Below are 55,336 nucleotides of genomic sequence, written 5' to 3' on the forward strand. Positions count from 1 at the left end.
GGGCGCATCGCGCCAGCATTCCGATGCCCTGCTGGGAGCCTTCGCGGCCATCACGCCCATCGCTTCGGCCGCGATCCAGGCGTTGGATGCGGGCGACCCCGACCGGTACCTCGCGCTGCTCGCCCCGACGGAGCAGCTCAGCCGTCAGGTGTTCGCCGCGCCGACCGCGTTCTACAAGACGGGCGTCGCGTTCCTCGCCTGGCTCAACGGTCACCAGCCCGCGTTCCAGATGGTCGCCGGGCTGCACTCGGCACGGAGCCTTCCGCACCTGTCGCGCATCGTGGAGCTCGCGAACGCCGCGCACGCGCTCGAACAGCCCGAGCTCGCGGTGAGTCGCTGGCACGGCCTGCTCGCGCTGAACGGAGTGGACGCATGACCGTCGACCCGCGACTGTCGATCAACCAGGCGACGATCCGTCACGCCGACCTCGCCACGGCGCTCCGCGTGACGACCGACGCCGGGATCGGCGCCATCGGGCTCTGGCGCGAGCCCGTGCAGGAGGTGGGTCTCCGGACCGCCGCCGCGATGCTCGCCGACTCCGGACTCCGGTTCAGCACGCACTGCCGTGCCGGCTTCTTCACGATGCCGGAGGGCCCGGAGCGACGCGCGTCGCTCGCCGACAACCTCGTCGCGATCGAGGAGGCCGCGACCCTGGCGGCGGCCGGGGCCGCCGGGTCGACGCCGGTCCTGGTGCTCGTCGCGGGCGGGATCCCCGCGGGGTCCCGGGATCTCGCGGGGGCCCGCGAACGCGTTCGCGATGCGGTCGGTGAGCTCGCGCCGCACGCCGAGGCCGCCGGGGTGACCCTCGCGCTCGAGCCGCTGCATCCGATGTTCGCCTCCGACCGCTGCGTCGTGTCGACGCTCGGGCAGGCGCTCGACCTCGCGGCCGACTTCGCCCCCGAGGTCGTCGGCGTCACCGTCGACACGTTCCACATCTTCTGGGACCCGGACGTGCTCGCCTCGATCGCCCGCGCCGGTCGCGAGCGGCGCATCGCGACCTTCCAGGTCTGCGATTGGAAGACGCCGCTGCCCGCCGATGTGCTGCTCAGCCGCCACTATCCGGGTGACGGCGTGATCGACTTCGCCGCACTCACCCGTGCCGTGGCGGCGACGGGATACGACCGCGACATCGAGGTCGAGCTCTTCCACGCCGACATCTGGGCGGATGCGCCCGCCACAGTGGCCCGGCGCGTGGCCGAGAGCTTCGGCGCCGTGATCTCACCGAACCTGCGCCCGCCCGTAGACTCGCGGGCGTGAACGGCCCGCATCCGGCTCGACGAGCTCCGACGCTCGACGATGTCGCCCGCCGGGCGGGCGTATCGCTGGCGACCGCCTCGCGCGCGCTGAACGGTTCGACGCGGATCGTCGCGGACTCGTACCGGGACCGCGTGCTGGCCGCCGCGCACGAGTTGGGCTACGCGCCCAATCTTCTGGCCCAGGCGACCGCGCGGGGTTCTGCCCGCATCGTCTCGCTCGTCGTGGCCGACATCGCCGACCCGTACTTCGGTCAGATCGCCGCCGGGGTGACCGCGGCGGCTGCAGCCGAGGGGCTGCACGTCATGGTGGCCGTCGCCGGGCGAGACCCGCGGCAGGAGGAGGACCTTCTGCACGTGCTCCGCGGTCAGCGCCCTCGCGCCGTCATCCTCGCGGGGTCGCGGTTCGGATCGGAACCCGCACCGGGCCTGCGGCGCGAGGTCGAGGCGCTCACGGACGCCGGGTGCACGGTCGTGGCACTCGGGTCGGGCGATGTCGGGATGCGGGCGCTGCCCGTCGCGAACGAGGAGGGCGCGCGGCTGCTCGCGCGTGCGCTGCGTGCGCGGGGCTACGACCGCGCCGTCGTTCTCGGCGCCGCCGAGGGCCTGCGCACCTCCGATGACCGGGTGCGCGGCTTCGCGGCGGGATTCGTGCCGGGCGGCGGCGAGATCGACCTGCACCGCGGCGGGTTCACCCGTGACGACGGCGAGCGGATGATGCGCGCCGTGCTGGAGAGCGATCCGGCGCCCGGCACCGTCGTGTTCGGCGCCAACGACGTCGTCGCGATCGGTGCTGCGGCGGCCATCCGGGCGGCGGCCCGCGAGGTGGGGGCCGACCTGGGCGTCGCGGGTTTCGATGACATCCCAATGGCTCGCGACGTCACGCCGGGACTGACCACCGTCCGCATCCCGCTCGAAGACATCGGCGCGGCCGCGCTGCGCCTCGCCCTCGCGGAGGATTCGGCGCCGCCGTCGGCGGCTCCCGCCGAGGTCGTCCTGCGGGGCAGCACTCCGGACCGGCGATGATGCGGGTCGTCTTCGCCCCCGACAGCTTCAAGGGCTCGGTCTCGGCGGCGGCCGCCGCTCGTGCCCTCGCCGCCGGATGGCGGCAGGTCGATCCGGATGTCGACGCGGTGCTCCGGCCGATGGCGGATGGCGGCGAGGGCACCGCCGCGGCGTTCCTCGACGCGGTTCCCGGTGCGCGGCGCATCCCCGTCGTCGTGCCGGCTCCGGCTCCCGGTCTGCGGCCGGTGTCGACCTCGTGGGTGCTTCTGCCGCCGGACCCCGCGGCGCCCGGGGGGACGGCCGTCGTCGATCTCGCGTCGACGGCGGGGATCGAGCTCTTCGGTCGCGATCTCGACCCCTGGTCGGCGTCGTCGTTCGGGTTCGGGGTCGCGATCGCCGCGGCCCTCGATCACGGGGTGTCCCGGCTCGTGCTCGGCATCGGGTCGAGCGCGTCGACGGATGGCGGCGCCGGGGTGCTGGCCGCGCTCGGCGCGCGGATCGATGTGGGAACGGCCGACGCGGACTCTCCCGGCACCCGCGGTGCCGCGGGCCTGGGCGCGATCCGGGCGATCGACCTGACACCGGTGCGTGCCGCGCCGCCCGGTGGCGTCGTCGTGCTGACGGACGTGACGCATCCGCTGCTCGGCGAACGCGGCGCCGCGCACGTCTTCGGGCCGCAGAAGGGGTTCGCGCCTCAGGACCTGCCGGCCGTCGACGATGCGCTGCGGCGGTACGCGGCCCTGTTCGACCTCGATCCGCGAGCCCCGGGTGCGGGCGCCGCCGGGGGAGTGGGATTCGCTCTCGCGGCGTGGGGCGCGGAGCTCGTGCCGGGGGCGGCGGCGGTCGCCGACCTGATCGGCGTGGACGCGGCCGCTGCCTCTGCCGCATGGGTCGTCACGGGCGAGGGATCGTTCGATGCGCAGTCGGCCGCGGGGAAGGTGCCCGCGCTCATCGCCGCCCGGTCGGCGTCACCGGTCGCGCTCGTCGCCGGCCGGATCACTGCGGATGCCGACACATCGGCGTTCGCGGCGACGCTCTCGCTGAGCGCGATCGCGGGAAGCGCGGAGGAGGCCATGCGTCGCCCGGAGCACTGGCTGGCAGAGGCCGGGCGTCGTCTCGCACGTGCTGCGGTTCGGTAGCCTTCGGTGTGGGGACGCGTCGGTGCGGCGGCCCCTCACCCACCCCGAGGAGAAGTACATGTCGGTCGGATTGCTCGCCGTTGTCGATGACATCCTGACCGCCGCCCTCAAGGCGAGTGCGAAGACCGCGGGTGTCGTGATCGACGATGCCGCGGTGACGCCCCAGTACGTGCAGGGCATCACACCCGCACGCGAACTGCCGGTCGTCTGGAAGATCGCGCTGGGCAGCCTGGTCAACAAGTTCATCATCATCATCCCGATCGCCCTGCTGCTCACGGCGTTCGCGCCGTGGGTGCTGCCGTTCCTGCTCATCATCGGCGGCGGGTTCCTCTGCTTCGAGGGCGCCGAGAAGGTGCTCGAGTGGTTCGGGGTGCACCATGCGAAAGAGGACGACGGCCCGCGGGACGAGAACAAGCTCGTGTTCGGCGCCATCCGGACCGACCTGATTCTCAGCACCGAGATCATGCTGATCGCCCTCGCGAGCCTCGACGCGGACTTCGGCATCTGGATGACGCTCGGCGCGCTCCTCGTGATCGGTCTCGCGATGACGACCCTCGTCTACGGCGCGGTGGCGCTGCTCGTGAAGATCGACGACATCGGCCTCCGGTTCATGAAGAGCCCGTCCCGCCGCGTGCGCCGCGCCGGTGTGCGCGTGGTCGCGTCCATGCCGACCGTTTTCCGCGTGATCAGCATCATCGGCACCGTGGCGATGCTCTGGGTCGGCGGGCACCTCGTGATCGAGAACCTCTCCGAGACGTTCTGGCACGGTCCGCACGACGTCGTCCACACCGTGACGCACGCGATCGAGGTGGCCGGCCCGGTCATCGTCTGGATCGTGGAGACCGCGCTCTCGGCCGTCTTCGGTCTCGCGCTCGGTTTGGTGATCGTCGGGATCATCACCGGCATCACGCGCCTGGTGTCACGACCGAAGTCGGACGCCGCCGCGCACTGACCGGGCCGGCATCCGCTCATTTCTCCGCGGCGGAATACCCCGCATCCCGGAGCGCCCGCCGGATCTTCAGCACCAGGTCTTCGTCGATGTCCTTATGGCGCGGAGGCGACAGATGCAGAACCTGATCGCCGATCGTGACCTTCACCGTGCCGTTGTGCTCGTCGGTGACGTCGCCGACCTCGCGGAGGAGGGCGACGACGTCGTGCCACTCCAGGTTGTGCGAGGTCGGATGCTGCTCCAGGTGATAGAGCGTGTTGCGGTGGTTCTCGGTGAGTTCCTCGGCGGACATGATGCTCCTTTTTCGGGGGTCGTCGGTGTCTCCGGCACCCCTCGGCGTGCAGCCGAAGCTACCCAGCGAACGCGACTGCGCTCTTCGACGTGCGTCGAGAGATGCGGGCCGGCGCCCGTCTCCAGGCCACGGACGCGTGATTGGTCTGGGCCCCGCGCGCGAGCGGCACGGCAGACTGCCGGGATGAGCACCCCGGATGACGCCACCGACCGCGCCCACGAACTGGCGGTCCTTCGAGACGCGGACGAACGCGCACGCCGCTACATCGCGGGCATCGGCACGCGCCCGGTGTACCCGGATGCGACCGCGATCGCCGGGCTCGACGCGTTCCGCGAGCAGCTCCCGGAAGAGGGCCACGGTGCGGAGTCCACGATCGACCTGCTCGATCGGGTGGGGTCGGCGGCCGCGGTCGAGACGAACGGTCATCGCTACTACGGCTTCGTGATCGGCGCGACGCTGCCGGTCGCGGCCGCCGCAGACCGGCTCGCGCTCGCCTGGGACAACAGCGCCTCCTCGGCGACCGGCAGTCCCGCGCTCGCGGCCATCGAGGCCGTCGCGGGCGAGTGGATGCTCGACATCCTCGATCTTCCGCGGGAGAGCGCCGTCGGGTTCTCGACCAGCGCGGCGTCCGGAACCGTCGTGGCGCTCGCCGCCGCGCGGCGAACGGTCCTCGCCCGAGCGGGGTGGGACCTCGATCAGCGCGGACTCCATCAGGCGCCCCAGGTGCGCGTCGTCGCGAGCGAACTGACCCACGTCGTGGTGAAGAAGGCGCTTCGCGTGCTCGGATTCGGACTCGACTCCGTCACGTTCGCCTCGACCGATGACCTCGGGCGGATCGACCCGGAGCGGCTGCCGGAGATCGATGCCCGCACCATCCTGATCCTGCAGGCGGGCGAGGTGAACACGGGGGAGTTCGATCCCTTCGACCGGATCATGGATGCGGGCGGGGATGCGGCGGGCTGGGTGCATGTCGATGGCGCGTTCGGTCTCTGGGCACGCGCGACGGCGCACCGCGAACTGACCGCCGGTGTCGACCGCGCGGACTCGTGGACGGTCGACGGCCACAAGTGGTTGAACACGCCGTACGACTCGGCCGCGGTCATCGTGCGCGATCGTGAGGCGCTCGTGCACGCGATGCACGCGGGCGCGGAGTACTCCGCGGCGACCGCCGACGACCAGATGAACCGCACGCTCGAGTTCTCGCGGCGGGCGCGCGGGGTGACGATCTGGGCGGCGCTGCGCGGTCTCGGCCGGCGTGGTGTGGCCGCCCAGATCGAGCGGTCGGTGGCGCTGGCGCGGCAGGCGGCCGACGGTCTCCGGGCGAGCGGATACACGGTCCTGAACCGTCCCGTGCTGAATCAGGTGCTGGTGCGGGCGGAGAGCCCGGCCGCGACCGCCCGCATCCTCGCGGCCGCTCAGGCCAGCGGACGCACCTGGTTCGGCGGCACCGTCTGGCGGGGCGAACCCGCGTTCCGTATCTCGGTGTCGTCGTGGCGCACCGGCCCCGAAGACATCGCCGACCTCGTCGCGCTCCTCCGGGAGCTCCGCGAGGAGTGAGCGAGCGGATGCGGCGCGGTCAACGCGCGCGCATCACCGCATCACCGCATCCAGCGGTACTCGGTCTCGGGCCGTCCGGGGGTGCCGTGGCGGGCGTCGCGTTCGGCGCGGCCGATGCCGACCAGATGCTCGAGGTATCGGCGCACCGAGACGCGCGACATCCCGAGCCGTTCGGCCGCCTCCCGCGACGAGAACGGCCCGCCGTTGCGGAGCGCGGCGGCGACCCGGTCGAGGGTGGGGGCGGAGAGCCCCTTGGGGAGCGCCTCGGCCACGGTCGGTCGAAGCGCGCCGAAGAGCGCGTCGATCTCCGCCTGCGTGGCGGGCCCGGCGGCATCCGCCATCTTCTGCCGGTAGGCCGCGTACTGCACCATGCGGTCCTGGAATGTCGCGAAGGTGAACGGCTTGATGAGGTACTGGGCGACCCCGAGGGCCGCCGCCTGCCGCACGACCTCGGCGTCGCGCACGCCCGTGATCGCGATGATGTCGACGGTGACTCCGCGGGCCCGGATGTGGCGGGCGACGTCGAGGCCGTGCCCGTCGGGCATCGTCATGTCGAGCAGGATGAGGTCGATCGCCTCGGGCCCGCGCGCGTCGAGCACCGCGGAGACCGCGGCCCGCGCGCCCGCGCATTCGGCGACGACCGCGAAACCGTCGATGCGGGCCACGAAGTTCGCGTGCAGTTCGCGGGTGAGTCGTTCGTCGTCGACGATCAGCACCCCGATCACGCGGACTCCTCGGCCGGCAGGATGATCCGGAACGTCGTCGGGTGCGCGCTCAGTTCGAGCGAGCCGCCGGCCGCGTCGACGATCGCCCGCACGAGAGCGAGACCGACGCCGCGACCGTCGGCACCGGCGGGTTTCGTGCTGAACCCGTGCTCGAAGATGCGCTCGCGGAGCGCGGGCGGCACGCCGTCGCCGCTGTCGATGAACGTGAGGGCGATGCGCCCGTCCGGCGTCTGCGCCATCTCCACGCGCACCCACCGGGGTTCGGATCCGGATGCGGCCGCGTCGATCGCGTTGTCGACGAGGTTGCCCACGAGCGAGACCGCGTCCACCGCGCCGAGCGCCGTCCGCGGGATCGCCGGCTGCATCTCGACCGTCCAGTCGATGCCCCGCTCGGCGGCCTGCGCGGACTTGCCGAGCAGCAGCGCCGCAACGGTCGGGTCGCCCTCGCGCGCGACGACGTGATCGGCGAGGGCTTGGCTCGTCCGTGCGGTCTCGGTGAGCAGGTCGATCGCGTCGTCTCCTCGGCCGAGCTCGATCAACGCGACCGCCGTATGCATCCGGTTGGCGTGCTCGTGGCGTTGCGCGTGCAGCGCCTCGCCGAGGGTGCGCACCGATTCGTACGACGACACGGCGTCGCGCACGGCGCTCGCGGGCAGGTCGCCGGCGATGCGCCGGGTGAAGCGGCCCGCGATCCATGCGGCGCAGAGTCCCACGGCGGCCAGCGCGATGGCGATGACCACGACGAACGGCACCTGGCGGAGCACGCCCGCCCCCACGCTCCCGAGCGTGATGCCCGCCGAGACCAGGGCGACGACCCGGCCGTCCTGCTCGATCGGGACGACCGACCGGAGCGACGGACCGAGCGTGCCCTCCGCCTCCTCGGTGAGGGTCCGCCCTTCCCGGCCCGGTCCGATCGTGCCGATGTACGGCTTACCGATCTCGGCCGGATCGCGGTGCGTGAGCCGGATGCCCTCGGTCGTCATGATCGTCACGAAGTCGATCGGCGTCTCGGCCATGATGCGCTCCGCGATCGGTTGCAGCGACGCGGTGGCGTCGGCATCCGTGCCCGTCGTGACCGCCGACGCGACCTCGGGCATCTCCGCGATCGTGCGCGCGACGGCGAGGGTCAGCTGCTCGGCGGTGGAGCGCTCGGTCGTCTGCACCTGGAACGCGAGCACCGCGACGAGCAGCGCGGTGATCGCGAGCACCGACCCGACGAACGCGAAGAACACGCGGGATGCGGCGCTCTTCTGCCGCGGTGATACCGCCATGGGCGTCCTCACCTCGCTGTGACCAATACGACCGCAACCGGGGGGCAGCGGTATTCGTGGCCCACAGTACCGGGTGAGAGGTCACCCCGATGGTGCCCACGAGAACAACGAAGTTTCGACTCACCTGGAGGCAACCATGGCCCCGCGCCTGCCCAAGACCACCACGATCCCGCTCCCCAGCTTCTCGCTGCGCGGACGGATCGGCCGCTGGGAGAAGCACACCTGGTTGTACGTCGCCGTGATCGTCGCGGTCGTGCTCGGTGTGACCGTCGGCCTGATCTGGCCCGACTTCGCGAAGGGCCTCGAACCGGTCGGGAAAGGCTTCGTCTCGCTCATCAAGATGATGATCGCCCCCATCATCTTCTGCACGATCGTCGTCGGTGTCGGCTCGATCGCGAAGGCCGCGACGGTCGGCAAGATCGGTGGCCTCGCGCTCCTGTACTTCATGGTCATGACGACGTTCGCGCTCGCCATCGGGCTCGTCGTCGGCAACCTCATCCACCCGGGTGAGGGGCTGAACATGGCGAACTCGACGTACGACGCGACCACCACCGAGGCGAAGACGACGGAGGAGTTCATCCTCGGCATCATCCCGACGACGCTCTTCTCCGCCTTCACCGGCGAGAGCGTGCTGCAGGTGCTGCTCGTGGCCCTGCTCGTCGGTTTCGCGCTGCAGCAGATGGGTACGAAGGCCGAGCCCATCATGAACGCGGTGAAGAACCTGCAGGCGCTCGTGTTCCGCATCCTCGGCATGATCCTGTGGCTCGCCCCGATCGGTGCGTTCGGCGCCATCGCGGCCGTCGTCGGCAAGACCGGGTTCGCCGCGGTTGTGAGCCTCGGCGTGCTGATGATCGCGTTCTACATCACCTGCGCCGTGTTCATCTTCGGCATCCTCGGCACGATGCTCTACGCCGTCGCCCGCATCAACATCTTCCGCCTGATGAAGTACCTGGCCCGCGAGTACCTGCTGATCGTCGGTACGTCATCGTCGGAGTCCGCGCTGCCGCGGCTCATCGCGAAGATGGAACACCTCGGCGTCTCGAAGCCCGTCGTGGGCATCACGGTGCCCACCGGGTACTCGTTCAACCTCGACGGCACGGCGATCTACCTGACGATGGCGTCGCTGTTCATCGCGTCGGGAATGGGGATGCCGATGTCGATCCCCGAGCAGATCGGTCTGCTGCTGTTCATGGTGATCGCCTCGAAGGGCGCGGCCGGTGTTACCGGTGCGGGCCTTGCGACCCTCGCCGGCGGACTGCAGGCCTACCGCCCCGACTTGGTCGACGGCGTGGGCGTGATCGTCGGTATCGATCGCTTCATGTCGGAGGGGCGCGCGATCACGAACTTCACCGGCAACGCCGTCGCCACCGTTCTGATCGGCACCTGGACGAAGGAGTTCGACGCGGCGCAGGCCCGCCGGGTGTTCCGCGGCGAGTCGCCGTTCGACGAGGCCACGCTCAACGGCGACAGCCACGGCGGCGGGGCTGCGGTCGCTGCGCCGGAGGCCCCCGCATCCGCGACGCCCGCGCCGGTGCCCGTGTCTGTGCGCTGACGCCGCTGTCCGCGCTGACCCCGCGCTGACCCCGCGCTGACCCCGCCCCGTCCAGAGCCCCGGATGCGTCCCCCACCGCATCCGGGGCTCTCCCTTCGTCCGCGCGCTACTTTCCTGCTCGCGCGCCACAGATCGGAAGCGCGTCAGCAGGAAAATGGCGCGCGCCGAAGAGAGGAGAGGGACCCGCGGTCAGGGCTCGCCGGGGGCGAGGAGTCCGCTCTCGTAGGCGGCGATGACGAGCTGGGCGCGATCGTGCGCGTACAGCTTCGCCATGATGCGGCTCACGTGCGTCTTGGCCGTGTGGGGCGAGATCACGAGTTCCGCGGCGATGTCCTGGTTCGAGCGTCCGCGGGCGACGAGCAGGAGCACCTCGCGCTCGCGCGCGGTGAGGCTCTCGATCTCGGGCGCGAGCGCCCGGCTGGCGCGCTCGGCCGCGGCGGGCAGCACGTAACGCGTGATGAGGCTCCGCGTCGCGGTCGGCGACAGCAGGGCATCGCCGGCGTGCACGGCACGCACGGCGCGGACGATCTCTTCGGGTTCGGCGCCCTTCCCGATGAATCCGCTCGCGCCGGCGCGAAGGGCGGCGACGAGGTATTCGTCCTCCTCGAACGTGGTGAGGATGAGGACGCGGGTCTCGGCGAGGTCCGGGTCGGCGCAGATGGCGGATGTGGCCCCGATGCCGTCGAGTCCCGGCATCCGGATGTCCATGAGGACGACGTCGGGGCGCAGGCGCTGCGCGATCGTCACGGCCGCGTTGCCGTCGACCGCCTCGCCGAGCACCTCGAGATCGGGCTCGGACGAGAGGATGTCGGTCACCGCCTGCCGGATGAGCGACTGGTCGTCGACGACGAGCACGGTGGTCACGGTGTCTCCTCGGGGGCCGGCGGCTCGGGGGCGATCGGCAGCGTGGCGTGCACGCGCCAGCCGCCGGGCCCGGGGCCGATCTGCACGTCGCCGCGCACGGACGCGACGCGTTCACGGATGCCGAGGAGCCCGTGCCCGCGCGATCCCGGCCGGTCGAGATCGTCGGGCAGGGTGGCGCGGCTCGGGCCGGTCGGGTTCGTCACGACGATCGACACGGCATCCGCGCGCACGTCGACCAGCACGTGCGCGCGCCCTTCGACCCCGTGCTTGTGGGCGTTCGTCAGACTCTCCTGGATCACCCGGTACGCGACCCGTCCGACGGCTCCGCCCACGCGCGTGATGTCGCCCTCGATCCGGGTGTGCACGGTCAGGCCGACGCGGGCGAACTCGTTCGCGAGGTCGGCGAGCTGGTCGAGGTCGGGCTGCGGCACGCGCACGCCGTCCTGCCGTTCGTCGCCGCGGAGCACCTCCAGCAGGTTGCCGATCTCGCTGAGCACGGTGCGGGACGCGTGCCGGATGGTGCCGAGCGCCTCGCGAGCCCGCTCCGGCCGGCTCTCGAGGGTCGCCGAGGCGACGCCCGCGTTCAGGCTGATGACCGAGATCTGGTGGGCGACCGCATCGTGCAGGTCGCGGGCGATGCGCAGGCGCTCCTCCGCGACGCGGCGGCTGGCTTCCGCATCCCGGGTCTGTTCCGCGCGCTCCGCACGGTCGGTCATGGCCCGGATGTAGGCGCGCCGCGATCGGGTCGCATCTCCCGCCGCGGCGGCGAAGGCCATCGTGATCGCGAACTGGATGAGCCGCGCGTCGAACACGCTCCCGATCGCCGCCGGCAGGCTGAGCAGCAGCATCGCGAGCATCGCGCACACCAGCACGACACCGGTGCGCTGGCGGGACGGCGACCGGTTGGCCACGCCGAACATCGCGATGGCGCCCGCGATCGCGATCCCGGGTGACAGGGTGCCGGCGAAAGACGATGCGCCGAACAACGCGATCACGACCCCGAGCGCCGGCACGGGGCGACGGCGCCGGAACGGGAGCACGAGGGCCGGGGCGATGGCGAGAGCGATCGTCAACGGCGTCGTCGCGCGGAACCCCGCCTCCGGGAACGGGGCGAAGGCCGCGCCGATCACGATCACCGCGGCGAACACGTCGCCGACCCAGGCCGGGGGATGGGGGAACGGCGAGTGGCCGGGGCTCCGCCACTGGTCCGCCGCATCCGTCATGTGCACAGTCTGCCGGTGGTGGGCCGGCGGCGCCTCACCCGGGCGTGGCATCTGCGCGTACCGCGGGAGGAGTACGCGAGGTGTCCGCCGGGGGGTGACGCGCGAATGCCTCGGCCGACGGAGTCTGGAGATGTCCCGGAGAACCGGGGGCACCGGAGGAGGAAACCCATGACGCCGATCATCTCGGTCAAGGACGTACGCAGGTCGTACGGACGCGGCCAGAACCGCTTCGAGGCGCTCAAGGGGGTGAGTTTCGACATCTTCGAGGGCGAGAGCGTGGCGATCGTCGGAAAGAGCGGATCGGGGAAGTCCACGCTCATGCACGTGCTCGCCCTGCTCGATGCGCCCACATCCGGCTCGGTCGAGCTCGAGGGCGTCGACACCCGCACCCTGAAGGGGCGCCGCCTGAACCGCACCCGCAACAAGACATTCGGGTTCGTCTTCCAGCAGTTCTTCCTCACCGCGAACTCCTCAGTGCTCGAGAACGTCGTGCTGCCCATGAAGATCGCCGGCATCCGCCGCGGCGAACGCCGACGCCGGGCGATGGACGCTCTCGAACAGTTGGAACTCGCCGACAAGGCGAAGAACAAAGCCCTGAACCTCTCGGGCGGACAGAAGCAGCGCACGGTCATCGCCCGCGCCCTCGTCAACAACCCGCGCATCATCTTCGCCGACGAACCCACCGGCAACCTCGACTCGAACACGGGCGCCGTGGTCGAGGACATCCTCTTCTCGCTGAACCGCGAGAGCGGCATCACCCTCATCGTCGTGACCCACGACGAAGAGCTCGCGGCCCGCTGCGACCGCCGCATCCTGATCCGAGACGGCCTCCTGGTCGACGAGACGACGGCGGTGGCCGCATGAGAACCATCGACCTGATCGGTACCGCCGTCGCCAACACCTTCCGCTCGAAGACGCGGACGATCCTCACGATCCTCGCCATCTTCGTGGGCGCGTTCACCCTGACCCTCACGAACGGGCTCGGAACGGGCATCAACAACTACATCGACGACACCGTCTCGGGGGTCGGAGCCTCCGACACGATGACGGTGACCAAGACCGCGGATGCGGCATCCGGAATCGGGTCCGCGAGCGCGGGGCCGACCGAGTACGACCCCGAGTCCATCTCGAGCGGGCAGAACGGCCCCCCGGGAGCCACGGTCGTCGCGCTCCAGCCCGCCGACCTCGACGCCCTCGCCCAGATCGACGGCGTGCTCGACGTACAGGCGGTGAAGTCGGTCTCGGCCGACTACATCCAGGCCGGCGGCGGTACCAAGTACGTGATCGGTGTCGGCGGTCTCGTCGGCGGGCAGACCGTGACGCTGCTCGCCGGCAGCGAGCCGTCCGGCGACACGAGCGATCTGCAGCTCGCGCTGCCGACGTCGTACGTCGAACCCCTCGGGTTCGCGAGCGATGCGGATGCGGTGGGCCAGACGGTGTCGATCGCCGTGACCGACGCCCAGCGCACGCAGCACGTCATCGAGGCCACGATCACGGGGGTGGCGGAGGAGAGCATCGCTTCGCCGACCGGGGCGTCGCTGACCGCGAACACCGCCCTGACAGACGAGCTCTACGAGACCCAGAACATCGGGGTACCGGCCGACCAGGTCGAACGGTACGCTCAGGCCACCGTCTGGTTCGCCCCCGATGCCACCGAGGCGCAGATCAGCGACCTGAAGACGGCGCTCTCGGATGCGGGGTACACGGGCACGACCGTCGCCGACCAGCTCGGCACGATCAAGACCGTGATCGACGGGATCGTTCTCGTGCTGAACGCCTTCGCCGTCATCGCCCTGCTCGCCGCGAGCTTCGGCATCGTGAACACGCTGCTGATGTCGGTGCAGGAACGCACCCGCGAGATCGGCCTCATGAAGGCGATGGGGATGGGCAGCGGCAAGGTGTTCGGGCTGTTCAGCCTGGAGGCCGCCTTCATCGGCTTCCTCGGGAGCGCGCTCGGCGCGCTCGGCGCCATCATCGTCGGAAGCGGGGTGAGCGCAGCCCTCTCGGGATCCCTCCTCGCGGACCTGCCCGGCCTCGAACTCATCGCGTTCGACCCGGTGTCGATCCTCGCGGTGATCCTCGTCGTGATGGTGATCGCGTTCCTCGCCGGCACCCTCCCCGCGGCACGTGCCGCTCAGGCGGACCCGGTGGAGTCGCTGCGCTACGAGTGAGGCATTGATCTGTGCGGGGCCGTCCGTTCGGGCGGCCCCGCGCAGAATTGACGCTGGTCGGGTTCGGGGTGAAGATGGCCCGGGAAGAGGGGAAGTCGGAGATGTCGAGACGCACCCGTCCGATCGAGCGAACGATGCCGGATGCAGCCCCCGACTTCACCGGCTTCTGGCATCGCGCCAGCGCGCGGGTCGGGCTGATGTTCACGATCTTCGCCGCGGTGACGATCGCGACGGGTTTGCTGGGCTCGTGGGCCTTCGCCCCCGCGATCGGGTGGATCGCCGGTGCCAGCACCCTGACGACCTGGATCTGGGTGACAGTCGTGCGCCTCGGCCCCGACGACACGGCCTCGCACGCGACCCGCGAGGACCCGAGCCAGCCGATGGCGCAGGGGCTGTTGATCGCGGCGAGCCTGGCGAGCGTCGGCGCGATCGCGCTCCTGCTGATCGAATCGGGACGCGTGCAGGGCGGCGGTGCGCGCCTCGCGCTCGCGGGGGCGGCGCTGGCGACCGTGGCCGCATCCTGGATCCTCGTGCACGTGCTGTTCACGCTGCGCTACGCCGGCATCTACTACCGCTCGGGTGGCACGGGGATCGACTTCAACCAGGCGGGTCGCCCGGAGTACCACGACTTCGCCTATCTCGCCTTCACCCTCGGCATGACGTACCAGGTGTCCGACACCGGCATCACGAGCACGCCGATGCGTCGCGAGGTGTTGCGCCACGCGTTGCTGTCGTTCCTCTTCGGGGTGATCGTGCTGGCCGCGGCCATCAACCTCGTCGTCGCGCTCGCCGCTCGTTGAGCCCGTCGGAGCGGGGCCCGGCGCGAGGTAATCTCGTCGATGGGCCGCACGGAACGCGTGACCCACGCAGCCGAACAGGAGACGAATGAGCAGGGTGAGCCCGCCGTATTCCATCGACGTGGTCATCCCCTGGCGGCCCGCCCCGTCGCGGCTCGAACCGTTCCAGCGCGTGTGGGACTGGTACGCCGCGAACCTGCCCGACGCGCGCCTGCGCACGATCGACACGGCAGACGACGTGTTCGTGCTCGCCGCCTGCCGCAACGAGGCCGTTCGCACGGCCGCGGACGACGCCGTCGTGGTGCTCTCGGATGCCGACACCCTGCCGGAGATCGAGCCGCTCCGCCGCGCGATCGAGTCGGCGCGGACGAGCGGACTCGTGCACCTGCCCTACACGGAGTACCGCTGGTTGGGCGGTGCGGGCACGGCCCAATACGCGAGCGGCACTCCGCTCGAGGCGTGCGAGTACGAGCAGCTCGTGCGGGGCGCCTGCTCGGGGGTCTACGTGACGACGCCGTCGGCCTGGTGGGCGCACGGCGGACAGGACGAGGGGTTCCGCGGATGGGGCTTCGAAGACGCCGCCTGGTACCTGGCGCACGAGACGCTCCTGGGCGAGCCGCCGCGGCGCCACGAAGGCCGCGTATACGCCATGCATCACGCCCCGGAGACGCGGGCGGGCGCCGGTTACGACGCGAACGCCGCGCGGATGGAGCGCTACCGCGCCGTGCAGGGCGACCCGGTCGCGATGCGGGAACTGCTGGCGGTCAGCGCGCGCTGAGCGCCGCGTAGGCGCGCGCCGGACCCGGCTCGCGACGCTCGGCCGCACGGATCTCCGCGAGGACCTCGCGCGTGGCCGCCGGAGCGTCCAGCTGGGTCGCGAGGGCGGTGACGAGGTCGTCGACGGTGGCGGTGTTCGGGGCCAGGGCGACGCCGACCCCGGTGCGCTCGAGCGCGGCGGCGCCGGCGAACTGGTCGGTCGAGAACGGCAGCACCACGAGCGGTACCCCCTGCGCGGTGGCCTCGGTCACGGAGTTGTTGCCGCCGTGGGTGACGGCGACGGCGGCCGACTGCAGCAGTCGCACCTGGGGGAGGAAGTCGCGCACGAGCCACGTGTCCGGGATATCTCCAAGAGCGGCGGGGTCGGTGGCGCCGGTCGCGATCGCCGCGCGGACGCCGAGTCGACGGAGCGCGTCGGCGACGCGGGCGAGCACGTCGCCTCGCACGGAGAGGAAGCTGCCGAAGCTCACGTAGACGAAGGGTGCGTCGTCGTCGAGCCATGCCGCGACGTCGGTCGGAACGGCCTCGCCGCGCAGGGTCGACCCGAGGAACACGCGGGGCGGCAGCATCCGTCCGTCTCCGGCGGCGAGCGGCTCAGGGTAGTTGTAGAGCACCGTCTCCCCGTGCACCGCGAACGCGTCGGCAACGGGCGTCGCCGTCGGGTCGAGCTGCGCCGCCGCGCTGTTCCACTGCGCGGTGAATCCCGTCGACACCCGCTCGCACAGTTCCCGGAGGGCGGCCACGCGTTCGGGTTCGGGTGTGAACGCGGCGGGCCAGAACGGCGGGCAGCCGTAGCGCTCGTCGCCGACGGGCAGCGCGGTCGGGTGCCCCAGCACGACGTCGCCGTACGGGATCCCGGCGGTGTGCAGCGCCATCCGCGCGCTGAAGGCCAGGTGGTCGACGAGGATCGCGTCGGGGGCGACCTCCTCGATGATGCGCAGGGTCTGGCGGGCGCGGTCGACGGGCTCCCACATGAGGTCGGTGAGGCGCTCGGTGGCCTGGTACGTCAGCGTCTCGACCATGCCCTCACGGGTGGCGGCGAAGAAGCCGGCGAGGGATGCGGCCTCCTCGGCCTGCTGCTGCTCGGTGCGCATGACGCCCGCGTTGGCCCCGCGGCCGAGCGACAGGTCGATGCGGCGGAACCCCGCCTCGGTGACGATCGGCGCCGTCGCCGGCCCCGTCGCGACGACGACCTCGTGCCCCGCATCGCGCCAGGCTCCCGCGAGGGTGACGAGCGGAAGCAAGTGCGAGGCGTAGTCCGGGCTGATGACGAGCAGCGTCACGAGGGCAGCACCGCCAGCTGCTGCAGGTGCGCATCGCGCGCCGCGACGCCGGCGTAGACGGGGGCGAGCGTTGCCGCCATGCCCTGGATCGTGAAACGGTCCGAGACCATCGCGTGCGCGCGCTCGGCGACCTCGGGGCCGCCGGTCGCGGCGCGTTCGAGTGCCGCATCGATCGCGCCGACCATACGGGCGCGGTCCCAGGTCGCGACGAGAAAGCCGGTGTCGCCGTGCTCGACGTAGGTGGCCGGGCCGCCGGCATCCGGGGCGACGACCACGAGACCGGTCGCCATGGCCTCGAGGAGGGCGATGCCGAACTCCTCCTTGAGGCTCGAGCACACGTACACGCCACCGGGCGCCGCGAGCCCCGGTACCCCGAACCGCGCCGCGGCGAGCCAGGTCGCGGCGGTCGCGTTCGCTTGGTGCCCGGGCAGCAGAAGCCCGCGCGCGAGGCGGTCGGTGGGAGGAACTTCGGCGTCGATGAGGCCGATCTGCTCCTGCTCGTCGGCGGACGGATGCTGCAGGTCGCCGCCGATGATCAGCAGGTTCGCGCGATCGGCGAGCGGGGAACCCGCCCACGCGGAGACGAGCGAGGCCATGCCCTTGACCCGGTGAAGGCGTCCGACCGAGACGAGGAGCGGCAGGCCGCGACGCTGCTCGGGGAGCGACGCGAGCAGGCTCACGAGGCCGTCGAGTTCCGCCGGAGCGTCGGCGCCGCGGTGCAGGTGCGCCGCCATCGCGTCGACGGCCGTGTCGACGACGCCGATGTCGACACCCTCCGCGACGACGGTGTGGCGCTCGGCGTGCGTCTCGATGTCGACGCCGACGAGGCGCTTCATGTCGTCGACGAGGGTCGGGCGGGGGAAGAGGACGGTGTGCTCCGAGCTCGCGGCGAGGGACTGCACGAGGCGCGCGCGGAACCAGTAGTGCTCGCGCAGGTCGGCGTCGCCGAAGTTCTGCCGGCTGAGCTGCCCCGCGTTCTCGAGCGAGGTGATGACGGAGTGCGGGTCGGGGGCCAGCGTGAACACGGTCGGGATGCCGAGTTCGCGGGCGACGTCGGCCGCGGCGAGGCTGCCGACATCCGCCATCCGGAGGTGCAGCACGTCGATGCGTCCGGCGGCGCGCAGGGCCCGGCGGATGCCCCGTCGCGCGGTGACGCGCAGCGGCCACGCCGCCGACGACGGCACGGGCTCGGCGGCGAGCGGAACGCGGCCGAACACGTGGCCGGCGGCCCGGGTGCTCACATCGAGCAGGTCGGCGGCCGCATCCTCGACGCTTCCCCGCGCGAGGGTGACGGTGCGGGTGACCGCGTGCGAGGACTCGGTGACGAGCGCGTCGCCCAAGCGCACGAGGAGGGTGGCGATGCCGCCGTTGTCGCCGGCGCCCGCGGCGCTCAACTGCGGGTCGAGGTCGGCGTGCAGGAACAGCTGTGCGATCGTGAGCGGCGCGCCCGACGCGTCCCGGTCGGGGACGCGCGTCGCGTCGAGGTCGATGAGCGAGAGCCGGGCGAGGGCGCCGATCCGGTCGCCCTCCGCCACGATGCTCTCGAGCGCCGTCTCGACGCCGTCCGCGGGGCCGCGCTGGCCGAGCGCGGCGATCGCCGCCTCTCGCACGATCGCGGGCTCGGCGGTGTCGGTGGCGACGGCGAGGAGGGGGCGGGTGGCGATCGACTGGCGCACCAGACCGAGCGTCTCGACGAGGCGGGAGCGCGGTCCGGGTTCGGATGCTGACAGGAGCGCGGCTTCGAGCGCGACGGCGAGCAGCTCACCCGCCGAGACCGACCAGGTCTCGAGCGTGCGCTGCGCCAGCATCCCGGAGAATCCGCCCGCGATAACCATCGCGATGAGCCGGCCCATCGCGTCGGTGCGTGGCAGGGTCTGCACGAGCGCCCACGCGGCGTGCTCGCGCACGAACGCGCGACGGTCCGACAGCAGGGAGACGAGCACGCGGGAGGCCTGCTCGTCGGGCATCTCCGCGAGGGCGTGCACGGCGGCGATCGTGACGACGTCGTCGCCGCTCGACAGAGCCGCGATCAGATGGCGCAGCGAGCGCAGGCCCGGCTCGCGCCCGGCCTCGAATGCCAGCTCGTCCGCACGCCGCAATGCGTCGACGATGGTCGGCGCCTGCGCGACCGCATCCGATGATGTTTGGATCCCCACGGTGACTCCCTCTTCCGGCGATGATCGTACGCCAGCGAACTATCCGTACGGCTAGCGTTGATGCGGCGTATCGCTCCCCACTACCCTCTGGAGGCTTCCCGGTGACCGTGCTTGCCATCGGAGATATCGGCGTGCTGAACGGCATGTTCCACGTCGGCGACGAAGCCATGTTCGACGCGGCCGAGCGGGAGCTCCGCCGGCGCGGTCTCGCGGTCGTCGGAGTGTCGTCCGCGACGGCCGAATCGACCGCGCGGTACGGCATCCCGACGGTCGCACGCCTCGGCTTCGCGGGCCTCGACCGGCCCGCCGCGCGGGAGCGCGCGCGGCTGCTCGTGGATGCGGCATCCGGCACCCGCGCGCTGCCCGCGGGCGACGACGCGCACGCGGTGCTCGCGGCGCTCGACGATGCCACCGGCGTGCTGCACACCGGCGGCGGCAACCTCGCGACGCGCTGGCCCGTGCATATCTACGAGCGCACGACGCTCACCGCGATGGCCGCCGCGCGCGGCATCCCGGTCGTCTTCAGTGGGCAGACGTTCGGCCCCGATCTCGACGAGGAGGACGAGGGCCTGCTGCGGGAGGCGCTCGCGACCGCCGCGCTCGTGGGTGTGCGCGAACCGACCACGGAGGCGCTCGTGCGCTCCTGGGGCACGGACGTGCGCGCCGAGGTCGACGACGCGTCGTTCCTCGACGACCTCCTCGGCACGGATGCGGCGGCCCCCGCCGACGCGCCCGGCGTGCTCGTGAGCCTGTCGGGCTGGTACGCGGGTCGCGACCGTGACGAGGTCGAGCGCGGCATCGCCCAGATCGTCGACGACGCGGCGGCGATCGTTGGCGGACCGGTCGTCTTCCACGCGCACTTCGGGCCCGACGACCCCGCGGCGCCGCCCGCCGGAGACGGGCTCGTGCACGAGCGGGTGCGCGCCGCGATGGCAACGCCGAGTGTCGTGGTGCCCACGGGCGACACGGCTTCGTCGGTGGCCCTCGCCCGTTCGGCGCGCCTGCTGATCTCGTCGCGGTACCACCCGGTGGTGTTCGCGGCGCCGGCCGGTGTGCCGGTGCTTGCCCTCGCAGCCGACGCGTACACGAGCGTGAAGCTCGGCGGGGCGCTCGGGCACTGGGGGCAGGGCGCCCCAGCGGACCTCGGCGACCCGGTGTCTGCCCGCGTCCGCCTGCGTGAGATCGTGGCGGAGTCGGATGCGGTCCGCGCCGCGGCGGCCGCGCGGCATCCGGCGCACCGGGCCCGCACGAACCTGTGGTGGGACGACGTCGCCGACGTCCTCGGCGGCTGAGTTCATGGGCTGAGTTCACGGGCCCGGCCGGACGCAGAATCGCCCGACGACCGCACGGTCGACCGTGCGCCCGTCGGGCGATTCCTTGTGACCGAGGCCTCCTCGGGACGCACCTTCCCCCGTGCGCAATCGGATGGTCCTCGACGCGGAGCGCGCCCGATGACCGCAGGGCCCCCACCGTGCGCTCTTCGGGCGGTCCGCCGTGTGGCGGTCCGGTATTACTTGAAGGCGTCCTTGACGTCTTCGCCGGCCTTCTTGACGTCGGCCTTGGCCTGGTCAGCCTGGCCTTCCGCCTCGAGCTTCTCGTTGCCGGTGACCTTGCCGATGGTCTCCTTCGCCTTGCCGACGGCTTCTTCGGCGGCGTTCTTGATCTTGTCGTCCAGGCCCATGATGGGCTCCTTTCTCATTGGGGATGGATCACGCCGGTGGCGTGATCACGTCAGGTGGCGGCTGTCTGCCGCGAGTTTGGCGCGGATACCGGAGTGCAGCGACACGTAGGTGCGCGTCGTCTGCCCGATCAGCGCGTGCAGGTTGGCGGTGAGGATGCTGACCTCGTCGACGAGCTCGCGGGGCGACGCGGTCTGGCGAGGGGTGATCGAGATGCGCAGCACCGGGTCATCTCCGAACACGTCGGCCGTCACACGGGCCGACAGCACATCGGGACGGTTATCGAGCGCGGTGGTGACCGCATCCGACGCGAATGCTTCTCGTACGACGATCCGACCGAGGCCGGTGTCGTCGGCGGGGATCCGCAGCACGGTGCGGCCGCGGCCGCGGATGAGGCGCGCGATCGCCCAGATCAGTAGAGCGATCAGCACGGCGGCGACCGCGATGGCACCGATCGCGACCCAGGATGCGGGTCCGTCGCCGATGCGCGATGCGTCCGCGAACGACACGAGGCCGTCGCGTCCGGCGCCGAGGGTGTCGGTCCAGATCGTTGCGGCCGCCGGCCACACGAGGGCGGTGATCGTTGCGGCCCCGGCCGCGAAGAAGACGAGACCGATGACCAGAGTCAGGATGCGGTTCAGCGCACGGTTCGTGTGATTCATCGTTCGTCTCCTTGGATGCGGCCGCGCCGCACGACGAGCTTCGGTGCCGGGTGGAGTGCGTAGGCGGCGAGTTCGCGCTCACCGATCTCGCGGACGGCGTCTAGCGGGAGCGGCACCCCGGCGTCGGGGCGCACGGTCACGTCGACGCTGCGGTGGCCGACGCCGACGGTCAGCCGGTCGCGGTCGATGCCCGCTTCGCTGCTGATGCGGTGTGCGAGTCCCGAGGCCAGCACGCCGTTGTCGACGAGGACGCCCGCCTCTCCCTCGACCGTCATGGCGTGCTTCGCCAGACGTCCGGGAGCCAGCGCGAGGAAGACGAGTACCGCGCCGATGATCGCGACGACGGCGGCGATCGCGATCACGATGGCGTTCGCCCCCTGCTCCGGCAGGGTCGCGGCCTGCTGGAGGAGAGCGCCCGGTCCGATGAGGAGCGGGGCGGCGCCGACGAGGAAGAGCACGGCCTCGACGGCGAGGTATCCGGCCACGATCACGACGATCAGGGCCGAGACGACCATGGCCGTCGTGCGCGGAGAGTGCGACTCGCGCCGCAGAACCCGACGCAGCGTCCGGTCCGTCGTCAGAGTGTCGTTCGCGCTCATCGGACTCTCTTCTCCTTCTGGACGGTGGCGCCGGTGACGACCACGTCGACACGCGACACGGTGCGTCCGGCGATTTCTGCGACGCGCTCATGGATGGAGCGCTGGATGACCCGGACGCGTTCGAGCAGGTCGGAACCTGCGGCGATAGCGGCCGAGTCGGTGAGACTCGGCACGGGCAGGGGCGCTTCGATGCGAAGCGCCAGCCCGCCGCCGGTCGTGCCCACGGTGACTTTGACTTCTCGCCGAGCGACGCCGATCGCCACCGCCGCCGTGTGCGCACACACCGCGTGGATCGCCCGATCGGCGACGACCGTGCGGCCGGGCAGAACGGTGGAGTCCGGGGTGACGCCGGGGTCGGTGTGACCCCGGACTCCGACGGTCGCAGGCGCACTCATGATGTGCGGCGTCCCGAGAAGACACTCGCCAGGGCACGGAGGTCCAGCTGGCCCGAGACGACGCGTCCGATGAGGGCGCCCACGGCGATGAACACGGCGGTGAGGAAGAAGCCCCAGAAGCCGAAGAGCAGTGCCGCAGCAGCGAGGATGGCGCCGAAAGCGGCGCCTACGACCGTGGCGTTCATGCGACGCGCGCGTCCGACTCGTCGTCGGAGTCGTCGCCGGGCAGGTGCACGTCGTTGACGCTCACGTTGACCTCGACGACCTCGAGACCGACGAGGCGGGAGATGGCGTTCGCCACGGCGGAGCGCACGTTGTTCGCGACCTCCTGGATGGGGGTCGGGTACTCGACGACGATCGTGAGGTCCGCGGCGGCCTGCGTCTCGCCGACCTCGACCTTGACGCCCTGACCGAGGTCGGTGGCGTTGATCGCGTCGCGGATGGCGCCGAGCGCACGGGTTCCGCCGCCGCCGAGCGCGTACACGCCGGCGACCTCGCGAGCAGCGATGCCGGCGACCTTCGCGACGACGCCGTCGGCGATCGTGGTGCGGCCGGCTGCGGTCACCTCGGAGGTGCCGAACGACGCGGCCGGGTTGCGGTCGACGCGAGCGCCGGTCGTGGGGGTGGTGGTCTTGTCGTCAGTGGCCATGATCTTGTTCTCCCTTTATCTCGTGAAATGAGATCCGGCAAGCGTTCGGGTCCGAATCAACACCGGGCGTTACTTTCGCCCTACAGATACGAGGCGGGGACGCGTCGGATCGTCACAAAAAAGTTCCGACGAATATTCAGGGGTATCCATGGAGGATCCCGATCGGCCCGAGATGCCGCTCGCGGAGGTGCCCGACCAGATCCTGGTCGAGCGCGCGATCGACGGTGACACGGTCGCGTTCCGCGAGATCGTGCGGCGCCACAGCGGCCTGATGCGCGCCTACGTGACGCGCATGCTGTCGTCGGCGACGGACGCGGACGACGTCGTGCAGGACGCGTTCGTCGTGGCCTGGCGTCAACTGCCGTCGCTGCGGGACGGTGCGGCCGTGCGCGCCTGGCTCATGCGGATCGCGAGCCGCGAGGCGTACGCCGTGATCCGCCGCCGCGGGCGCGAGGAGCCGATCGAGGACCGGGACTTCTCCACACCCGTCGACACCCGTCCCGAGCACGTCGCCATCCGGAACGCTAGACTCGCCGCACTCTCCGACGCTCTGGACATGCTTCCGGACGCTCAGCGCCGCGCATGGCTGCTGCGTGAGTCGGTCGGTCTCGGGTATGCCGAGATCGCCGCGGAGATGGACCTTCCCGTGAGTACCGTGCGGGGAAACCTTGCACGGGCACGCGCCAGCATCATGATCCGGATGGAGGAGTGGCGATGAACGCATCCTCCGACCGCGCCGACATCCTCGACTGCGGCAAGAGCATCGAAGAGCTGAGCCTCTATCTCGAGTCGGGGCGCACGCCGCCGGATCCCTCGATCGACGAGTGCCCGGAGTGCTTGAACGCGCTGGATTCGCTCGAACGGGTGAGCGGGCTGTCCCGCGAACTGCTGGAGTCGGATGCGGCGCAGCTGCCGGAGCCATCGAGTACCTGGATCGCCGGCATCATGGACATCGTGTCGGCGGAGCTGCGCGCGGGACGCGAGTTGCCGATCCGTCATCCGGATCCGAAGGTGCGGATCACCGTCACCGAGGGTGCCGTCCGCGGACTGCTTCGTTCGGTGGCCGATGACGTCGCCGGGGTATACGTCGGGCGCACGGAGATCGTCGGCGATGCGGAGACGCTGGGGGCTCCGGTCGCGATCGCGCTGACCGCATCCGTCGCCTGGGGCGTCGATGTCGGGATGGTGCTGGATCGTCTGCGGCGCGAGACGTTCGATGCGCTGCAGCGCCACACGGATCTGAACGTGACGGGCGTCGACGTGACCGTCGAGGACGTGCACGGGTGGGAACTGCGGAAGGACGACCGATGACGCTCATGGACCCCCTCGACCCGGATGCGGGAGCGCTGGTCGGCATCGCGCCCGTCGTTCCCGTGCACGAGGCCCCGGAGAACGCCCTGGCCCTCACGGTCGACGGCGTCACCGAGGTCTTCCGCCCGCGGATCCTGTCGACGATCTCGGCGATGGCGACCGAGGCGAAGGTGCTGGTCGGCGCCGCACCCGCCGAGGAGCGGATCGACGTGCGGATCGGCGTGCACGCGGCCACGCGCGGGGCGGCCGCCGCGCGCGAGGTGGCCGACGTGCTGCTCGACGGGTTTCCGGCGGCGACCCGCATCGAGGTTCAGATCGCCCGCATCCGCTGAGGAAGCTCTGCGGTTTGCGAGGTTCGGGCCGGACCGGTTCGTCAGATCTGCGAGCGCTGCGTCAGAACCGCGAGCGTGGCGTCAGAACGGTGCGGATGACGCGAGATCCGCGGGGCCGACGCGGAAGAACGGCATCGGGCGTTCGGGAGGCACGACGTAGCGCCGCCCTGCGGGAGATGTCCATTCGAGCGCGCCACCGCTTCCGCGTATCTGCGTGATCGTCCACCCGCCGTGATGCTTCACGGTGTGATGGCCCTCGCAGAGGGGAGCGAGATTCGCCAGAGAGGTGATGCCGCCCTCGACCCAGGGGATCGAATGATCGATCTGACATCGTGCGGAGGGCATTCCGCATCCGGGTGCCATGCAGCGACCCGCGCGCCAGGTCACCACGTCGCGCAGGGATTTCGGCGGGCGGTACCGGTCTCGTCCGACGGAGAGGACGACGCCGGTCTCGGGGTGGGTGAGAACTCGCATCCAGTCGGCGGACCCTCCGCACAGCTCCCGGGCCGTCTCGATCGGGATGGGGCCGACGCCCTCGACGACGGCGGGACCTTCGGGAGAGACGCCGTTCTCGGCGAGCAGCGTGAGCGCGGGCACGGTGACCGTGACGGTCGCGCGGATTCCGCGCACATCGGCGGAGTGCACGTCGGCCGTGCCGTCGATCAACAGGTCGCCGAGGGCGTCGGCGCGAAGCTGATCGAGCGTGCGGGTTTCGTCTTCCGACGCGCGGAGCGCCGTGGCCATCGCGGTCAGACGGCCGTGGGCTGCGCGGGCTTCGACCGCGGGGATGAGCGCCATCAGCCACGCCATCCCGTCTTCGGCCGATTCGACGACGACCCGCCGGCCGGTCACGGCGCGCGCTCGGCGCTCGGACAGGGTGTCGGCCCGCATCCGTTCGACGAGCGCGCGCAGCTGCCGCCGGAAGGTTCCGACGGGCTGCGTTTCGGCGAGTTCGAGCGCTCGGGGAAGGATGCGGTCGCGCAGCGCGGGCTCGAGGGGATCGAGCGCGTCGACCAGGACATCGGCGTGACGTTCGGTGATCGCGGCGGACGCCAGCGCGCGGAGAGCGGCCGGATACCTCTCGAGAAGGGCCACGGCCTGATCGATCACGCGGCTCGCCGCCGCCTCGGTGATCCGCATCGCGCACGCGAGCTCGAGCCGGAGCGACCGCTCGGCCATCTCGCGACTCATGCGGTCGGTCCGCTCCGCGGCACGGAGCACCTCGTGCCGCCACCCGTACACGCGCTCGCAGCGCTGCGCGGCCATGATCGCCATCATGCCGGTGACTTCGAGCACGCCCTCGAGCGGATCGGGTGCCGGCGGCGCCCAGTCGTCACGACCGCTCAGGTAGTCGTCTTCGCGCACGAACTCGTCGGGATCCGCGCCCCACGCGGCATCCGTCTCGTTCGAGCTGTCGAAGAACATACTCGAACACTACGAGGGGGTTCCGACATCGCCCCGGGGCGTCGAACGCCGCTATCGCGAGCCCTTGCCGCCGTGCGCGCACCCTCGCCGCGTGCCTACGCGGCGCACTCCTGCGACAGCTCGGTGAGAATCCACCCGGTGCCCGAACGCGTCATGACCACCGTGCCGCAGTCCCCCGACTCGAGGTAGGTCACGAAGAGGGTGGCGTCCGTGTCGGTCTCCTGCTGCACCTCGATGTCGACGTCGGCGCTCTGCCCCGCCGCACGGTAGAGCTCCGCGGTCGCGGTGATCATCTCCTCGCAGCTCTGCACGGTGAAGGGCCCGCTGGCGTTGAGCTCGGCCACCATGCGCGCCGCGAGTTCAGGCGTCAGCTGGGCGCACGCGGCGGCAGCATCCGGAACCCGGGAGGTCGCCACCCACGCGCGAAATGCGTCGGCCGCCGAGACGGGCTCGGCGTCGGGCGATTCGGCGGGCTCCGACGCCGGCGAAGAAGCCGCCGCAGACGCGGTCGTCGGCGGCGCGACCGGGGAGGCGGATGCGGAATCCACCGGAGCAGACGTGCACGCACTCAGGGCCACGGCCGCCATCGCCGCGACCATCCAGATACCGATCGACCGTCTCCGCCCCTGTTTCACCCGGCCTTTTTACCAGAACCGGCGGGGCACCGCACGGGGCACGGGCGACTGTCGCCACGGCCCCGCGACCGCGTCCGGGCACCCGGAGGCACCCGGATGCGGGCGGGCCTCAGGACTCCGCGTCGACCGCGGGCGGGGTCACCTGGATCGCGGCGACGCGACGCCGGTCCATCTCGGTGACCCGCAGAACGAGTCCGTCCACATCCACGACATCGCCCACCACGGCCAGGCGGCCGAGGCGCTCGACGATGAAGCCGGCGACGGTGTCGGACGCCCCACGGGGGAGCGTGAACCCGGTCGCTTCCTGGAAGTCCTGCAGGTTCAGGCGACCGTCGACCACGCCACCGGCTTCCGCCAGGTCGCTCGGGACGCCCTCGGTGTCGTACTCGTCGTAGATCTCGCCGACGACTTCCTCGACGAGGTCCTCGAGGGTGACGATGCCATCGGTTCCGCCGTACTCATCGACGACGACCGCGATCTGGTGGCCGTTCGCGCGCATCCGGGTGAGAGTGGGCAGCACGCGCGCGGTGGACGGGAAGTACGAGATCGGCCGGGCGATCGCGTCGAGGCGCGTCGCCGCATCCGTGCCGACGGCGTCGTACACGTCGCGCACGTGCACGAACCCGGTGATGTCGTCGATCGACTTGTCGACGACCGGATAGCGCGAGAAGGGCTGATCGGAGATGCGACCGACGGCGTCCCCGACCGACTCGGAGCCGTCGAGCGCGTTCACCTCCGGGCGAGGGCGCATCACCTCGCTCAGCTGGCGCGTGCGAAGCGAGAGGACGTCGTCGAGGATGCGGCGTTCGTCCTCCGGCAGGCCCTCGTGGCTCGACACGATGTCGCGGAGCTCTTCGTCGGTCATCTCGTCGGCCGTCTTATTCGGATCCCCACCGAGCACGCGGACGATCGCGTTCGTCGAGACCGACAGCAGCCAGATAACCGGGCGCATCAGCCAGGCGAAGCCGGCCAGCACCGGTGCGACGGCGTACGCGAACTCGGCGTTCCGCTGAATCGCGAGCCGCTTCGGGGCGAGCTCGCCGAGCACGAGCGACAGGTACGCGATCACAAGCGTGAGCAGAACCGTCGCGACCGTGGCGGCGACGGGAGCGGCGAGTCCCGCCGACTCCAGGAGCGGCGTGACCGACGGGGCGATCGAGGACGCCCCGTACGCGGCGGACGCGAAACCGGCGACCGTCACGCCGATCTGCACCGCGGAGAGGAAGGTGTTGGGGTTTCGGGCGAGGCTCGCGACCTTCTGCCCGCGCTTGCCGCGCTGAGCGATCGCGTTGACCTGGCTGTCGCGAAGAGTGACCAGCGCCATCTCCGTCGCGGCGAAGACACCACCGATCAGAACGAAGACAAAGACCAGGACGATATTGAAAAGGAGGTCGCCGTTCATCGGCCAACCTCCCTCGTGCGGCGGGGCGCGCCCGGGGTCACCCGGGCGCCGGGACTATGAGAGTCGGGCGAGGAATCGGCGCAAATTCGCATGGCGCGAGTGTATCGACACCGGATCCGAGAACGCCTGGCGCGTTCACGCACTGTTCGTCCCCCGAGGGCACGCTCGCGCGTAGCCTGGCGGCGTGACGGTCCTCCGAGGCGGTGCGATGGGTGTGGACGACCGTCGCGCGAGGACATCATCCGTTTCGTCGCTCGCAGCAGCGGGCCTTTTCGTCTTCTCCGGCGCGCTGCAGTTCGTCGCCTCGTGGGAACGCTGGGTGACGGCACGCGCGGGCCGACCGCCGGGGGATGTCACCCTCGAAGACCATCTCTACGACTACTTCTGGCCCGCCGACCCCTGGGTGAACGTCGGTGCGGCGGCCCAACTCCTCGGACTCGGGATGGTGGTGCTCGCGGTGGGCGTCATCGTCCTCGCGGTCTCGGTGCGCGCGGGAACGGTGCGCGCGGGGACGCTGTGGACGACGGTCGCGGTCGTCGCCGTGGCCGTGCCGACCGCCCTGACCGGGATCCACGCGCTCGTCTCCGGCGGGATCGGTGCGCCATCCGCGCTCCAGCACGGGCCGTTCCTGACGATCACGACGCTGCTGCCCTTCGCCGGGCTGATCGTTCTCAGCATCCGATGGATGCGGCGCTCGCCCGCCGCGGCCCTCGCCTGTCTGCCCCTTCTGGCGACGACGATGCCGGGTTACCTGTTCGCCCTCTTCGCGGCGGCCCCGCTCATCGTCGGCTATCAATCGCACGACACGACTCCGTGGAGCGAGACCATCATCGCCGTCTGCACGGGGCTCGCGGCGCTCCCGCTCGTCGCCGGGGCGGGTGCGCGCAGATGGCGGACGGATGCGGCCGACTCGGCCCCGAACGGCGGGTGACGGGCCTCTGACGCGCCGGGCATCATGGCCGAGACGTCACAACGCAGGTGCCCGGCGAGCTCAGAGCTCCCGTAGCGCCGCGTCGATGATCTCCAGCGCCGTGCCCACTTCGGCGTCGGTGACGACCGCGGGCGGCACGACGTGCAACCGGTTCTCGGCCGTGAACGGCAGCATCCCGCGCTCGAGGATGGATGCCTTCAGCCGCGCCATCTCGGCCGCCCCCAGCGGGGTGCGGGCGTCCCGGTCCGAGACGAGTTCCAGCGCCCAGAAGACGCCCGTGCCGCGCACCTCGCCGATCACCTCGTGCGTCTCGGCGAGGCGGCGGAGGCCCGGGCCGAGCACGTCGACGCCGATGCGGCGGGCGTTATCGACGATGCCTTCCTCTTTCATCGCGGCGATCGAGGCGACGATGCTCGCGGCCGCGAGGGGGTGACCCGAGTAGGTCAGCCCGCCCGGGAAGACCCGGTCGTCGAAGTGGTGCGCGATCTCGTCCGAGATCAGTACGCCACCGACGGGGACGTAACCGGAGTTGACGCCCTTCGCGAACGTGACCAGGTCGGGGCGCACCCCGTGAGCCTGGAACGCGAACCAGTCGCCGGTGCGCGCGAATCCGGCCATCACCTCGTCGAGGATCATCACGATGCCGTACTCGTCGGCGATCCGGCGGACGCCCGCGAGATATCCGGGCGGAGGCACGAGGATGCCGGCGGTGCCCGGCACCGACTCGAGCAGGATCGCGGCGACCGACTGCGGACCCTCGGCCTGGATCACCCGCTCGAGGTGGTGCAGCGCGCGCGCCGACTCCTCGGCCTCGGTCTGCGCCCAGAACTCGGACCGGTAGAGGTACGGGCCGAAGACGTGCACGTGCCCGCGTGCGTACTCGTTCGGGATGCGGCGCCAGTCGCCCGTCGCGACGACGGCTGCTCCCGTGTTGCCGTGGTACGAGCGGTAGTGCGAGACGACCTTGTCGCGGCCGGTGGTCAGGCGCGCCATCCGGATCGCGTTCTCGTTGGCGTCGGCGCCGCCGTTCGTGAAGAACACCTTCGCGAAACCTTCGGGGGCGACGCTGAGGATCGACCTCGCGGCCTCGGCGCGCACCGCGCTCGCGTGGGCGGGGGCGACGGTGGCGAGCGTGGCCGCCTGTGCGCGAATGGCTTCGACGAGCTTCGGATGCTGATGCCCGATGTTGACGTTCACGAGCTGGCTCGAGAAGTCGAGGTAGGTGCGGCCGTCCTCATCCCACACCGTCGTGCCCGAACCTCCCGCGATGGGCAGCGGAGCCAGCGACGCCTGGGCCGACCACGAGTGGAAGACGTGGCTGCGGTCGTCTTCGGAGACGGCGGCGTTGCCGGTGGATCGCGCGTCGATGCTCATACTGCTCCTCGAGAGTCGGGGTCACTGTCGATTCTGTGGTCCCGCGTGCACCAGAGTGGGTGCCAGTATGACGAACAACGACATGTCGACTCGACGATCCGGTGAATCCGCCCCGGCCACTCTCCGCTCGCTGCTGCACGCGAGCGAGTTCGATCTGCGCCGGCGCACCGAGATCGACGACGCGCATCTCGACGCCCCGCTCGAGTGGGCGCACAGCTCGGACCTGCCCGACCCGACGCCGTGGGTCGGGTCCGGCGGGCTCCTGCTCACCGACGGCGTGCAGTTCATCGACCGCACCGACGCCGACACGGCGGATGCGTACGTCGCCCGGCTCGTGCGGCGGGGTGTCCGGGCCCTGGGATTCGCGATCAGCATCGTGCACGACAGCATCCCGGATGCCCTCGTCGACGCCTGCACGGCGCAGGGGCTCCCGCTGATCGAGGTGTCCGCCCGCACCCCGTTTATGGGCATCATCCGCTTCGTCTCCGACGCCCTCGCTAGCCAGCAGCGCGAGCGGCTGGAACGCTCGCTCACCGCGCTCCGCTCGATCGCGCGCGCCGCCCTCCGGCCCGACGGGCTCGCCGGGATCCTCCGCGAACTCGAGCGGAACCTCGACTGCGGCGTCGCGCTGTTCGACGCGTCGGGCACGCTCGTGCCCGTGCCGACGCTGCATCCGGCCCCGCTCGGTCGCCACGGCGAACTGGAGCGGGTGGTGCGGGCGACCCTCGCCCGGGGGCGCACCGCGGCGATCCGGGTCGGCGTTCCCGACGTCGGCGAAGTCACCCTGCAGACGCTCGGCCGCGCGGATCGGCTCCGCGGCGTCCTCGCCGTCGGCACCGGGGTCGCCCTGAACCGCGCCGACTCCGACCTCATCGAGAGCGTCATCGCGCTGGCGAGCATCGCGCTCGAGCAGAGCAGTGCGCTCGACACCGCGCGGCGGCGGCTGCGCGCGGGCATTCTCGAACTCCTCGCGTCGGGGAGCACGGATGCGGCCGGCCGCACCGTCCAGCACCTGTGGGGCGCGCTCCCCGCGGCGCCCGTTCGCGTGGGCTGCGTCGTGCTCGCCGATTCATCGCGCGCCGACCCGCTCATCGCGGCCTTCGAGGCGATGAGCGACGAGGGCGCCGGCAAGGTGTTCTTCGCCGAGCGCGACGGTCATGTCTACGTGATCGTGCCGCAGGGCGACCGCGCGCAGGTCGACGGGATCCTGCGGATGCACGACGCCCGCGCCGGATTCTCGGCGCCCGCCTCCTGGGCGGATCTGCCGTCGGCGCTCGTGGAAGCTCGCCGCGCCGCCGAGCGCACCACCGAGGCGACCCCGTTCCTCGACCTCGACGGGTTGGCGGATGCGGGACTCCTCTGGCACCTCGAGCAGACCGGCGCCGCCGCGCTCGCCGCGCGCCTGCTGCAGCCGCTCGATGTGGAACGCGGCGTCGACCTGCGCGAGACGCTGCGGGTGTGGCTGTCGCACAACGGCACGTGGGACCCCGCGGCGCGCGTGCTCGGCATCCATCGGCACACACTCCGGAGTCGCATCGAGACCGCCGGGCGCCTGCTCGGCCGCGACTTCGAGACCTTCGGCGCCCGGGCCGAGGTGTGGCAGGCGCTGGAGCTCGTGCGCGCCTGACCCCGCCGTGCCCGGGTACGGCGGGGAGCGGGCGTCAGTTCTGGGGGAAGCCGAGGTTGATCCCGCCGTGGCTCGGGTCGAGCCAGCGCGAGGTGATCGCCTTCTGCTGCGTGTAGAACTTCACGCCCTCGACGCCGTGCGCCTTGGTGTCGCCGAACAGCGAGCTGCGCCATCCGCCGAACGAGAACGTCGCCACCGGAACCGGGATCGGTACGTTCACCCCGATCATGCCGACCTGCACCTCGTTCTGGAACCGGCGGGCGGCGCCGCCGTCGTTCGTGAAGATCGCCGTGCCGTTGCCGAAGGCGCCGTTGTTGATGAGGTGCACGCCCTCCTCGTACGAACCGACGCGCACGACCGACAGCACCGGGCCGAAGATCTCGTCGGTGTAGACCCGCGACGCGGTCGGCACGGAGTCGATCAGGGTGGGGCCGAGCCAGAACCCGTCGGGCGCACCGTCCACGTCGACGTCACGACCGTCGAGCACGACGGTGGCGCCGTCCGCCTCGGCGATGTCGATGTACGAGGCAACGCGATCGCGGTGCTCCCGCGTGATGAGCGGTCCCATGTCGCAGCCGCGCCGACCGTCGCCGACCCGGATGCCGAGGGCCCGCTCGCGGATCTTCGCCACGAGTTCGTCGGCGACCGGCTCGACCGCCACGACGACCGAGATCGCCATGCAGCGCTCGCCGGCCGACCCGAAGCCGGCGTTGATCGCCGAGTCCGCGACCAGGTCGAGGTCGGCATCCGGCAGCACGAGCATGTGGTTCTTCGCGCCGCCGAGCGCCTGCACTCGCTTGCCATGCCGGGCGCCCGTCTCGTAGACGTACTGCGCGATCGGGGTGGATCCGACGAACGAGATCGCTGCCACGTCGGGGTGCTCGAGGAGCCCGTCGACGGCGACCTTGTCGCCGTTCAGCACCGTGAAGACGCCATCCGGCAGGCCCGCTTCGCGCCAGAGCTCGCCCAGCCAGATCGCGGAGGACGGGTCCTTCTCGCTCGGCTTCACGATGACCGCGTTGCCCGCCGCGATCGCGATCGGGAAGAACCACATCGGCACCATGGCGGGGAAGTTGAAGGGGGAGATGATGCCGACGACACCGAGCGGCTGACGGATCGAGTACACGTCGACGCCCGTCGATACCTGCTCGGAGTACTCGCCCTTGAGGTGATGCGCGAGGCCGGTCGCGAACTCCACGACCTCCTGTCCGCGCGTGATCTCGCCCATCGCGTCCGACAGCACCTTGCCGTGCTCGGCGGTGATGATCTCCGCCAGCTCGCCCTTGCGGGAATCGAGCAGCTCACGGAAGCGGAACAGGATCGACTGCCGCTTGGCGAGCGACGTGTCGCGCCACGCGGGGAACGCGGCCTTGGCCGATTCGACGGCGCGGCGGACGTCTGCCGCATCCGCCAGCACGACCCGGCGCGCCTCCTCGCCCGTCGCCGGATCGAACACGGGTGCGGTGCGGGAGTCGGATGAAGACACCCGGCCGCCGTCGATCCAGTGCGGAACGAGAGTGGCGTGGGTGTAGAGCGCGGCGTCGGTGGCGTCGTTCGTGAGGGTCATCGTGGTGCTCGCAATCGGAGGGGGCGGATCACTGTCGGCCGCGGCGCACCACGGCCAGCCCGGCACGGGCGGATGACACTCAGTGTGGTCGGCGGATCCGGCGGCGTCTTGTGCCAACCTGTCGTCGATCGTCGGTGTCGATCGACAGACGGGTAGGCGCCGGTCGGGTCGGGCCGAGGCATCCTGGGGCGATGACCCCGACCATCGACCGCATCGACGCGCTCGACCTCGTGCTACCGCGCACCCCGATCGCCCCGGATCAGAATGCGGGCGGCGAACCATCCGTCGGAACCGAAGCGCTGCTGACGTTGCCCGGAACGGATGCGGGCCTCGAGGTCGGCGTCTGGGAGATGGGCGTCGGTGCGATGTACGACGTCGAGGTCGACGAGGTGTTCGTCGTGATCCAGGGGCTCGCCGAGGTGGCCGTGCTCGATGCGAGCGGTCTCATCCGGAGCACACTGACGCTCCGCCCCGGCGTCGTGTGCCGGCTCCACGCCGGCACCCGCACGCGGTGGACCGTCCACCGCACGCTGCGGAAGATCTACATCGTCTCCGGCGCCGACGCCTGAGACGCGACCCGTGAGGACGGACATGCCCGACCCGATCGCCTACGACCACCGGCTGCGACGGCCCCGCGCCGTGCTCGCCGCCGCTCTCGCCGACGCCGCCCCGGTGGCGTTCTGGGTGGATTCGCCGCTCCGTCCGGCGGCCCGTCCGGCCCTCGCTGCCGACATCGACACCGACCTCGTGATCGTGGGCGGCGGGTACACGGGCCTCTGGACCGCGATCCAGGCGAAGGAACGTCAGCCCGATCGCCGCGTCGTGCTGCTCGAGGGCAAACGCATCGGATGGGCAGCGAGCGGGCGCAACGGCGGCTTCGTCGAGGAGAGCCTGACCCACGGCCCCGAGAACGGTGAGTTGCACTTCGCCGAGGAGCTCGACGTCATCGCGCGGCTCGAGAAGGAGAACAGCGTCGAGTTCGCCGACACCCTGGTGCGCTACGGCATCGATGCCGAGTACGAGCACGCCGGAATGCTGACGGTCGCGACCGAGCCGCACCAGGTCGCGGACCTGCGCGAATCGGGCGAGCAGGTATGGGAAGGGGCGGAACTGGAGCGGTACGCGCTTTCCCCCCTCTTCCGTGCCGGAACGTTCGATGACACCACGGCGCTCGTGCACCCGGCGAAGCTCGCCTGGGGGCTGGCTGCGGCCGCGGTCGGACTCGGGGTCGAGATCTTCGAGAACTCACCCGTGCTCGCCCTTGAGCGTTCGGCAAGCGGCGTCGTGCTGAAGACGCCGTCCGGTGTCGTGCGCGCGGCGGCCGTCGCGCTCGCCACGAACGGTTTCCCCTCGCTGCTTCGCCGGCTGCGGCTGTTCACGGTGCCGATCTACGACTACGTGCTGATGACCGAACCGCTCTCCGCGGCGCAGCTCGCCGAGATCGGGTGGACCGGCCGGCACGGCATCGCCGACTCCGGACGCGAGTTCCACTACTACCGGAAGTCGCAGGATGACCGCATCCTGTTCGGCGGATACGACGCGGTCTATCACCGCGGTCGTCGCATCACGCCCGCGCACGATCAGCGCGAGGAGACCTTCCTCCGCCTCGCCGACCACCTGTACGACACGTTCCCCGCGCTCGAGGGCACGCGGTTCAGTCACAAGTGGGGCGGGATGATCGACATGTCGACGCAGCTCGTCGCGTTCCACGGGTCGACCGCCGGGGGCCGCATCGCCTACAGCGCGGGGTACACCGGGCTCGGCGTCGGCGCGACGCGGTTCGGTGCGTCGGTCATGCTCGATCTCATCGAGGGTCGCGACACCGAGCGCACCCGGCTCAAGATGTCGCGGCGCCTGCCCGTGCCGGTGCCGCCCGAGCCCTTCGCGTACCCGCTCATCCAACTCATGCGCGGCGCGGTCGCGCGGTCGGATCGCAACGGCGGCAAGGACGGCCTGCTCCTGAAAGCCGCGGGGATGTTCGGCGTCGGCTTCGACTCCTGACCTGGGCGGGAGCCCGCTCCGACTGACCTGCGGGCGGGATCAGAGCGCGACGAGGACGACATCACGCAGTACGTCGCCGTCGACCGTCGCCGTCATGAACGTGTGCCGCGGTTGGCGCCGCCGATCGGTGGGGGAGCCAGGGTTCAGCAGCCGCAGACCGTGCGGGGTCGTCGTGTCCCACGGGATGTGACTGTGCCCGAAGACCAGGAGCGCCGCATCCGGGAACGCGTCGTCCATTCGCCGCTCCCGTCGCGCCGCGTCGCCGGTCTCGTGGATGACGGCCACGTCGAGCTCCTCGATGCGGCGCCGGGCGATCTCGGGGAGACGCGCGCGGAGGTCGTCGCCGTCGTTGTTGCCCCAGACGCCCAGCACGTCCCCGTGCTGCTGCAGGTCGTCGAGGACGGATGCGGTCACCCAGTCGCCGGCGTGCACGATCAGGTCCGCCGCATCCGCCGCCTGTCGCACCGCGCGCGGAAGTTCGCGCGCCCGCTTCGGGATGTGCGTGTCGGAGACGAGCAGCAGCCGAGTGACCATGCGCCGAGCGTATGCCCGCGCGGGGACGCGGAGTCGCTGGCACGGGCTCCGCACCCGTAGGCTGTCGCGCGGTCGTGCTCCGCTGCCCGCTCGGGATCTCGCAGGGGTGCGTCCCCGGATTCGAGGAGCAATCATGGCCGAGCACGTGCTCGCGGTCGACCTGGGCGGAACCAAGGTGGATGCCGCGCTCGTCGCGGACGACGGAACGATCGTCGCCGGTTCGCGGCATCGCGCGCCGACGGGCCCCGAGGCCTCGGCGGCGGACCTTTCGGACGCGGTGACGGGCGTGGTCGCCCAGGCGGCTGCCGCGCTGGCCGGCGGTGACCGCATCCGGGGACTCGGGATCGGCAGTGCGGGACCCGTGGATGCGGTCACCGGCACGGTGTCGCCCCTCAACCTGCGGATCGCGCAGTTTCCGCTCGTCGCGGTCGCGGCCGGCGCGCTGGGCGCGGATGTGCCCGTGCGACTCGGCCTCGACGGTCTCTGCATCGCGCTCGCCGAGGCGCGCTACGGCGCGGCGGCCGACGCGGCCTCCAGCGTCTCGCTCGTGGTGTCGACCGGCATCGGCGGCGGGATCGTCTGGAACGGGATGCCGCTGGCCGGCGAGCGCGGCAACGCCGGACACCTCGGGCAGGTGCGCGTGACCATGGCGACCGAGGGCGGCCCGCGGACGGGCACACTCGAGGACGTCGCCGCCGGACCCGGGTCCGTGCGCTGGGCGAACGCCCAGGGGTGGGTCGGCCGCGCGGGCGAAGACCTCGCGCGCGACGCGGCGGCGGGGGATGCGGTCGCGCGGGCGGCGATCGTCCGCTCGGCCACCGCCGTCGGGCACGCGCTCGCGGGGGTGTCGGCGCTGCTCGACATCGATCGTTTCGTGATCGGCGGCGGGTTCTCGCACGCCGCCGACGACTACATCGACCTGGTGCAGTCGACCGCGCGCTCCCTCGCGATCCTCCCCGCCACGTACGAGATCGACGTGCGCCGGGCCGCCCTCGGCGCCGACGCGCCGCTCGTGGGCGCCGCCTGCCTCATCCCGCTACGCTGACGCCGAGTGGCACCCGCGCCGCGACCGACGGGATGACGATGGGCACGCACGACCTCGATCCGATCCAGCGACCGACCCTCACCGACAGCCAGTGGGAGCGGCTGACCCGATTCGGTACGCCCGAACATGTTGCCGCGGGAGAGTACGTCTTCCGCTCCGGCGACCGGAACTACGACCTCATCCTCGTCGAAGACGGCGGACTGGAGGTCGTTCGGGACTCGCTCTTCTGGATCGAGGAGGCCGTGCTCGCGCACATGGGTCCGCGCTCGTTCGTCGGTGAACTCGGCATCCTGAACGGACAGGGTGCATTCCTCTCCGCGCGCGCGACGCGTGCCAGTCGGGTGCGGCGGGTGAACCGCGCCGAACTGCACACCCTCATGAGCGAAGACGACGAACTGTGCGACCTCGTGCTGCACGCGCTGTGGGCCCGGCGGGAGTCGCTGCGGCGCGGTCCGGCAGCACTGACCCTGAAGTTCGTCGGACCCGCGGCCGACACCGAGCTGCTCTCGCTGCGGCGCTTCGCCGAGCGGCTCGATCTCGTGCATTCCGCGGTCGAACTCTCCCCGCACGATCTCGACTCGATGGGCGACCACGGGATCACCGCGGCGGATCTCCCGGTCGCCTTCATCCAGGGCGAGCCGATCCGGCACGCCACTCCCGGTCTCGTCGCCGACCGGCTCGGCCTCAGCTACCAGTCCACCGTCGACGAGATCGTCGACCTCGTCGTGATCGGCGGCGGTCCAGCGGGTCTGGCGGCATCGATCTACGGGGCCTCCGAAGGACTCAGCACGGTGCTTCTGGATGCGGTCGCACCGGGCGGCCAGGCCGCATCCACGTCGCGCATCGAGAACTTCCTCGGCTTCCCGTTCGGGGTCAGCGGCGCCGAGCTGATCGGTCAGGCGTCGCTGCAGGCGCTGAAGTTCGGCGTGCGCGTGTATGCCCCGTGCGAGGCCGTCGCGCTCGACACGGTCGGCGACGAGCTCGACGTCACGCTCGCGGACGGGCGCCGCATCCGCACCCGGAGCGCCATCGTCACCTCCGGTGCCGCGTACCGGAGGCTGCAGCTGGAACGGTGGGGCGACTTCGAGCGGTCGGGCATCTACTACGCGGCCACGCAGCTCGAACTGCGTCAGGTCACCGGCGCGCCCGTCGTGGTCGTCGGCGGCGCGAACTCCGCCGGGCAGGCCTCGCTCTACCTCGCAGCCCACGGAAGCCCCGTGCACCTGGTGGTGCGCGGCGACGACCTGGGGAGCCGGATGTCGTCGTACCTCGTCGACCGGATCCGCGAGGATCCGCGCGTGCAGGTGCACACGGGGTCGCACGTCACCGCTCTCGACGGGGGCGGTTCGCTGGAACGCGTCGTCATCGACAGCGTCGGCGAGGTGGATGCGCGCGGCCTGTTCTGCTTCATCGGCGCAGAACCGGCGACCTCCTGGGTGTCGGGCCTCGATCGGGACGGCGACGGGTTCCTCCGCACCGGCACCGACGTCGCCGTGCAGTCCCTCGCCCGATGGCAGACGATGGGTCGTGAGCCGCTGCCGTTCGAGACCTCGGTGCCGCGCATCTTCGCCGCGGGCGACGTGCGACGAGGGTCGATGAAACGCGTCGCCGCCGCCGTCGGTGAGGGTTCGAGCGCGGTCGCATCGGTGCATCGCGCGCTCGCCGGCTGACGCGGCGGACCGATCTGAGCGGATGCGGGCCGGAGGGCATCGCGGCGTTGGTACGGTCGAGCTGTGGCGGTCGATAACAGCGACGACGAGGTGGACCTGCTCATCGATGCCTGGGCGCAGCGCCTGCCCCACGTCGACCTCACCCCGCTCGACGTCATGTCGCGGCTGCGGCGCGCCGCCATCCGTCTCGACCGGCTGCGCTCCGCCGCCTTCGCGACGGCGGGTCTCGCATCGTGGGAGTTCGACGTACTCGCGGCGCTCCGCCGCGCCGAACCCCCGCACGAGCTCAGCCCGATGCAGCTGATCGAGCTGACGATGATCGGCAGCGCGGCGATGACCAATCGGCTCGCGAACCTCACCGAGCGCGGATTGATCCGCCGTGCGCGCAACCCGCGCGACGGGCGCAGCGTGATCATCACCCTGACCGAGGCCGGCACCGCGAGCGTCGACGCGGCCATGACCGAGCTCGTCGCGCGCGAAGCGGCGGCGCTGGAGGTGCTCGACGCGGGCGAGATCGCGGCGTTGTCCCGGATGCTGCGCCCCCTCATGGGCACCGAACGCGGCCCGCGCGCCGACTGACCGCGCTGGGGCTGGGCGGCCTGCGGCTGGGCGGCATCCGCATCCGCATTCGGCATCCGCGTCCGCATTCGGCATCGGCATCCGTCCGGGGACCTGCACGCGACGGAATCTGCCGGAGCGAGGAGATCTGCTGGAGCAAGGGCGGATGCAGGGGTTTCGGTCCTCGCTTGAGCAGATCTCCTCGCTTCGGGCCGCGCCCGCGAGTGCGCAGGCGGTGATGTGGGGGGACCTGCAGCCTGACTGAATCTGCACCCGACGCGACTTGCTGGCCCGAGGGAATCCGCATCCCGCACGCTCTGTCCGCTCCACAAAATCTGCCGGAGCGAGGAGATCTGCCGAGGCGAGGGCGAATGTGGAGGTTTTGGTCCTCGCTTGCACAGATCTCCTCGCTTGGGGCCGCGCCCGCGAGTGCGCGGGGCGTTCCGGCGGGACTGCACCCCGGCGGAACCTGCATCCGGCGCGCTCTGCCTGCTTGGTCGAATCTGCATCCGGCGCGACCTGCTGGCCCGACGGAATCTGCCGGAGCGAGGGAATCTGCCGGAGCGAGGGCGGATGCGGGGGTTTCGGTCCTCGCTTGAGCAGATCTCCTCGCTTCGGGCCGGGCATGCCGCACGAGCCCGCACCCCGACCCAAGCCCCCCGGAGCCCCCGAGCACGAGCCCACCCCGGACCCGAGCCCGGGCACGAGCCCCCGGCCCCCGGCCCCCGGCCCCCGAGCCCCCCGAGCCCGCACCCCCCCAACCCCACCCCGAGCGGGTCAGCCGCGCTCGGACAGCAGGTCGTCGCGGAGGTACCGGGCGTAGCCGCCGGGCGTGCGACCGGTCTGGCGGCCGCTCGTGCGCACCCAGGCGTCGTCGCTCAGCGCGACTGTCGCGCCTCGCTTCCGCGCGGCCGCGACCAGCTCGACGTCCTCGTGCTCGGCCAGTGGCGGGAATCCGCCGGCGGCGGCGAGCACGTCGGCCCGGAGTCCGAGGTTGGCCCCGTGTACCGCGTCGTTCGCCGCGCCCGGTGTGTACCGGCGCCACCACGCCTGCGTGCGCATCGCGTCGAGGTCGCGGAAATCCGGGCGGACGGTGCCGATGATCACGTCGGCACCGGCGTCGGCGAGCTCGATCTGGTGCACGAGCCAGTGCGGCGGAACCGCGGAGTCCGCATCCGTGTGCGCGGTCCAGAATTCCGCCGCGTCGACGTCGGCGAACGCACGGCGGGCGGCCTCCCATCCCGCCGTGCGGGCGCGCCCCACGTTCCGTGCCGTGACGGTGACGATTTCCGCTCCCGCCTCCGCGGCGATCGCGGCGCTGCGATCGGTGCAGCTGTCGAGCACCGCCCAGACGCTGCACGCGATCTCCGGCCGCTCCGCGCGCAGCTGCACGACGGCAGCCGAGACCGACGCCAGGCACGCGCCGAGCAGCGACTCCTCGTCGTGCACCGGCACGATCACGGCGACGGCGCGGATCACGCGAGTCCCTCCGCGGCCGCGACCGACGGCACGTCCGGCCGCACGAGCACGTCGAGCAGGAAGTCTTCCTCGACGTGGCGGACGAGCGAGCGCCACCCGCGCCGGGCGGCGAGAGCCGCGTGCACGTCGTCGCCGTTCTGAGCGGCGTCGTCGATCGGCCGCCGCCAGTGGCAGAAGACGAGCACGGCGTCATCCGTCGCGCTGTCGTCGATGCGGTCGAGCGCCCGCGCGAGTCGCTCCGGCGACCAGTAGTACGCCAGCTCCGACACGACGATCAGGTCGTAGCTGCCGGTCGGCCATTCCTCGGGAAGCGGATGCAGCGCGTAGCGCACGCCCTCGGGCACACCCCGGGCGCGGGCGCGGGCGAGCGCTGTCTCGGAGGCATCGACCGCGACGACGGATGCGGCGCGCTCCGCGAGCGCACGGGTCGTCGCCCCGGACGCGCACCCGAGTTCCAGCGCGCGCGAGAATCGCTCCCGCGGCAGGGACGCGAGCAGCAGCGCGCGCTTCCGCCGCTCGTACCAGCGCGTGTCGAGTCCCCACGGGTCGTCGTGGCGGGAGTGGAACTCCTCGAAATCGGCGACCGTCCGTTCGGGCCGGGCGGTGGCCGTATCCGGAACGAGGAACACCTCCGTGTCGCGGGCGAAGTGCGCGAGGGTGTTCGCGTGCAGCATCGCTCCGTCATCCGGATGCGCCGGGTCGCGGTCGAGCTGGCTGCGGTACGCGGCGATCGCCCGCCGCTTGCGCGCGATCTCGGCGTCGCTCAGCGGAAGCCGCCGCCACGTCGCCGTGTCGATCCCCTCGGGCGTCGCCCACAGCCACATCCAGATCGGGTAGCCGGCGACCCGCACGCCCGAGCCGCGCAGGGCGAGGGCGATCTCGCCGAGCACCCGATGGTCGCGGTGGCCGTCGCCCCACCAGGGCGTCACCATGAGCGTGCGCTCGGCCGCCCCGAGGCGGATGATCGCGGAGACGGCGTCGGTCACGGCCGGCCTCGCCTCGCGGATCCCGCCGTCGGGCACGCCGAGCAGGTGCAGGGCGATGCTCGGCGAGAGCTCGCCGAGCGCCGCGAGCAGCTCCGCCCGGCGCCGGGTCGCGAGGCTCGCCGGATCGGGGTCGTCCGGATGCGAGCCCTCGCCGTCGGTGACGACGACCACGGTCACCGCGATGCCGGATGCGGCGGCGCGCGCGATGAGCCCGCCGGCGCCCAGGGTCTCGTCGTCGGGGTGGGCGGCGAGCACGACCAGGCGCTCGATGTCGAGGTCGAGGAGGGGCGTGGCGGCCCAGGGTGCGGCCTCGCGCCACAGCGATTCCGCCGTCCCCTCATCGCGGTGGTCGAAGGGGACGCTCATGCCGAGGCTCCGACGGCGAGGCGTCCGAGCCTCGCGAGATCGCGGTCGGCGTGGTCCTGGCGGAGGTACAGCTCGAGGTCGGCCACGCGTCGCGCGTGCGACTCATCGACTGCGACGGGTCCGGGCCCGAGCGCGCGCGACTCGAGGTCGAGGATCTCGCGCGCGCTCGCCGCGACGACCGCCCGCACGCGCGACGCGAGGAGCTTCGCCGCCTCGCCGGTGGCACGCCCATCGTCGACCGCGCGGGCCGCGGTGTCGAGGACGACGGATGCGGACCAGCTCGCTGCATCCGCCCGCCCGGCGAAGACGGCGGCCAGCTGGTCGGCGCCGTCGCGCGAAGCGGCCGCGGTGAGGGCGTCGACGAGCGGCAGAGCGCTGCCCCACCACACGGCGGCGACTCCCATGCCGCCCTCCGCGAAGCCGGATCGGCGGAGATACCAGCCCGGACCGCCGACGGGCACGGCGGCTGCCGCGTCGAGGTCGATGGGCGCGCTGACGACCTGACGAAGGCCCCGCGCGTGCCACGGACCGGGGAGCGCCGTCACGCCCGGGCCGCGCAGGTCGATCGCGAACAGCCCGCGCTCGTCGCCCCGCCACGCGGTGACGAGCGCCCGGTCCAGGTGGGCGGCGAGCGAGCACCACGGCTTCCGCCCGGTCAGCGTCCAGCGGCCGTCCGGCTGCTGCTCGGCCTGCACCGGACGATCGCCGCCCTCCGCCGCGAAGACACCCCAGGTGCCGTCGGTGTCGAGGGGCTCAGCGAGCACGCCGTCCCGGTCGGCCTCGGCGATGATGGCGAGCGCATCGAGGTGCGGCTCCAGCATCCGCGCCGCGCCGACATCGAGTCGCGCCGTCTCCGCCAGAAGGCGCCAGCGCGCTCGAGTGTCGTCGCCCGGCAGCGGAGCGACCTCCGCCACGGTGCGCACCCAGTCGAGGGTCGGGGCGATGAGCGTCCCGACGTCGGGACCGGCGCCCTCGATCAGCCGGGCGAGCGGGGGAGCGAGGGCGGGCAGAGTGCTCGGCTGATCCTCGGATGCGGGCCACGACGTCACCATCCTTCGACGCTAGGTCGTCGTTCGCGCACCCACCCGGGTCTTGACAGCACGGATGCGTCGCCGCCGTCGCTGCCGCGCTGACGCTAGCGTGAAGTCGTGCATGAACTGAGCCCCGACGATGCTGAACCGGCGGAGTCCGCGCCCGCCGATCGACGCACCGGGTCGGTGCCGACGATCCACGATGTGGCTGCTGCCGCCGGGGTGTCGAAGTCGGTCGTGTCGCGCGCGCTTTCGGGCGCTCCCGGCGTCGCCGCCCGCACCGTCACCCGCGTGCAGCAGGCGGCCGCAGAGCTCGGTTACGTGGCGAACGCCAATGCGCGGGGCATGTCAGCGCACCGCACCCACACGTTCGGGGTGTTCGTCCGGGATGCCTCGACGCCGTTCTACGGACATCTCCTGACGGCGTTCCAGGAGCAGGCCTCGGCCCGCGGCTACCGCGCGGTCACGGCGACGGGCGCCGGTTCCTTTCCGATCGCGGAGGAACGTCGTGCGTTGGAGACCCTCGTCGCCTTGCGTGTCGAGGGGCTGATCGTCTGCAGCGGGGCGCTCCCCGTCGCAGACATCATCCCGTTCGCGCGGCGCATCCCGACCGTCGTGGCAGGGCGCCCGGAGCAGGCCCCGGCGGTCAGCAGCGTGTACTGCGACGAGGTCGGTGGAGGTCACGGGATGGCCGACCACGTCGCCAGCCTCGGCCATCGCCGAGTCGCCGTCATGACGTTCACGCCCCAGTCATCGATCACGCAGGCGCAGCGGACGCGGGCGATGGTCGCGCGTCTTCGTGAGCACGGCGTCGACGTGGTCACCTTTCGCGGTGACGACGCGGGACCCGGTTTCGCGGGGGCGGATGCGATCACCGACGCCGTCCTCGACGCGGGCGGCGTTACCGCGTTCATGACGCCGAGCGATGCCTGGGCTGTCGCGGTGCTGGAGGCGCTGCAGCGACGCGGGGTCCGGGTGCCGGACGAGCTTTCGGTGACCGGGTACGACGGCGTCACCCCGTTCATGACATCGCTGCTCGGCATCACCTCGTGGCGGCAGCCGCTGCGTCTGATCGGTCGACTGTCGGTGGACGATGTGGTCGACCAGATCGAGGATCGCTTCGCCGGTGCGGCACATCGCGCCATCGACGGCGAGCTCATCGTCGGCCGCACGGCGGCGGCACTCTGACTCGGTCACCGCCCGTTCATCCGCTGGATTCCTTCGCGTCGCACGCGCTAAGCGGACCGGAATGAGAATAGGGAACGTTCCCTATTCCGTCCCGACATCGAAAGCGTGACCGCGTGACCGACCAGATCGCCCCCAAGCTGCCTCGAGACGACAGCGACCCGTTCCGCTACGGCATCTACCTCCGACCCGACGCCCGCACGTGTCGAGCGGTCACCGTGGTGACCGACCAGCTTCGGGCCCAGTACGGCTTGCTTTCGGCGGGGGCGTTCCCCCCGCATGCGACGCTCGTCGGCAGCCAGCCGTTCGGGTTCGCCGAGCCCGACGTGATCGACGCGGTCACGACGTTGCTGCGCAGCCAGCGCTCGTTCGACGTGCACAATGCGGGGATCCGGCCGCAGGGCCGTGGCTACGTCTACGACGTCAGTGAGAACCCCGACGGAGGCGTGAATGAGGAGTTCGTGCGCCTCGCCCGAGACATCGACGCCACTGTGGCCCCGTTTCGGCGCCCGATGAACAGCCCGCTCCCGAACGACTTCGAGCCCGACGTTTTTCACGCGCACCTCTCGCTGGCTTCGCACGACCTGTACGTGCGGCCCGATCTCTACGCCGAGGTGGGGGAGTTCATCCGTGAACTCGACGTTCCGGTCCCCGCGGGATTCGTCGGTCGCACGGTGGTCATGTACCGCACCGCGTGTGCGGACTGGTCGGGTCGCTGGTGGCAGACCATGACCTGGGAGCACATCCGCACCTGGCGGCTGACGAGCGGGTGAGAGCGGCGGGCGTCGGCGGCTACTCGGCCTCCGGCGCCCACCGCGCGGAGAGGTCGCGCACCCCGTCGATCAGAGCGCGGTGGTCGCCGCCCGCTCCCGTCGCCACGTAGTCGAGGCTGTGTTGCGGACGATTCGCGGGGACGCCTCCGCGGAAGCCGGTGTAGGTGCCACCGGCGCGCGACAGGATGTGGGCTCCCGCCGCGACATCCCACGGGTGGGTGTCGAAGCCCATCGTCGCATCCGACCAGCCGGCCGCGACGTGGGCCAGATTCAGTGCACCGCTTCCCGTGCTGTGGTGGTGCTGATACGAGCGCGTGATCTGCGCCAGCAGCTCGAATGCCCCGTCGCCGAGCAGATCGACGTCGTGCTGGGTCGGGAAGCTGGTCAGCAGGGTCGCCCGGCCATCGGCAGCGGATGCGGATCGGATCGGTGTGCCGTTCAGCGTCGCCCCACCGTCGGCGGCGGCGAACATGTTGCCGGCCACGGGATCGAGGATGGCACCCGCGACGACCTCGCCGTCGAGTTCGGCGGCGATGGAGATGCACCAGTACGCCAGGCCGCGGGCGAAGTTCGCTGTGCCGTCGATCGGGTCCACGATCCACCGGAGCCGCGCGTCGCCCGAACTTCCGGTCTCCTCGCCGAGAACCTCGGACCCCGGAACCCCTCGCTGCAGGACCGTGCTGATGACCCGCTCTGCCGCCTTGTCGTGGACCGTTACGACGTCGTGCGCATCACGTTTGAAGGCGACGCTCATTTCGGAGCGGAAGGCCGTGAGGAGGGCGGGCGCTGCGGTTCGCGCGGCGATCTCGGCCAGGTCGCAGAGGGCGTTCGGGTCGTAGGACGTGTGGGTCGTCATGGCTCTTCCGTTCGTGGACGTAGGGATTGATTCACGCCTCTCTGAACGCGACATGAACGCTCGGAGACCGCTCGGTCGGCGTGGTTGACCGAGTCTCGGATGGTGTCGCAGAGTGGAGCCGTCCCAAAAAGGGAACGTTCCCTATCCCTGAAAGGTAGCCGAATGTCGGTCTCGATCAACGCCCGCCGGCGCGTCGTCATCGCCCCGCGACGGCGTTTGGCGGCACGCTCCTGGCGGCATGCGGATCGCCGCGTCGGCATCGTCCTGCTCGCTCCGGCATTCGCGGTCTTCGCCGTTTTCGTGTTCTATCCGCTCGGCAAAGTCGTCTGGCTCAGCATGCAGGGGACCGACATCTTCGGACAGGCCGCGGGCTTCGTCGGCGCGAAGAATTTCGTCACGATCTTCGCCGATCCCGAGTTCGGGGGCACGATGCTCCGCACCGGTGCTTTCTGCGTCGCGGTGGTCGTCGGCCGAATCGTCCTCGGGCTGTTCATCACGATTCCCCTGACGGTCAGGCTGCGGGGCATGCCCGTGTTCCGCGCTCTGCTCACCTCCCCGTTGGTCGTCTCGGTCTCGGCCGCATCCGTCGCCTTCGCGGCCATGCTGTCTCCGGGCAACGGTCTGGTGAACTCCGTGATCACCCGGTTCGGCGGTGCCGCGGTCCCCTGGCTGACGAGCACGCAGTGGGCGTTCGGCAGCGTGATCGTCGTCACCGTCTGGGGTTCGCTGGGGTTCACCGTGCTGCTCCTGCTCGGTGCCTTCGGTGCCATCGATCACGACGTGGTGGAGGCAGCGCACCTCGACGGCGCCGGCCCGGTCCGCACGCTCTGGTCGATCTCGCTGCCGTTGGTCACGCCGACCCTGTTCTTCATCGCCGTTACCGGCGCGGTCGAGGCGCTCACCGCGTTCGGACAGATTCAGATCCTGACGGGAGGCGGGCCGGCGGGCGCGACGACGACCCTCGTCTACACGATCTACCAGGCGGCGTTCGGGGCGGGTAGCGCCAACTTCGGGATCGCGGCGGCCGTCGGCGTCGTGCTCTTCGTCCTCGTGCTGGCGCTCTCGCTGGTGCAGTTCGGTGTGCTGGAGAAGCGGGTGAACTACTGATGGCCGCCCCGACCCTGCTCGCTCCCGCGCTGCAAATGAAGCGGCGACGCCCAGCGACGCGGTCCCGGCTGCGCGACGCGTTCCTCTATGCCTGGCTCGTGGCAGCCGTGATCGTCGTGTGCTTTCCGCTGTACTACATCTTCGAGGGGGCACTCACTCCCACGGCGTGGCTCGACCGCGGGTTGGAGGGGCTCCTCCCCATCCATCTCACCCTCGACAACGTCGTGCGCGCCACCCAGGTCATCCCGCTCGGTCAGCAGTTCGCCAACAGCATCGTCGTGACCTTCAGTCAGACGCTGCTGCAGGTCACGATCGGCATCAGCGCCGCGTACGCGCTGGTGTTCTGCGGGCTCCGGGGGACCCGGGCGCTCTTCCTCGTGCTGCTTTCGAGCATGATGGTGCCCGCCGAGACAACCCTCATCGCGAACTACCTGACGATCTCGTCGTGGCACCTCATCGATACCCTGCCGGCAGTGTTCCTGCCCTTCGTGGCATCGGCGCTCAGCATCTTCCTATTCCGCCAGGCGTTCCTCAGCTTCCCCGGTGAGCTGCGCGACGCGGCGCTTCTCGACGGTGCCGGACACTTCCGCTTCATCCGGTCGATGCTGCTGCCGATCGCCCGTCCGACGTTGATCTCGGTGACCCTGGTCAGCGCGACCGCCGCCTGGAACGGCTTCTTCTGGCCGTTGCTGGTCACGAATTCGCCAGAGAACAGGACGGTTCAGGTGGGTATCGCGCAGCTCTCGAGCGCCGAGGCGGCCGATGTCGGTGTGGTGCTCGCCGGCGCCGCCATGGTCACCCTTCCCGTTCTCGTCGTCGTGCTGGTCGCACAGCGATTCCTCGCCGGCGGAATCACCGCCGGCGCCCTCAAGTAGCCCCCACAGAAGGAATCTCCCGTCATGTCCACTCGCACTCGCACCCGGCTCGCACTCACCGCCGCCGGCGTTGTTGCTCTGCTCGCAACCTCCGGATGCGCGGCATCCGGCTCCGACGCCGATCCGGCGACCGCATCCGGCCCCGTGACTCTCACCTTCTGGCACGAGATGACCGGGCCGGCCGCCACCGAACTCGACGCGCTCGTCGCGCAATTCAATACACAGGAGTCGGGCAAGATCACCGTCGACTCCTCGTTTCAAGGCACCTACGCCGACGCGCAGACCAAGTACACGGCCTCGGTCCAGTCGGGAACGACTCCCGACGTGCTCATGATGAACGACATCTCGACCGGATTCATGGTCGACTCGAAGAAGACCGTGCCCCTTTCGTCCTTCACCGACGCGGATCCGTCGTTCCAGGACGACAGCTTTCCGCCGATCGTGAGCGCCTACTACGCTGACGCGTCCGGCGGCCTCGCCGCCATGCCGTTCGCGGTGTCGCAGCCGGTGCTCTATCTCGACCGTGCCCTCGTCGCCCGCGCCGGCCTCGATGCGGATGCTCCGCCCACATCCCTCGCGGACGTCGCCTCCTGGGCGGAGAAGATCCACGCGGCCACGGGCGCCTACGGCATGACGATGAACATGTCGGACTCCTGGATGCTGGAGGAGATGTCGGCGTCCGGCGGCGAGAACTTCTGCACGCCCGACAACGGTCGCGGCGCCGATCGGGTCACCGAGCTCCAACTGACCAGCCCCACCCAGGTCTCGTTCATGGGTCGGTTGCAGCAGTTGTTCCAGGACGGAACCGCGTTGAACCCCGGCACCGACAACGCCTCGATGGTGTCGGCATTCGCGAGCGGCAAAGTGGGCATGATGCTCACCTCGACCGGTGCGTACACGACGGCCGATCCGACCAAGGCGGCCTCGAAGGTCGCCGCTTTCCCGACGACCTCCGACGCATCGGATGCCGGTGTCGTCATCGGGGGCAATGCCCTCTGGATCTCCGGTGACGGCCACTCGGCCGCTCAGCAGCAGGCGGCCTACGAGTTCGTCACTTTCCTGCACTCGGCTGAGGTGCAGGCGGCCTGGGCCAGCGCGACCGGCTACCTGGCGTCGAACACGGCGGCGGCAGCCACCACGACCGGCTCGCAGTGGCTTTCCGACCCGAACGTGACGACGATGGCCGACCAGCTCGCGAACACGCCCGCCTCGATCGCGAGTGCGGGATGTCGGACGGGAGCCTTCCCGACCGTGCGCGCGACGGTGATCGGGGCCTTCGGCCTGGTCGTGGAGGGCGCGGACGTGACCGCCACGATGTCGGATGCGGAGTCGAAGGCCGCCGATCAGATCTCGGCCTACAACACGGCGGCCGGCTGAAGCCTCGCCGCGAGCCGGAATAGGGTGGCGAGCATGATCCGTATCGCGACCATCGGCACCAGCGTCATCACGACCCACTTCGCGGATGCGGTGGCGAAGGTCGAGGGGATCGAGCTCGGCACGGTCTTCTCGCGCGATGCCGAGCGGGCGCGCGAGTTCGCGGCACGCATCGGTGCTCCGGCATCCGGTGACGACCTGGACGCGATCCTCGCCGACCCCGCGATCGACGCCGTCTACGTCGGCTCGCCGAATGCCGTGCACGCCGAGCAGGTGCGGCGGGCAATCGCCGGCGGCGTCCACGTGTTCGTGGAGAAGCCGGCGGTCGCGACGGCCGCGGAGTGGGCGGAGCTCGTCGCCGCGGCCGACCGCGCGGGCGTCGTACTGCTGGAGGGGATCCGCACGGCCTATGACGCGGGCACGGCGGCGGTCCGCGAGCTGTTGCCCTCGCTCGGCACGATCCGTCGGGCGTCGGTGCACTACCAGAAGCGTTCCTCGCGCTACTCCGACGTGCTCGCCGGAAAGCGGGTCAACATCTTCGACCCGACCATGGGCGGCGGTGCGCTCGCTGACCTCGGCGTCTACGGCGTCCACGCGCTGATCCTGCTGTTCGGGGCTCCCGAGACGGTGCAGGCCGCATCCGTTCCCCTGGATGCCGGCGTCGACGGCGCGGGGATCGCCCTGCTCGGGTACCCGGGATTCGTCGCGGATGTCAGCTACTCGAAGATCACGAACTCGTCGCGGCCGAGCGAGATCCAGGGCGAGGACGCCACGCTCACGATCGATGAGATCGCGAGCCCGCGCCACCTCGTGCGCACGGGTGTCGATGGATCCGTCGAGGAGTGGAACGTCGAGGCTCCGCAGCACTCCCTGGTCGGTGAGGTGCAGCGTTTCGTCGACCTGATCGTCGCGGGAGAAACCGCGGCCGAAGACAACGAGCGCACGCGCCTGACCCTCGAGACCCTCGAGCGCATCCGCACCGCGGCCCGCTGAGCCGGAGTCCCGCAGAGCCGGACCGCGGCCCGCTGAGCCGGAGTCCCGCTGAGCCGAAGCCCAGTCGCGGCGCGCCGCCGCCCCGCCTCAGCGCCGGAGGGTGCGCAGCACCGGAAGCAGCGCCGCAAGCACCGCCGCAGGAATGAGGAACGCGACCCCGAGGGCGGGCCCGGTGGCTACGAGCCCGAGAACGACGGCTCCCGTCACGGCGCCGGCGTAGTTGAACAGGTTGACGCGGGCGATGACCTCGTCGCTGCGTTCGGGGAGCACCTCGCCGGCGCGGGCGAAGGCGAGCGGAACGAGGGTTCCGGATGCGGCGCCCATCGCGGCGAACCCGATGATCGCGGCCGGAACCACCGGCCACACGGCGACGAGCACGGCTCCGGCGACGGCCAGCAGGATCGCGGCGACGCCCACCCGCACCGCGCCGACCGCACGCACCGCGGGGTCGGTTCCCAGGCGGGCGACGAGCATGGCCGCGAGGTAGGCGGCGTACCCGAGCGGGGTCACCGCGGGCTCCGCCTGCAACCCGTCGGTCAGGTAGATCGTGCTCCAACTCGAGACCGCCGAATCGATCACGAACGCGGCGAACACGATCGCCCCGACCGCCCAGATCGCGCGCCGGGGAAGCGGCGTCCGCCGGCGCGGCTCGTCGTGGGTCTGGTGCGCCGCGCGCGCCGGGTCGAAAGCGATGACGCCCCACGCCGCGACGGCCAGCTGCACGATCGCCGTCACCACGAGAGTGAGGGTCGCGGGTGCCGACGCGCCGAGCACCGCGGCCGTGCCGAGAGTCGCCAGGATCGCGGCGGCGGTGTACCCGGCGTACAGCCGACCGAAGATCGGCTGCGGGTGCCGGCGCTGCAGCAGCGCACCCTGCATGTTCGATGACGCGTCGACCGCGCCGAGGCCGACCCCGTAGACCATGACCGCGATGAGGAGCACCTCGAACGAGCCGGTCGCGGCGATCACGAACAGGCCGATGGCCTGGATGGCGAGGCCCCCGACCAGAGCGACACGGCTGCCCCGGCGGACGGCGACCACATCCGCGAGGATCGAACCGAGAGCGGCGGCGAGACACGTGCCGAGCAGCAGGAGCGACACGGTCATGTCGTCGATGCCGACGCGATCCTTGATCGCGGGCAGCGCCGTGACGACCGTCGCGTAGCCGAGACCCTGTGCCGCGTAGGAGGCCGGGACGGCGCCGCGACGGGCGGTCCGGGGGGCGGTGACCGTGTTCATCATCCGGCCGTCGGCAGGCGAAGCGCGCGGAACGCGTCGTCGGCGATCTCGAGCGTGCGGGTGATGTCGGCCGGGGTGAGCGCCGCGTTGATGAAGTGATTGTGGTGCGAACTCAGGAAGACGCCGCGCTTGACGCATTCCGCGATCCACCGCTGGTGCAGCATCAGCGAGTCGTCGTCGGCGAGGCGCAGGTAGAAGAGGGCGGGTTCGCCGGATGCCACGAGCGTCAGGTCGTGCGAGCGCGCGACGTCGACGAGACCGTCGGTGAGCGACGTGCCGAGTTCGCGGAAGAGCCGCGGGGCGTCGATCTCCTTCAACGTCGTGATGTTCGCGATCGCGGCGGCGAACGGCACCGCGCTCATCCAGTAGCTGCCCGTGTAGGTGATGCTGCTGACCGCTTCGCGGAGGCTCTCCTTGCCGCACAGCGCCGACACGTTGTAGCCGTTCGCGATGGCCTTGCAGAAGCAGATCAGGTCGGCTTCGAACCCGTAGAAGTGGTCGCTGCCCTCCAGATCGAGTCGCCATCCGGCGCGCACGTCGTCGACGATCAGCACGATGCCGTGCTCATCGCAGAGCTTTCGGACCGCCTGCCAGTACCCCGGCGCCGGCAGTTCGTTGTCGAAGAAGTTCCCGTGCCGGTAGGGCTGCGCGATGAGGGCCGCAATCTCGCCGCGGTGCTCGGAGAACACCCGTCGCATGGCTTCGACGTCGTTCCACGGCACCTCGATGTTGCCCTGCACGTCGGTGTCGAGCACGCCCGGGTAGTCGAGCTTCTGCGTCCACGGGGCGACGCCGTGGTAGTAGCCCTCGATGAAGACGATGCGCCGGCGACCGGTCGCCGCCCGCGCCGTCATCACGGCGAGCGTCGTCGTGTCGCCGCCGTTCTTGGCGAAGAACGCCCAGTCGGCACTCGCAACGGTGTCCACGAGCAGCTCGGCCAGATCCACCATCACGGTCGACGGAACCGAGACCACATCCTCCAGGCGCGCCTGCGCCTCCGCGGCGGCCGCAACGCGACGGTCGCCGTATCCGAGCACGTTCGGGCCGTACCCGCACATGTAGTCGATGAACTCGTTGCCGTCGACGTCCCAGAACCGGGTGCCCTCGGCGCGCTGCGAGAAGAGGGGGTAGTCGGTGCGGGGGATGAAGCATCCCTCGCTGGGTCCGAGGTGACCGGGAACGCCGCCCGGGATCACCTTGATCGCACGGGAGAAGGCCTCTTCGCTCCGGGCATAGGAGTAGGTGGGGGTGAGGAGATCGCTGCTCATGGGGTCACGCTCCGAGGTAGGCGCCGACACGGTCGAGAATGCGGCTGGTGTTGTCGACGAGGGGGATGAAGCCGCGCATGGCCAGGCGGCCATCGCAGACGCAGGCGAGGGCGCTGTCGCGACCCGTGATGACGCCGCCGGCGACATCGAGGTCGGCGAAGCGGAGGATGGCGCGGGGAGTGCCGGAGAGGTCGTCGTCGAGGCGGACGCGATGGTTCTTGATCTCCAGCCGGTACCGCACTTCGTCGCCGAACTCGAGGTCGAGGTCGCCGTCGGGCATGTGCGCGGCCGAGAAGCGTCCGCTGACATCCTCGTTGCCGACGACGGCGATCGCGCGGGCCGCCACGTCGAGGGTCATCAGGGTGCTGAGCCGGCGGAACGCCGGATCGGCGAGGTCGGCGTCACTCGGCTGCAGGTACCGGCCGAGCAGGTCGCTGAGCGGGGTGAACACCTTCGTGAGGAATCGGATGCCGGCCGGCCCGGCGAGCGGGATCGGCTGAGCCGAGCCCGCGATGACGGCGTTCGCGTGCGCCGCCGAGCGGAACAGCAGCGTCGGGCCGCGGCCGCCCGCATCCGCCGCCGTGATGGCCTGATCGGTGAACGTGTAGCGCACCGGGTCGAGCCCCGGCACGACGAAGGTCAGCGTGGTGGGCTTCGGCACTTGCCGAAGAATGTCGCGCGCAGCGGGAACGAGTTCGGCGAGCCGCGGCAGCGAGCCGAGCACGGCGCGCAGATTGGTCGCGGCGAGCACTCGCGGGTCGATCTCAGTGAGCATCGGGCGCCTCCGGGGTGGGAACAGGGGTGGACAGTGCGGCGAACGACCGCGCCAGGAATCGGATGTGGCGACGCGCGGAGGCGCCGTCGCGGTCGGTCAGCCAGGTCAGGGTGAGCCCATCGAGCGCGCTCGCGAACGACCAGGCGATCTCGTCGAGCGGCTGCGACCAGGAGGTGCCGGCGAGCTCGGCGGCGTAGCGCAGGCTCGATTCGGCCGCATCCCGGTACGTCGCCCACTGTGCTTCGACGACGGCGGGGTCGTGGCGCATGGCGTGGGTGGCGACATCGAGCAGCACCAGTTCGCGGCTGGGGTCGGATTCGAGGAGCCGCAGGTACGCGTCGAGGCCGCGCTCGAGGATCTCGTCGAGGCGGGGAGCCGGGCCCGGGGTGCCCGCGTCGATCCACGCGGCGAGGCGCTCCTGCTCGGTGATCTGCTCGATCACGGCGGTGATGAGCTCGTCGCGGGTGCCGAAGACGTAGTGGAACGCGCCGAGCGGCATGTCGGCCTCGGCCACGATGGCGCGCGTGCTGGCACCGGCGAGGCCCTCGCGGGCGATCACGCGGATGGCGGCGTCGACGAGTTCGGCGCGACGGTCGGCGTAGGGCAGGCGCCGCATCAGGAGGCCGCCCGGGATCCGGCGCGTTCGGTGGCGCGCTGGCCGACGCGGAGCGTCATCCGGCGCGGGGCGAACTTCGCGCCGAGGGACTGGATGCGGTTTCCCCAACCGAGGGTGACGACCGGGCCGCCCGGCCGGTCGAGCACACGGAGCGTCGCCGCGACGACCTCGTCGGTCGTCGCGATGCGTCCGACCGCGAACTGGGTGGACCCGGCGGCGGCGAAAAACTCGGTCGCGGTCGGGCCGGGGCAGACCGCGAGCACGCGAAGCGCGGAGCCGCGCGTCTCCTGCCAGATCGCCGCCGTCAGCGACGTGAGGAACGCCTTGCAGGCGGCGTAGACCGCGAGGTTCGGGATCGGCTGGTGGGATGCGGTGCTCGAGACCATGAGCAGCACGCCGTGCGGTGCGGCGAGCAGGTCGGGGAGCAGGAGGCGGGTCAGGAGGGTCGGGGCGGTGACGTCGACGGCGATCTCCTGCGCGATGCGGTCGGGATCCTCGGCGGTGAACGCGCCCGCGGTGCCGAAGCCTGCGCAGTTGATGAGCCCGGCGGCGCGGAGGCCGCGGTCCGCGAGCTCCTGCGCGATGCGGGCAGGAGCCGCGGTGTCGGCGAGGTCGGCGGGGATGACATCGACGGCGACGCCGTGCGCGGCGCGCAGCCGGGCCGCGAGCTCCTCGAGCCGCTCCGCACGCCGAGCGACCAGCACGAGGTCGTGGCGCCGGGCCGCGAACCGCTCGGCGAAACCCCTGCCGAGGCCCGAACTCGCGCCGGTGACCACCGTCACCGCTCGTCTCTCGTCGGTCATGTTCGTCCTCTCCGAAAGTTGGTCGATCGACCAACTCCGCTCATGAAAGCGCACCCGGATGCTGCTGGGCAACCCCGGGGCGCAATTCTCATCCCCCCGAAACCCCCGCGAAACCTTCGCGTCGCGCGCGCCCCGGCGCCCGCATCCGCCCGGCGCCCGCATCCGCCCGGCGCCCGCATCCGCTCGCACAATCCGCGAGA

Annotated in this window: 56 protein-coding genes (1 of these 56 running past the window's edge); 28 read left to right on the forward strand and 28 right to left on the reverse strand. The window is 71.3% G+C overall.

From position 1 onward, the window contains the following. The 5 genes in view from LQ938_RS01585 to LQ938_RS01605 are tightly spaced (at most 58 nt apart) and all read left to right on the forward strand, a layout consistent with a single transcriptional unit that may run on beyond the window. Window positions 1-376, forward strand: the end of a protein-coding gene (locus LQ938_RS01585; protein ID WP_223722317.1) for a DUF993 family protein. The gene continues 824 nt to the left of window position 1, outside the view; 376 of the gene's 1,200 nt are visible here — the last part of the coding sequence; its start codon lies off the left edge, out of view; its stop codon occupies window positions 374-376. Then, window positions 373-1,257 carry a sugar phosphate isomerase/epimerase family protein gene (locus LQ938_RS01590; protein ID WP_223722318.1) on the forward strand — a complete coding sequence of 295 codons (885 nt, stop codon included), beginning with the start codon at window positions 373-375 and terminating at the stop codon, window positions 1,255-1,257. Before LQ938_RS01585 ends, LQ938_RS01590 begins: the two co-directional genes overlap by 4 nt. Then, window positions 1,254-2,279 carry a LacI family DNA-binding transcriptional regulator gene (locus LQ938_RS01595; RefSeq protein WP_223722319.1) on the forward strand — a complete coding sequence of 342 codons (1,026 nt, stop codon included), beginning with the start codon at window positions 1,254-1,256 and terminating at the stop codon, window positions 2,277-2,279. The genes LQ938_RS01590 and LQ938_RS01595 overlap by 4 nt, the downstream gene beginning before the upstream one ends. Then, the gene (locus tag LQ938_RS01600) at window positions 2,276-3,397 is read left to right on the forward strand and encodes a glycerate kinase (RefSeq protein WP_223722320.1); all 1,122 of its coding nucleotides are present in this window, start codon (window positions 2,276-2,278) and stop codon (window positions 3,395-3,397) included. The genes LQ938_RS01595 and LQ938_RS01600 overlap by 4 nt, the downstream gene beginning before the upstream one ends. A 58-nt stretch (window positions 3,398-3,455) precedes the next feature. Further along, window positions 3,456-4,349, forward strand: coding sequence for a DUF808 domain-containing protein (locus tag LQ938_RS01605; protein ID WP_223722321.1), 894 nt, complete (start codon window positions 3,456-3,458; stop codon window positions 4,347-4,349). Window positions 4,350-4,365: 16 nt separating this feature from the next. Here LQ938_RS01605 and LQ938_RS01610 read toward each other — a convergent pair whose 3' ends face one another. After that, window positions 4,366-4,638: a hypothetical protein gene (locus tag LQ938_RS01610; RefSeq protein WP_223722322.1), complete on the reverse strand. Its 273-nt coding sequence runs from the start codon at window positions 4,636-4,638 to the stop codon at window positions 4,366-4,368. A 183-nt stretch (window positions 4,639-4,821) separates the two neighbouring features. Between LQ938_RS01610 and LQ938_RS01615 the strand changes: the two genes are divergently transcribed. Further along, on the forward strand, window positions 4,822-6,195 hold the full coding sequence (locus LQ938_RS01615) for a pyridoxal phosphate-dependent decarboxylase family protein (protein WP_223722323.1): 1,374 nt from the start codon (window positions 4,822-4,824) through the stop codon (window positions 6,193-6,195). Between the two features lie 41 nt (window positions 6,196-6,236). Here the strand turns inward: LQ938_RS01615 and LQ938_RS01620 are convergent, their stop codons facing one another. Next, entirely contained in the window at window positions 6,237-6,920 is a 684-nt protein-coding gene (locus tag LQ938_RS01620; protein ID WP_223722324.1) for a response regulator, read from the reverse strand. Then, window positions 6,917-8,191, reverse strand: a complete 1,275-nt coding sequence (locus LQ938_RS01625; protein ID WP_223722325.1) for a sensor histidine kinase — start codon at window positions 8,189-8,191, stop codon at window positions 6,917-6,919. The genes LQ938_RS01620 and LQ938_RS01625 overlap by 4 nt, the downstream gene beginning before the upstream one ends. A 136-nt stretch (window positions 8,192-8,327) precedes the next feature. On the opposite strand from LQ938_RS01625, the gene LQ938_RS01630 reads away from it, so the two are divergent. Continuing rightward, window positions 8,328-9,743 carry a cation:dicarboxylate symporter family transporter gene (locus LQ938_RS01630; protein WP_223722326.1) on the forward strand — a complete coding sequence of 472 codons (1,416 nt, stop codon included), beginning with the start codon at window positions 8,328-8,330 and terminating at the stop codon, window positions 9,741-9,743. Between the two features lie 189 nt (window positions 9,744-9,932). Here LQ938_RS01630 and LQ938_RS01635 read toward each other — a convergent pair whose 3' ends face one another. After that, the gene (locus tag LQ938_RS01635) at window positions 9,933-10,607 is read right to left on the reverse strand and encodes a response regulator (RefSeq protein WP_223722327.1); all 675 of its coding nucleotides are present in this window, start codon (window positions 10,605-10,607) and stop codon (window positions 9,933-9,935) included. Next, window positions 10,604-11,830 (reverse strand): sensor histidine kinase, encoded by a 1,227-nt coding sequence (locus tag LQ938_RS01640; protein ID WP_223722328.1) that lies wholly within the window; start codon window positions 11,828-11,830, stop codon window positions 10,604-10,606. The genes LQ938_RS01635 and LQ938_RS01640 overlap by 4 nt, the downstream gene beginning before the upstream one ends. A 168-nt stretch (window positions 11,831-11,998) precedes the next feature. Between LQ938_RS01640 and LQ938_RS01645 the strand changes: the two genes are divergently transcribed. The 4 genes from LQ938_RS01645 to LQ938_RS01660 all read left to right on the forward strand — a co-directional run bounded on the left by LQ938_RS01645 (window position 11,999) and on the right by LQ938_RS01660 (window position 15,576). Further along, window positions 11,999-12,694, forward strand: coding sequence for an ABC transporter ATP-binding protein (locus tag LQ938_RS01645; protein ID WP_223722329.1), 696 nt, complete (start codon window positions 11,999-12,001; stop codon window positions 12,692-12,694). Next, window positions 12,691-14,001, forward strand: coding sequence for an ABC transporter permease (locus tag LQ938_RS01650; protein WP_223722330.1), 1,311 nt, complete (start codon window positions 12,691-12,693; stop codon window positions 13,999-14,001). Before LQ938_RS01645 ends, LQ938_RS01650 begins: the two co-directional genes overlap by 4 nt. A 101-nt stretch (window positions 14,002-14,102) precedes the next feature. Further along, complete coding sequence (locus tag LQ938_RS01655; protein WP_223722331.1) at window positions 14,103-14,801, forward strand: DUF1345 domain-containing protein; 699 nt, start codon at window positions 14,103-14,105, stop codon at window positions 14,799-14,801. Between the two features lie 85 nt (window positions 14,802-14,886). After that, the gene (locus LQ938_RS01660) at window positions 14,887-15,576 is read left to right on the forward strand and encodes a hypothetical protein (RefSeq protein WP_223722332.1); all 690 of its coding nucleotides are present in this window, start codon (window positions 14,887-14,889) and stop codon (window positions 15,574-15,576) included. Here LQ938_RS01660 and LQ938_RS01665 read toward each other — a convergent pair. Both LQ938_RS01665 and LQ938_RS01670 read right to left on the reverse strand, forming a co-directional pair. Continuing rightward, window positions 15,563-16,858, reverse strand: a complete 1,296-nt coding sequence (locus tag LQ938_RS01665; RefSeq protein ID WP_223722333.1) for a glycosyltransferase — start codon at window positions 16,856-16,858, stop codon at window positions 15,563-15,565. The genes LQ938_RS01660 and LQ938_RS01665 overlap by 14 nt on opposite strands. Then, a complete protein-coding gene (locus LQ938_RS01670; protein WP_223722334.1) occupies window positions 16,855-19,014 on the reverse strand; it encodes a glycosyltransferase in 2,160 nt (719 codons plus the stop codon). Before LQ938_RS01670 ends, LQ938_RS01665 begins: the two co-directional genes overlap by 4 nt. A gap of 101 nt (window positions 19,015-19,115) precedes the next feature. Here LQ938_RS01670 and LQ938_RS01675 point away from each other — a divergent pair, with 101 nt between their 5' ends. Further along, complete coding sequence (locus LQ938_RS01675) at window positions 19,116-20,306, forward strand: polysaccharide pyruvyl transferase family protein (RefSeq protein ID WP_223722335.1); 1,191 nt, start codon at window positions 19,116-19,118, stop codon at window positions 20,304-20,306. A 218-nt stretch (window positions 20,307-20,524) separates the two neighbouring features. Here the strand turns inward: LQ938_RS01675 and LQ938_RS01680 are convergent, their stop codons facing one another. The 6 genes from LQ938_RS01680 to LQ938_RS01705 are packed head-to-tail and all read right to left on the reverse strand — an operon-like array spanning window position 20,525 to window position 22,998. Further along, window positions 20,525-20,695, reverse strand: coding sequence for a CsbD family protein (locus tag LQ938_RS01680; protein ID WP_223722336.1), 171 nt, complete (start codon window positions 20,693-20,695; stop codon window positions 20,525-20,527). A gap of 45 nt (window positions 20,696-20,740) precedes the next feature. After that, window positions 20,741-21,355, reverse strand: a complete 615-nt coding sequence (locus LQ938_RS01685) for a hypothetical protein (protein WP_223722337.1) — start codon at window positions 21,353-21,355, stop codon at window positions 20,741-20,743. Further along, window positions 21,352-21,954: a DNA/RNA endonuclease G gene (locus LQ938_RS01690; protein ID WP_223722338.1), complete on the reverse strand. Its 603-nt coding sequence runs from the start codon at window positions 21,952-21,954 to the stop codon at window positions 21,352-21,354. Before LQ938_RS01690 ends, LQ938_RS01685 begins: the two co-directional genes overlap by 4 nt. Further along, window positions 21,951-22,349 (reverse strand): NTP pyrophosphohydrolase, encoded by a 399-nt coding sequence (locus LQ938_RS01695; RefSeq protein ID WP_223722339.1) that lies wholly within the window; start codon window positions 22,347-22,349, stop codon window positions 21,951-21,953. The genes LQ938_RS01690 and LQ938_RS01695 overlap by 4 nt, the downstream gene beginning before the upstream one ends. Then, window positions 22,346-22,534, reverse strand: coding sequence for a DUF2273 domain-containing protein (locus LQ938_RS01700; protein WP_223722340.1), 189 nt, complete (start codon window positions 22,532-22,534; stop codon window positions 22,346-22,348). Before LQ938_RS01700 ends, LQ938_RS01695 begins: the two co-directional genes overlap by 4 nt. After that, window positions 22,531-22,998, reverse strand: coding sequence for an Asp23/Gls24 family envelope stress response protein (locus LQ938_RS01705; protein WP_223722341.1), 468 nt, complete (start codon window positions 22,996-22,998; stop codon window positions 22,531-22,533). Before LQ938_RS01705 ends, LQ938_RS01700 begins: the two co-directional genes overlap by 4 nt. Window positions 22,999-23,146: 148 nt before the next feature. On the opposite strand from LQ938_RS01705, the gene LQ938_RS01710 reads away from it, so the two are divergent. From LQ938_RS01710 to LQ938_RS01720, 3 genes are read left to right on the forward strand one after another with little or no spacing between them, the layout of a single operon-like run. Further along, window positions 23,147-23,716, forward strand: coding sequence for an RNA polymerase sigma factor (locus LQ938_RS01710; RefSeq protein ID WP_223722342.1), 570 nt, complete (start codon window positions 23,147-23,149; stop codon window positions 23,714-23,716). Continuing rightward, window positions 23,713-24,309 (forward strand): Asp23/Gls24 family envelope stress response protein, encoded by a 597-nt coding sequence (locus tag LQ938_RS01715; protein WP_223722343.1) that lies wholly within the window; start codon window positions 23,713-23,715, stop codon window positions 24,307-24,309. Before LQ938_RS01710 ends, LQ938_RS01715 begins: the two co-directional genes overlap by 4 nt. Beyond that, on the forward strand, window positions 24,306-24,641 hold the full coding sequence (locus LQ938_RS01720) for a hypothetical protein (protein ID WP_223722344.1): 336 nt from the start codon (window positions 24,306-24,308) through the stop codon (window positions 24,639-24,641). Before LQ938_RS01715 ends, LQ938_RS01720 begins: the two co-directional genes overlap by 4 nt. Before the next feature lie 81 nt (window positions 24,642-24,722). On the opposite strand, the gene LQ938_RS01725 is transcribed toward LQ938_RS01720, so the two are convergent. The 3 genes from LQ938_RS01725 to LQ938_RS01735 form a co-directional block, all read right to left on the reverse strand. Continuing rightward, the gene (locus LQ938_RS01725; protein ID WP_223722345.1) at window positions 24,723-26,066 is read right to left on the reverse strand and encodes an HNH endonuclease signature motif containing protein; all 1,344 of its coding nucleotides are present in this window, start codon (window positions 26,064-26,066) and stop codon (window positions 24,723-24,725) included. A gap of 95 nt (window positions 26,067-26,161) precedes the next feature. Further along, on the reverse strand, window positions 26,162-26,701 hold the full coding sequence (locus LQ938_RS01730; RefSeq protein ID WP_223722346.1) for a hypothetical protein: 540 nt from the start codon (window positions 26,699-26,701) through the stop codon (window positions 26,162-26,164). 109 nt (window positions 26,702-26,810) lie between these two features. Further along, window positions 26,811-28,103 (reverse strand): hemolysin family protein, encoded by a 1,293-nt coding sequence (locus LQ938_RS01735; protein WP_223722347.1) that lies wholly within the window; start codon window positions 28,101-28,103, stop codon window positions 26,811-26,813. 184 nt (window positions 28,104-28,287) lie between these two features. Between LQ938_RS01735 and LQ938_RS01740 the strand changes: the two genes are divergently transcribed. Continuing rightward, window positions 28,288-29,034 (forward strand): hypothetical protein, encoded by a 747-nt coding sequence (locus LQ938_RS01740; RefSeq protein WP_223722348.1) that lies wholly within the window; start codon window positions 28,288-28,290, stop codon window positions 29,032-29,034. A gap of 60 nt (window positions 29,035-29,094) precedes the next feature. Here the strand turns inward: LQ938_RS01740 and LQ938_RS01745 are convergent, their stop codons facing one another. Continuing rightward, on the reverse strand, window positions 29,095-30,408 hold the full coding sequence (locus LQ938_RS01745; protein ID WP_223722349.1) for an aspartate aminotransferase family protein: 1,314 nt from the start codon (window positions 30,406-30,408) through the stop codon (window positions 29,095-29,097). Between the two features lie 82 nt (window positions 30,409-30,490). On the opposite strand from LQ938_RS01745, the gene LQ938_RS01750 reads away from it, so the two are divergent. After that, the gene (locus LQ938_RS01750) at window positions 30,491-32,035 is read left to right on the forward strand and encodes a PucR family transcriptional regulator (protein ID WP_223722350.1); all 1,545 of its coding nucleotides are present in this window, start codon (window positions 30,491-30,493) and stop codon (window positions 32,033-32,035) included. Between the two features lie 34 nt (window positions 32,036-32,069). Here the strand turns inward: LQ938_RS01750 and LQ938_RS01755 are convergent, their stop codons facing one another. After that, window positions 32,070-33,602 (reverse strand): CoA-acylating methylmalonate-semialdehyde dehydrogenase, encoded by a 1,533-nt coding sequence (locus LQ938_RS01755; RefSeq protein WP_223722351.1) that lies wholly within the window; start codon window positions 33,600-33,602, stop codon window positions 32,070-32,072. 191 nt (window positions 33,603-33,793) lie between these two features. Here LQ938_RS01755 and LQ938_RS01760 point away from each other — a divergent pair, with 191 nt between their 5' ends. After that, the gene (locus tag LQ938_RS01760; protein ID WP_223722352.1) at window positions 33,794-34,171 is read left to right on the forward strand and encodes a cupin domain-containing protein; all 378 of its coding nucleotides are present in this window, start codon (window positions 33,794-33,796) and stop codon (window positions 34,169-34,171) included. 22 nt (window positions 34,172-34,193) lie between these two features. Continuing rightward, window positions 34,194-35,603, forward strand: coding sequence for an NAD(P)/FAD-dependent oxidoreductase (locus LQ938_RS01765; protein WP_223722353.1), 1,410 nt, complete (start codon window positions 34,194-34,196; stop codon window positions 35,601-35,603). Window positions 35,604-35,642: 39 nt separating this feature from the next. On the opposite strand, the gene LQ938_RS01770 is transcribed toward LQ938_RS01765, so the two are convergent. Continuing rightward, a complete protein-coding gene (locus tag LQ938_RS01770) occupies window positions 35,643-36,137 on the reverse strand; it encodes a metallophosphoesterase family protein (protein WP_223722354.1) in 495 nt (164 codons plus the stop codon). Between the two features lie 133 nt (window positions 36,138-36,270). Between LQ938_RS01770 and LQ938_RS01775 the strand changes: the two genes are divergently transcribed. From LQ938_RS01775 to LQ938_RS01785, 3 genes are all read left to right on the forward strand, one after another. After that, the gene (locus LQ938_RS01775; protein WP_223722355.1) at window positions 36,271-37,182 is read left to right on the forward strand and encodes an ROK family protein; all 912 of its coding nucleotides are present in this window, start codon (window positions 36,271-36,273) and stop codon (window positions 37,180-37,182) included. Between the two features lie 38 nt (window positions 37,183-37,220). Further along, window positions 37,221-38,852: an FAD-dependent oxidoreductase gene (locus tag LQ938_RS01780; protein WP_223722356.1), complete on the forward strand. Its 1,632-nt coding sequence runs from the start codon at window positions 37,221-37,223 to the stop codon at window positions 38,850-38,852. A 63-nt stretch (window positions 38,853-38,915) separates the two neighbouring features. Further along, window positions 38,916-39,431 (forward strand): MarR family winged helix-turn-helix transcriptional regulator, encoded by a 516-nt coding sequence (locus LQ938_RS01785; RefSeq protein WP_223722357.1) that lies wholly within the window; start codon window positions 38,916-38,918, stop codon window positions 39,429-39,431. A gap of 756 nt (window positions 39,432-40,187) precedes the next feature. On the opposite strand, the gene LQ938_RS01795 is transcribed toward LQ938_RS01785, so the two are convergent. From LQ938_RS01795 to LQ938_RS01805, 3 genes are read right to left on the reverse strand one after another with little or no spacing between them, the layout of a single operon-like run. Further along, complete coding sequence (locus tag LQ938_RS01795) at window positions 40,188-40,889, reverse strand: glycosyltransferase (protein ID WP_223722358.1); 702 nt, start codon at window positions 40,887-40,889, stop codon at window positions 40,188-40,190. Next, window positions 40,886-42,241, reverse strand: coding sequence for a PIG-L family deacetylase (locus LQ938_RS01800; protein WP_223722359.1), 1,356 nt, complete (start codon window positions 42,239-42,241; stop codon window positions 40,886-40,888). The genes LQ938_RS01795 and LQ938_RS01800 overlap by 4 nt, the downstream gene beginning before the upstream one ends. Next, window positions 42,238-43,293 (reverse strand): acyl-CoA dehydrogenase, encoded by a 1,056-nt coding sequence (locus tag LQ938_RS01805; RefSeq protein ID WP_223722360.1) that lies wholly within the window; start codon window positions 43,291-43,293, stop codon window positions 42,238-42,240. Before LQ938_RS01805 ends, LQ938_RS01800 begins: the two co-directional genes overlap by 4 nt. Window positions 43,294-43,389: 96 nt before the next feature. On the opposite strand from LQ938_RS01805, the gene LQ938_RS01810 reads away from it, so the two are divergent. Both LQ938_RS01810 and LQ938_RS01815 read left to right on the forward strand, forming a co-directional pair. Then, window positions 43,390-44,460, forward strand: a complete 1,071-nt coding sequence (locus tag LQ938_RS01810; protein ID WP_223722361.1) for a LacI family DNA-binding transcriptional regulator — start codon at window positions 43,390-43,392, stop codon at window positions 44,458-44,460. 113 nt (window positions 44,461-44,573) lie between these two features. Continuing rightward, window positions 44,574-45,230 carry a 2'-5' RNA ligase family protein gene (locus LQ938_RS01815; RefSeq protein WP_223722362.1) on the forward strand — a complete coding sequence of 219 codons (657 nt, stop codon included), beginning with the start codon at window positions 44,574-44,576 and terminating at the stop codon, window positions 45,228-45,230. Window positions 45,231-45,249: 19 nt separating this feature from the next. Here the strand turns inward: LQ938_RS01815 and LQ938_RS01820 are convergent, their stop codons facing one another. Beyond that, on the reverse strand, window positions 45,250-46,086 hold the full coding sequence (locus LQ938_RS01820; protein WP_223722363.1) for an inositol monophosphatase family protein: 837 nt from the start codon (window positions 46,084-46,086) through the stop codon (window positions 45,250-45,252). Window positions 46,087-46,248: 162 nt separating this feature from the next. Between LQ938_RS01820 and LQ938_RS01825 the strand changes: the two genes are divergently transcribed. Genes LQ938_RS01825 through LQ938_RS01840 form a run of 4 tightly spaced genes read left to right on the forward strand, consistent with a single transcriptional unit; the run spans window position 46,249 to window position 50,435 of the window. After that, on the forward strand, window positions 46,249-47,193 hold the full coding sequence (locus LQ938_RS01825) for a carbohydrate ABC transporter permease (RefSeq protein ID WP_223722364.1): 945 nt from the start codon (window positions 46,249-46,251) through the stop codon (window positions 47,191-47,193). Further along, window positions 47,193-48,068, forward strand: coding sequence for a carbohydrate ABC transporter permease (locus LQ938_RS01830; protein WP_223722365.1), 876 nt, complete (start codon window positions 47,193-47,195; stop codon window positions 48,066-48,068). The genes LQ938_RS01825 and LQ938_RS01830 overlap by 1 nt, the downstream gene beginning before the upstream one ends. A gap of 24 nt (window positions 48,069-48,092) precedes the next feature. Beyond that, window positions 48,093-49,445, forward strand: a complete 1,353-nt coding sequence (locus tag LQ938_RS01835) for an extracellular solute-binding protein (protein ID WP_223722366.1) — start codon at window positions 48,093-48,095, stop codon at window positions 49,443-49,445. Between the two features lie 33 nt (window positions 49,446-49,478). Beyond that, on the forward strand, window positions 49,479-50,435 hold the full coding sequence (locus tag LQ938_RS01840) for a Gfo/Idh/MocA family protein (RefSeq protein ID WP_223722367.1): 957 nt from the start codon (window positions 49,479-49,481) through the stop codon (window positions 50,433-50,435). A gap of 87 nt (window positions 50,436-50,522) precedes the next feature. Here LQ938_RS01840 and LQ938_RS01845 read toward each other — a convergent pair whose 3' ends face one another. Genes LQ938_RS01845 through LQ938_RS01865 form a run of 5 tightly spaced genes read right to left on the reverse strand, consistent with a single transcriptional unit; the run spans window position 50,523 to window position 55,136 of the window. Beyond that, the gene (locus LQ938_RS01845; RefSeq protein WP_223722368.1) at window positions 50,523-51,674 is read right to left on the reverse strand and encodes an MFS transporter; all 1,152 of its coding nucleotides are present in this window, start codon (window positions 51,672-51,674) and stop codon (window positions 50,523-50,525) included. Beyond that, window positions 51,674-52,942: an aminotransferase class III-fold pyridoxal phosphate-dependent enzyme gene (locus tag LQ938_RS01850; protein WP_223722369.1), complete on the reverse strand. Its 1,269-nt coding sequence runs from the start codon at window positions 52,940-52,942 to the stop codon at window positions 51,674-51,676. Before LQ938_RS01850 ends, LQ938_RS01845 begins: the two co-directional genes overlap by 1 nt. A gap of 4 nt (window positions 52,943-52,946) precedes the next feature. Next, window positions 52,947-53,717: a hypothetical protein gene (locus LQ938_RS01855; RefSeq protein ID WP_223722370.1), complete on the reverse strand. Its 771-nt coding sequence runs from the start codon at window positions 53,715-53,717 to the stop codon at window positions 52,947-52,949. Next, complete coding sequence (locus LQ938_RS01860; protein WP_223722371.1) at window positions 53,707-54,333, reverse strand: TetR/AcrR family transcriptional regulator; 627 nt, start codon at window positions 54,331-54,333, stop codon at window positions 53,707-53,709. Before LQ938_RS01860 ends, LQ938_RS01855 begins: the two co-directional genes overlap by 11 nt. After that, on the reverse strand, window positions 54,333-55,136 hold the full coding sequence (locus LQ938_RS01865) for an SDR family NAD(P)-dependent oxidoreductase (RefSeq protein WP_223722372.1): 804 nt from the start codon (window positions 55,134-55,136) through the stop codon (window positions 54,333-54,335). Before LQ938_RS01865 ends, LQ938_RS01860 begins: the two co-directional genes overlap by 1 nt. Window positions 55,137-55,336 lie beyond the last annotated feature (200 nt).

The sequence above is a fragment of the Microbacterium sp. cx-55 genome (genome assembly GCF_021117345.1).
Lineage (GTDB): Bacteria > Actinomycetota > Actinomycetes > Actinomycetales > Microbacteriaceae > Microbacterium.

Coding starts and splice junctions, on each gene's coding strand:
- LQ938_RS01685 (WP_223722337.1), bottom strand. CDS start 21,355: ATGAATCACACGAACCGTGCGCTGAACCGCATCCTGACTCTGGTCATC.
- LQ938_RS01590 (WP_223722318.1), top strand. CDS start 373: ATGACCGTCGACCCGCGACTGTCGATCAACCAGGCGACGATCCGTCAC.
- LQ938_RS01865 (WP_223722372.1), bottom strand. CDS start 55,136: ATGACCGACGAGAGACGAGCGGTGACGGTGGTCACCGGCGCGAGTTCG.
- LQ938_RS01640 (WP_223722328.1), bottom strand. CDS start 11,830: ATGACGGATGCGGCGGACCAGTGGCGGAGCCCCGGCCACTCGCCGTTC.
- LQ938_RS01760 (WP_223722352.1), top strand. CDS start 33,794: ATGACCCCGACCATCGACCGCATCGACGCGCTCGACCTCGTGCTACCG.
- LQ938_RS01725 (WP_223722345.1), bottom strand. CDS start 26,066: ATGTTCTTCGACAGCTCGAACGAGACGGATGCCGCGTGGGGCGCGGAT.
- LQ938_RS01845 (WP_223722368.1), bottom strand. CDS start 51,674: ATGAACACGGTCACCGCCCCCCGGACCGCCCGTCGCGGCGCCGTCCCG.
- LQ938_RS01755 (WP_223722351.1), bottom strand. CDS start 33,602: ATGACCCTCACGAACGACGCCACCGACGCCGCGCTCTACACCCACGCC.
- LQ938_RS01700 (WP_223722340.1), bottom strand. CDS start 22,534: ATGAACGCCACGGTCGTAGGCGCCGCTTTCGGCGCCATCCTCGCTGCT.
- LQ938_RS01645 (WP_223722329.1), top strand. CDS start 11,999: ATGACGCCGATCATCTCGGTCAAGGACGTACGCAGGTCGTACGGACGC.
- LQ938_RS01705 (WP_223722341.1), bottom strand. CDS start 22,998: ATGGCCACTGACGACAAGACCACCACCCCCACGACCGGCGCTCGCGTC.
- LQ938_RS01655 (WP_223722331.1), top strand. CDS start 14,103: ATGTCGAGACGCACCCGTCCGATCGAGCGAACGATGCCGGATGCAGCC.
- LQ938_RS01800 (WP_223722359.1), bottom strand. CDS start 42,241: ATGAGCGTCCCCTTCGACCACCGCGATGAGGGGACGGCGGAATCGCTG.
- LQ938_RS01680 (WP_223722336.1), bottom strand. CDS start 20,695: ATGGGCCTGGACGACAAGATCAAGAACGCCGCCGAAGAAGCCGTCGGC.
- LQ938_RS01630 (WP_223722326.1), top strand. CDS start 8,328: ATGGCCCCGCGCCTGCCCAAGACCACCACGATCCCGCTCCCCAGCTTC.
- LQ938_RS01860 (WP_223722371.1), bottom strand. CDS start 54,333: ATGCGGCGCCTGCCCTACGCCGACCGTCGCGCCGAACTCGTCGACGCC.
- LQ938_RS01770 (WP_223722354.1), bottom strand. CDS start 36,137: ATGGTCACTCGGCTGCTGCTCGTCTCCGACACGCACATCCCGAAGCGG.
- LQ938_RS01750 (WP_223722350.1), top strand. CDS start 30,491: ATGTCGACTCGACGATCCGGTGAATCCGCCCCGGCCACTCTCCGCTCG.
- LQ938_RS01690 (WP_223722338.1), bottom strand. CDS start 21,954: ATGAGCGCGAACGACACTCTGACGACGGACCGGACGCTGCGTCGGGTT.
- LQ938_RS01825 (WP_223722364.1), top strand. CDS start 46,249: ATGTCGGTCTCGATCAACGCCCGCCGGCGCGTCGTCATCGCCCCGCGA.
- LQ938_RS01805 (WP_223722360.1), bottom strand. CDS start 43,293: ATGGTGACGTCGTGGCCCGCATCCGAGGATCAGCCGAGCACTCTGCCC.
- LQ938_RS01720 (WP_223722344.1), top strand. CDS start 24,306: ATGACGCTCATGGACCCCCTCGACCCGGATGCGGGAGCGCTGGTCGGC.
- LQ938_RS01765 (WP_223722353.1), top strand. CDS start 34,194: ATGCCCGACCCGATCGCCTACGACCACCGGCTGCGACGGCCCCGCGCC.
- LQ938_RS01650 (WP_223722330.1), top strand. CDS start 12,691: ATGAGAACCATCGACCTGATCGGTACCGCCGTCGCCAACACCTTCCGC.
- LQ938_RS01735 (WP_223722347.1), bottom strand. CDS start 28,103: ATGAACGGCGACCTCCTTTTCAATATCGTCCTGGTCTTTGTCTTCGTT.
- LQ938_RS01820 (WP_223722363.1), bottom strand. CDS start 46,086: ATGACGACCCACACGTCCTACGACCCGAACGCCCTCTGCGACCTGGCC.
- LQ938_RS01625 (WP_223722325.1), bottom strand. CDS start 8,191: ATGGCGGTATCACCGCGGCAGAAGAGCGCCGCATCCCGCGTGTTCTTC.
- LQ938_RS01660 (WP_223722332.1), top strand. CDS start 14,887: ATGAGCAGGGTGAGCCCGCCGTATTCCATCGACGTGGTCATCCCCTGG.
- LQ938_RS01850 (WP_223722369.1), bottom strand. CDS start 52,942: ATGAGCAGCGATCTCCTCACCCCCACCTACTCCTATGCCCGGAGCGAA.
- LQ938_RS01600 (WP_223722320.1), top strand. CDS start 2,276: ATGATGCGGGTCGTCTTCGCCCCCGACAGCTTCAAGGGCTCGGTCTCG.
- LQ938_RS01830 (WP_223722365.1), top strand. CDS start 47,193: ATGGCCGCCCCGACCCTGCTCGCTCCCGCGCTGCAAATGAAGCGGCGA.
- LQ938_RS01605 (WP_223722321.1), top strand. CDS start 3,456: ATGTCGGTCGGATTGCTCGCCGTTGTCGATGACATCCTGACCGCCGCC.
- LQ938_RS01775 (WP_223722355.1), top strand. CDS start 36,271: ATGGCCGAGCACGTGCTCGCGGTCGACCTGGGCGGAACCAAGGTGGAT.
- LQ938_RS01780 (WP_223722356.1), top strand. CDS start 37,221: ATGGGCACGCACGACCTCGATCCGATCCAGCGACCGACCCTCACCGAC.
- LQ938_RS01710 (WP_223722342.1), top strand. CDS start 23,147: ATGGAGGATCCCGATCGGCCCGAGATGCCGCTCGCGGAGGTGCCCGAC.
- LQ938_RS01745 (WP_223722349.1), bottom strand. CDS start 30,408: ATGAGCATCGACGCGCGATCCACCGGCAACGCCGCCGTCTCCGAAGAC.
- LQ938_RS01695 (WP_223722339.1), bottom strand. CDS start 22,349: ATGAGTGCGCCTGCGACCGTCGGAGTCCGGGGTCACACCGACCCCGGC.
- LQ938_RS01715 (WP_223722343.1), top strand. CDS start 23,713: ATGAACGCATCCTCCGACCGCGCCGACATCCTCGACTGCGGCAAGAGC.
- LQ938_RS01610 (WP_223722322.1), bottom strand. CDS start 4,638: ATGTCCGCCGAGGAACTCACCGAGAACCACCGCAACACGCTCTATCAC.
- LQ938_RS01840 (WP_223722367.1), top strand. CDS start 49,479: ATGATCCGTATCGCGACCATCGGCACCAGCGTCATCACGACCCACTTC.
- LQ938_RS01855 (WP_223722370.1), bottom strand. CDS start 53,717: ATGCTCACTGAGATCGACCCGCGAGTGCTCGCCGCGACCAATCTGCGC.
- LQ938_RS01615 (WP_223722323.1), top strand. CDS start 4,822: ATGAGCACCCCGGATGACGCCACCGACCGCGCCCACGAACTGGCGGTC.
- LQ938_RS01835 (WP_223722366.1), top strand. CDS start 48,093: ATGTCCACTCGCACTCGCACCCGGCTCGCACTCACCGCCGCCGGCGTT.